This is a genomic window from Staphylococcus cohnii species complex 1663 (genome assembly GCF_041008415.1).
Lineage (GTDB): Bacteria > Bacillota > Bacilli > Staphylococcales > Staphylococcaceae > Staphylococcus > Staphylococcus ureilyticus.
The window spans coordinates 1-57,671 of sequence record NZ_JBFDVL010000007.1 but is presented as its reverse complement, the minus strand read 5'-3'; the positions used below and the strand labels follow the sequence as shown (position 1 = coordinate 57,671).

60 protein-coding genes (1 of these 60 running past the window's edge) are annotated in these 57,671 nt (G+C 32.1%); 23 read left to right on the top strand and 37 right to left on the bottom strand.

Translation table 11 applies throughout. From position 1 onward, the window contains the following. The 6 genes from pmtC to AB1J10_RS09825 form a co-directional block, all read right to left on the bottom strand. Positions 1–81, bottom strand: the start of a protein-coding gene (gene pmtC, locus AB1J10_RS09850) for a phenol-soluble modulin export ABC transporter ATP-binding protein PmtC (protein WP_046207991.1). Its footprint begins 792 nt before the window's first position; the window shows 81 of its 873 coding nt (coding positions 1–81); it begins with the start codon at positions 79–81; its stop codon lies off the left edge, out of view. An 18-nt stretch (positions 82–99) separates the two neighbouring features. Further along, complete coding sequence (pmtB, locus tag AB1J10_RS09845) at positions 100–762, bottom strand: phenol-soluble modulin export ABC transporter permease subunit PmtB (protein WP_046207992.1); 663 nt, start codon at positions 760–762, stop codon at positions 100–102. 36 nt (positions 763–798) lie between these two features. Next, entirely contained in the window at positions 799–1,665 is an 867-nt protein-coding gene (gene pmtA, locus AB1J10_RS09840) for a phenol-soluble modulin export ABC transporter ATP-binding protein PmtA (protein ID WP_107391307.1), read from the bottom strand. Further along, positions 1,662–2,042 carry a PSM export ABC transporter transcriptional regulator PmtR gene (pmtR, locus tag AB1J10_RS09835; RefSeq protein WP_046207994.1) on the bottom strand — a complete coding sequence of 127 codons (381 nt, stop codon included), beginning with the start codon at positions 2,040–2,042 and terminating at the stop codon, positions 1,662–1,664. Before pmtR ends, pmtA begins: the two co-directional genes overlap by 4 nt. Positions 2,043–2,262: 220 nt before the next feature. After that, complete coding sequence (locus AB1J10_RS09830; RefSeq protein WP_046207995.1) at positions 2,263–2,457, bottom strand: SE1626 family protein; 195 nt, start codon at positions 2,455–2,457, stop codon at positions 2,263–2,265. A gap of 229 nt (positions 2,458–2,686) precedes the next feature. Then, complete coding sequence (locus AB1J10_RS09825; RefSeq protein ID WP_225309943.1) at positions 2,687–2,782, bottom strand: Trp-rich small protein; 96 nt, start codon at positions 2,780–2,782, stop codon at positions 2,687–2,689. Between the two features lie 200 nt (positions 2,783–2,982). Between AB1J10_RS09825 and AB1J10_RS09820 the strand changes: the two genes are divergently transcribed. Beyond that, entirely contained in the window at positions 2,983–4,275 is a 1,293-nt protein-coding gene (locus AB1J10_RS09820) for an aminotransferase class I/II-fold pyridoxal phosphate-dependent enzyme (RefSeq protein ID WP_046207996.1), read from the top strand. Between the two features lie 369 nt (positions 4,276–4,644). Here AB1J10_RS09820 and AB1J10_RS09815 read toward each other — a convergent pair whose 3' ends face one another. The 3 genes from AB1J10_RS09815 to AB1J10_RS09805 all read right to left on the bottom strand — a co-directional run bounded on the left by AB1J10_RS09815 (position 4,645) and on the right by AB1J10_RS09805 (position 6,591). Continuing rightward, entirely contained in the window at positions 4,645–5,112 is a 468-nt protein-coding gene (locus tag AB1J10_RS09815) for a bacillithiol transferase BstA (protein WP_064209736.1), read from the bottom strand. 601 nt (positions 5,113–5,713) lie between these two features. After that, on the bottom strand, positions 5,714–5,950 hold the full coding sequence (locus tag AB1J10_RS09810; RefSeq protein WP_115342067.1) for a hypothetical protein: 237 nt from the start codon (positions 5,948–5,950) through the stop codon (positions 5,714–5,716). Between the two features lie 437 nt (positions 5,951–6,387). Continuing rightward, entirely contained in the window at positions 6,388–6,591 is a 204-nt protein-coding gene (locus tag AB1J10_RS09805; protein ID WP_260813275.1) for a phage head closure protein, read from the bottom strand. A 612-nt stretch (positions 6,592–7,203) separates the two neighbouring features. Between AB1J10_RS09805 and AB1J10_RS09800 the strand changes: the two genes are divergently transcribed. Together AB1J10_RS09800 and AB1J10_RS09795 are read left to right on the top strand one after the other, a co-directional pair. Then, positions 7,204–7,701, top strand: a complete 498-nt coding sequence (locus tag AB1J10_RS09800) for a hypothetical protein (protein WP_369003108.1) — start codon at positions 7,204–7,206, stop codon at positions 7,699–7,701. Positions 7,702–7,847: 146 nt separating this feature from the next. Beyond that, positions 7,848–8,054, top strand: coding sequence for a hypothetical protein (locus tag AB1J10_RS09795; protein ID WP_108909254.1), 207 nt, complete (start codon positions 7,848–7,850; stop codon positions 8,052–8,054). 2,603 nt (positions 8,055–10,657) lie between these two features. Here the strand turns inward: AB1J10_RS09795 and AB1J10_RS09790 are convergent. The 15 genes from AB1J10_RS09790 to AB1J10_RS09720 form a co-directional block, all read right to left on the bottom strand. After that, positions 10,658–10,993: a sigma-70 family RNA polymerase sigma factor gene (locus tag AB1J10_RS09790; protein WP_115342065.1), complete on the bottom strand. Its 336-nt coding sequence runs from the start codon at positions 10,991–10,993 to the stop codon at positions 10,658–10,660. Further along, positions 10,990–11,304 carry a hypothetical protein gene (locus AB1J10_RS09785; protein ID WP_283275376.1) on the bottom strand — a complete coding sequence of 105 codons (315 nt, stop codon included), beginning with the start codon at positions 11,302–11,304 and terminating at the stop codon, positions 10,990–10,992. The genes AB1J10_RS09790 and AB1J10_RS09785 overlap by 4 nt, the downstream gene beginning before the upstream one ends. Next, the gene (locus AB1J10_RS09780) at positions 11,301–11,837 is read right to left on the bottom strand and encodes a pathogenicity island protein (protein ID WP_186330645.1); all 537 of its coding nucleotides are present in this window, start codon (positions 11,835–11,837) and stop codon (positions 11,301–11,303) included. Before AB1J10_RS09780 ends, AB1J10_RS09785 begins: the two co-directional genes overlap by 4 nt. Before the next feature lie 26 nt (positions 11,838–11,863). Then, positions 11,864–12,373 (bottom strand): phage terminase small subunit P27 family, encoded by a 510-nt coding sequence (locus tag AB1J10_RS09775; protein ID WP_064205800.1) that lies wholly within the window; start codon positions 12,371–12,373, stop codon positions 11,864–11,866. 1,791 nt (positions 12,374–14,164) lie between these two features. Next, entirely contained in the window at positions 14,165–14,620 is a 456-nt protein-coding gene (locus AB1J10_RS09770; RefSeq protein ID WP_115342062.1) for a hypothetical protein, read from the bottom strand. 12 nt (positions 14,621–14,632) lie between these two features. After that, positions 14,633–15,271 (bottom strand): hypothetical protein, encoded by a 639-nt coding sequence (locus AB1J10_RS09765; RefSeq protein ID WP_115342061.1) that lies wholly within the window; start codon positions 15,269–15,271, stop codon positions 14,633–14,635. Continuing rightward, positions 15,231–15,440, bottom strand: coding sequence for a hypothetical protein (locus tag AB1J10_RS09760; protein WP_115342060.1), 210 nt, complete (start codon positions 15,438–15,440; stop codon positions 15,231–15,233). Before AB1J10_RS09760 ends, AB1J10_RS09765 begins: the two co-directional genes overlap by 41 nt. Before the next feature lie 12 nt (positions 15,441–15,452). Beyond that, a complete protein-coding gene (locus AB1J10_RS09755; RefSeq protein WP_260813274.1) occupies positions 15,453–15,911 on the bottom strand; it encodes a hypothetical protein in 459 nt (152 codons plus the stop codon). Positions 15,912–16,034: 123 nt separating this feature from the next. After that, positions 16,035–16,319, bottom strand: coding sequence for a pathogenicity island protein (locus AB1J10_RS09750; RefSeq protein WP_115342058.1), 285 nt, complete (start codon positions 16,317–16,319; stop codon positions 16,035–16,037). Then, entirely contained in the window at positions 16,306–17,109 is an 804-nt protein-coding gene (locus tag AB1J10_RS09745) for a bifunctional DNA primase/polymerase (RefSeq protein WP_210129009.1), read from the bottom strand. Before AB1J10_RS09745 ends, AB1J10_RS09750 begins: the two co-directional genes overlap by 14 nt. A gap of 180 nt (positions 17,110–17,289) precedes the next feature. Then, on the bottom strand, positions 17,290–18,903 hold the full coding sequence (locus tag AB1J10_RS09740) for a phage resistance protein (protein WP_283275386.1): 1,614 nt from the start codon (positions 18,901–18,903) through the stop codon (positions 17,290–17,292). 61 nt (positions 18,904–18,964) lie between these two features. Further along, complete coding sequence (locus AB1J10_RS09735; RefSeq protein ID WP_108909245.1) at positions 18,965–19,273, bottom strand: hypothetical protein; 309 nt, start codon at positions 19,271–19,273, stop codon at positions 18,965–18,967. A gap of 2 nt (positions 19,274–19,275) precedes the next feature. After that, on the bottom strand, positions 19,276–19,509 hold the full coding sequence (locus AB1J10_RS09730) for a hypothetical protein (RefSeq protein WP_108909244.1): 234 nt from the start codon (positions 19,507–19,509) through the stop codon (positions 19,276–19,278). A gap of 171 nt (positions 19,510–19,680) precedes the next feature. Next, on the bottom strand, positions 19,681–19,983 hold the full coding sequence (locus AB1J10_RS09725) for a helix-turn-helix domain-containing protein (protein ID WP_115342055.1): 303 nt from the start codon (positions 19,981–19,983) through the stop codon (positions 19,681–19,683). A gap of 3 nt (positions 19,984–19,986) precedes the next feature. Further along, the gene (locus AB1J10_RS09720; protein ID WP_115342054.1) at positions 19,987–20,202 is read right to left on the bottom strand and encodes a helix-turn-helix domain-containing protein; all 216 of its coding nucleotides are present in this window, start codon (positions 20,200–20,202) and stop codon (positions 19,987–19,989) included. A 152-nt stretch (positions 20,203–20,354) separates the two neighbouring features. Between AB1J10_RS09720 and AB1J10_RS09715 the strand changes: the two genes are divergently transcribed. Both AB1J10_RS09715 and AB1J10_RS09710 read left to right on the top strand, forming a co-directional pair. Continuing rightward, a complete protein-coding gene (locus AB1J10_RS09715) occupies positions 20,355–21,017 on the top strand; it encodes a helix-turn-helix domain-containing protein (RefSeq protein ID WP_115342053.1) in 663 nt (220 codons plus the stop codon). A 14-nt stretch (positions 21,018–21,031) separates the two neighbouring features. Continuing rightward, a complete protein-coding gene (locus AB1J10_RS09710) occupies positions 21,032–22,201 on the top strand; it encodes a tyrosine-type recombinase/integrase (RefSeq protein WP_115342052.1) in 1,170 nt (389 codons plus the stop codon). A gap of 68 nt (positions 22,202–22,269) precedes the next feature. Here AB1J10_RS09710 and groL read toward each other — a convergent pair whose 3' ends face one another. Together groL and groES are read right to left on the bottom strand one after the other, a co-directional pair. Beyond that, the gene (gene groL / locus AB1J10_RS09705) at positions 22,270–23,892 is read right to left on the bottom strand and encodes a chaperonin GroEL (RefSeq protein WP_070039273.1); all 1,623 of its coding nucleotides are present in this window, start codon (positions 23,890–23,892) and stop codon (positions 22,270–22,272) included. Between the two features lie 51 nt (positions 23,893–23,943). Next, positions 23,944–24,228: a co-chaperone GroES gene (gene groES, locus AB1J10_RS09700; RefSeq protein ID WP_019469562.1), complete on the bottom strand. Its 285-nt coding sequence runs from the start codon at positions 24,226–24,228 to the stop codon at positions 23,944–23,946. 175 nt (positions 24,229–24,403) lie between these two features. Here groES and mroQ point away from each other — a divergent pair, with 175 nt between their 5' ends. Further along, on the top strand, positions 24,404–25,147 hold the full coding sequence (gene mroQ, locus AB1J10_RS09695; RefSeq protein ID WP_064209758.1) for an intramembrane glutamic endopeptidase MroQ: 744 nt from the start codon (positions 24,404–24,406) through the stop codon (positions 25,145–25,147). 94 nt (positions 25,148–25,241) lie between these two features. Here the strand turns inward: mroQ and AB1J10_RS09690 are convergent, their stop codons facing one another. Further along, the gene (locus AB1J10_RS09690) at positions 25,242–27,215 is read right to left on the bottom strand and encodes an SdrH family protein (RefSeq protein WP_369003107.1); all 1,974 of its coding nucleotides are present in this window, start codon (positions 27,213–27,215) and stop codon (positions 25,242–25,244) included. 193 nt (positions 27,216–27,408) lie between these two features. On the opposite strand from AB1J10_RS09690, the gene AB1J10_RS09685 reads away from it, so the two are divergent. From AB1J10_RS09685 to agrA, 6 genes are all read left to right on the top strand, one after another. Further along, positions 27,409–28,038 (top strand): nitroreductase family protein, encoded by a 630-nt coding sequence (locus AB1J10_RS09685; RefSeq protein ID WP_046208001.1) that lies wholly within the window; start codon positions 27,409–27,411, stop codon positions 28,036–28,038. Positions 28,039–28,265: 227 nt separating this feature from the next. Next, a complete protein-coding gene (locus tag AB1J10_RS09680) occupies positions 28,266–29,051 on the top strand; it encodes a carbon-nitrogen family hydrolase (RefSeq protein WP_064209760.1) in 786 nt (261 codons plus the stop codon). A gap of 737 nt (positions 29,052–29,788) precedes the next feature. Further along, the gene (locus AB1J10_RS09675) at positions 29,789–30,358 is read left to right on the top strand and encodes an accessory gene regulator AgrB (protein ID WP_046208003.1); all 570 of its coding nucleotides are present in this window, start codon (positions 29,789–29,791) and stop codon (positions 30,356–30,358) included. 2 nt (positions 30,359–30,360) lie between these two features. Continuing rightward, complete coding sequence (gene agrD / locus AB1J10_RS09670; RefSeq protein WP_046208004.1) at positions 30,361–30,498, top strand: cyclic lactone autoinducer peptide AgrD; 138 nt, start codon at positions 30,361–30,363, stop codon at positions 30,496–30,498. A gap of 30 nt (positions 30,499–30,528) precedes the next feature. Next, on the top strand, positions 30,529–31,824 hold the full coding sequence (gene agrC / locus AB1J10_RS09665; protein ID WP_046208005.1) for a quorum-sensing sensor histidine kinase AgrC: 1,296 nt from the start codon (positions 30,529–30,531) through the stop codon (positions 31,822–31,824). Positions 31,825–31,836: 12 nt separating this feature from the next. Continuing rightward, positions 31,837–32,553 carry a quorum-sensing response regulator AgrA gene (agrA, locus tag AB1J10_RS09660; RefSeq protein ID WP_046208006.1) on the top strand — a complete coding sequence of 239 codons (717 nt, stop codon included), beginning with the start codon at positions 31,837–31,839 and terminating at the stop codon, positions 32,551–32,553. Positions 32,554–32,721: 168 nt separating this feature from the next. On the opposite strand, the gene AB1J10_RS09655 is transcribed toward agrA, so the two are convergent. The 5 genes from AB1J10_RS09655 to AB1J10_RS09635 form a co-directional block, all read right to left on the bottom strand. Next, positions 32,722–33,687 (bottom strand): carbohydrate kinase family protein, encoded by a 966-nt coding sequence (locus AB1J10_RS09655; RefSeq protein WP_107365418.1) that lies wholly within the window; start codon positions 33,685–33,687, stop codon positions 32,722–32,724. Then, positions 33,688–35,169, bottom strand: coding sequence for a sucrose-6-phosphate hydrolase (locus AB1J10_RS09650; RefSeq protein ID WP_064209765.1), 1,482 nt, complete (start codon positions 35,167–35,169; stop codon positions 33,688–33,690). An 813-nt stretch (positions 35,170–35,982) separates the two neighbouring features. Further along, positions 35,983–36,207 (bottom strand): sulfurtransferase TusA family protein, encoded by a 225-nt coding sequence (locus tag AB1J10_RS09645; protein WP_019469551.1) that lies wholly within the window; start codon positions 36,205–36,207, stop codon positions 35,983–35,985. A 26-nt stretch (positions 36,208–36,233) separates the two neighbouring features. After that, complete coding sequence (locus AB1J10_RS09640) at positions 36,234–37,319, bottom strand: YeeE/YedE family protein (RefSeq protein WP_107365417.1); 1,086 nt, start codon at positions 37,317–37,319, stop codon at positions 36,234–36,236. 185 nt (positions 37,320–37,504) lie between these two features. After that, a complete protein-coding gene (locus AB1J10_RS09635; protein WP_046206525.1) occupies positions 37,505–38,146 on the bottom strand; it encodes a redox-sensing transcriptional repressor Rex in 642 nt (213 codons plus the stop codon). A 147-nt stretch (positions 38,147–38,293) separates the two neighbouring features. On the opposite strand from AB1J10_RS09635, the gene AB1J10_RS09630 reads away from it, so the two are divergent. After that, the gene (locus AB1J10_RS09630; protein ID WP_107365416.1) at positions 38,294–40,222 is read left to right on the top strand and encodes an ABC transporter ATP-binding protein; all 1,929 of its coding nucleotides are present in this window, start codon (positions 38,294–38,296) and stop codon (positions 40,220–40,222) included. Positions 40,223–40,567: 345 nt separating this feature from the next. Further along, the gene (locus AB1J10_RS09625; protein WP_107365415.1) at positions 40,568–42,169 is read left to right on the top strand and encodes a MutS-related protein; all 1,602 of its coding nucleotides are present in this window, start codon (positions 40,568–40,570) and stop codon (positions 42,167–42,169) included. A 102-nt stretch (positions 42,170–42,271) separates the two neighbouring features. Here the strand turns inward: AB1J10_RS09625 and AB1J10_RS09620 are convergent, their stop codons facing one another. From AB1J10_RS09620 to tsaE, 5 genes are all read right to left on the bottom strand, one after another. Then, on the bottom strand, positions 42,272–42,694 hold the full coding sequence (locus AB1J10_RS09620; RefSeq protein WP_064209770.1) for a VOC family protein: 423 nt from the start codon (positions 42,692–42,694) through the stop codon (positions 42,272–42,274). Positions 42,695–43,022: 328 nt separating this feature from the next. Next, a complete protein-coding gene (tsaD, locus tag AB1J10_RS09615; RefSeq protein ID WP_107365414.1) occupies positions 43,023–44,051 on the bottom strand; it encodes a tRNA (adenosine(37)-N6)-threonylcarbamoyltransferase complex transferase subunit TsaD in 1,029 nt (342 codons plus the stop codon). After that, on the bottom strand, positions 44,044–44,508 hold the full coding sequence (gene rimI, locus AB1J10_RS09610) for a ribosomal protein S18-alanine N-acetyltransferase (protein ID WP_070658268.1): 465 nt from the start codon (positions 44,506–44,508) through the stop codon (positions 44,044–44,046). Before rimI ends, tsaD begins: the two co-directional genes overlap by 8 nt. After that, positions 44,481–45,143: a tRNA (adenosine(37)-N6)-threonylcarbamoyltransferase complex dimerization subunit type 1 TsaB gene (gene tsaB, locus AB1J10_RS09605; protein ID WP_046206530.1), complete on the bottom strand. Its 663-nt coding sequence runs from the start codon at positions 45,141–45,143 to the stop codon at positions 44,481–44,483. The genes rimI and tsaB overlap by 28 nt, the downstream gene beginning before the upstream one ends. Next, entirely contained in the window at positions 45,124–45,585 is a 462-nt protein-coding gene (tsaE, locus tag AB1J10_RS09600) for a tRNA (adenosine(37)-N6)-threonylcarbamoyltransferase complex ATPase subunit type 1 TsaE (RefSeq protein ID WP_070039252.1), read from the bottom strand. Before tsaE ends, tsaB begins: the two co-directional genes overlap by 20 nt. 612 nt (positions 45,586–46,197) lie before the next feature. On the opposite strand from tsaE, the gene ilvD reads away from it, so the two are divergent. The 9 genes from ilvD (at position 46,198) to ilvA (ending at position 57,166) form a co-directional block, all read left to right on the top strand. After that, positions 46,198–47,886, top strand: a complete 1,689-nt coding sequence (gene ilvD / locus AB1J10_RS09595) for a dihydroxy-acid dehydratase (protein ID WP_064210000.1) — start codon at positions 46,198–46,200, stop codon at positions 47,884–47,886. A gap of 12 nt (positions 47,887–47,898) precedes the next feature. Beyond that, complete coding sequence (gene ilvB, locus AB1J10_RS09590; RefSeq protein WP_107365687.1) at positions 47,899–49,689, top strand: biosynthetic-type acetolactate synthase large subunit; 1,791 nt, start codon at positions 47,899–47,901, stop codon at positions 49,687–49,689. Further along, positions 49,686–50,159: an acetolactate synthase small subunit gene (gene ilvN, locus AB1J10_RS09585; protein ID WP_046206534.1), complete on the top strand. Its 474-nt coding sequence runs from the start codon at positions 49,686–49,688 to the stop codon at positions 50,157–50,159. The genes ilvB and ilvN overlap by 4 nt, the downstream gene beginning before the upstream one ends. Before the next feature lie 44 nt (positions 50,160–50,203). Then, positions 50,204–51,208, top strand: coding sequence for a ketol-acid reductoisomerase (gene ilvC, locus AB1J10_RS09580; RefSeq protein ID WP_046206535.1), 1,005 nt, complete (start codon positions 50,204–50,206; stop codon positions 51,206–51,208). A 124-nt stretch (positions 51,209–51,332) separates the two neighbouring features. After that, on the top strand, positions 51,333–52,868 hold the full coding sequence (locus AB1J10_RS09575; protein ID WP_107360304.1) for a 2-isopropylmalate synthase: 1,536 nt from the start codon (positions 51,333–51,335) through the stop codon (positions 52,866–52,868). After that, positions 52,865–53,905 carry a 3-isopropylmalate dehydrogenase gene (leuB, locus tag AB1J10_RS09570; RefSeq protein WP_064210003.1) on the top strand — a complete coding sequence of 347 codons (1,041 nt, stop codon included), beginning with the start codon at positions 52,865–52,867 and terminating at the stop codon, positions 53,903–53,905. The genes AB1J10_RS09575 and leuB overlap by 4 nt, the downstream gene beginning before the upstream one ends. 17 nt (positions 53,906–53,922) lie before the next feature. After that, entirely contained in the window at positions 53,923–55,293 is a 1,371-nt protein-coding gene (gene leuC / locus AB1J10_RS09565; RefSeq protein WP_107365685.1) for a 3-isopropylmalate dehydratase large subunit, read from the top strand. Between the two features lies 1 nt (position 55,294). After that, positions 55,295–55,870: a 3-isopropylmalate dehydratase small subunit gene (leuD, locus tag AB1J10_RS09560; protein ID WP_064210005.1), complete on the top strand. Its 576-nt coding sequence runs from the start codon at positions 55,295–55,297 to the stop codon at positions 55,868–55,870. 27 nt (positions 55,871–55,897) lie between these two features. Then, positions 55,898–57,166, top strand: a complete 1,269-nt coding sequence (gene ilvA, locus AB1J10_RS09555) for a threonine ammonia-lyase IlvA (RefSeq protein WP_107365683.1) — start codon at positions 55,898–55,900, stop codon at positions 57,164–57,166. Positions 57,167–57,671: the final 505 nt, after the last annotated feature.

Genomic DNA, 57,671 nt, shown 5'->3' with positions numbered 1-57,671 from the left:
TTGACTATGGCCAAAATCAAAATCAATATGGTCTAATACATTATTACTACCATATGTTTTAGTAATTTGTTTTAACTGCATAATGCGCCTCCTTTAAAGTTAATTTAGCTTTCTATATTGAATGATATAATTTATTCCTAAAAATATAACACTTAGTGACAAAAAGCCATAGTTAAAGAAATTTTTAAAATATTTTAAATGTTCAAAGTCATAATCAAATAGTAATGAACAACCGATAATGATAATTGCAATGACAAACGGTAAGAAAATTAACATCCCTAGCACGTAAGGAATAAATGAAATATATTCTGCCTTTTGTTCTGTATAACGCTTAAAGCCTAATGGTATGGCAAAGAAGTTGATGGCAATATAAGAAAATGGCAATGTGAAATTAATGTTAATTGTATTATTTGTATAGTTATCATTGGAAATACCATATAAAGATAAAATGCCTGCACCAATAAAAGTAAATACCAAAACAGTTATATAGTTCGCATTTAATAAAGATAATTTAGAAACCGGTAAACTAGCAAAAAAATCATAGGATTGTTTGTGTCCTAGCTTTTTATTAAAACGAAAAACATGTCCTGAATCTAAAACTGAAATAACTACCAGTACCATAACAAGTGCAGAATAAATCACTTTATTCATCAAGGTGTCATGATTCAAAATTAATTGTAAAGGCGAAATAACAAGTAAAACTGCATATAAAACAATCGTCCATTTACGTAACTTAAGGTTTCGAATAAGTAAATTTTTCATCTTATACCTCCCGCGTTGTTAATTATTAGAAAGGCCCTAATCATTCTTTTGGGTACCTTTTTCGAGGTAAACCATTAAGTCTTCAATTGTTGGACTAGTGATTGCAACGGCGTTTCCAAATATTTCATAAAACACATTGGCTTGAGTTGTTAGTGCAGTATAACCCGTTTTATTACTTTCAAAGTATTGAGTTAATTGCCTTAACTCTTCATCAATTTGATCGGAATCACCTTTGACAATTTTAAACTGATTTAAAAGTTCATCTAAAAAATCATTCAAAACAACTTCTCCATCTTTAATATAGACTAAATAATCAGCAATTTTTTCCAAATCAGAAATAATATGCGTTGATAAAAAAACAGTCTTTTTCTCATCAATAAGTTCTTTTTGAATGATATCTAAAACTTCATTTCTAACAATAGGATCTAGGCCTGAAGTAGGTTCATCTAAAATAAATAATTCCGCTTGATGGCTAAATGCGATTGCAATAGATAACTTCATCTTCATTCCTGTTGAAAATGTTTTAATCTTTTTATTAAAAGGTAAACCAAACAACTCAACATAATGTTTAAAAATATCATGACTCCAATAACTATAAAATGGCGCAATATAACTTTCTGTTTTCTTTATTGTCCATTTATCATTAAGATATAACTCAGAATAAATAAAACCAATTTTATCTTTTATTGCTACAGCATTATTTTTCATTTTTTGGTTAAAAACGAATATTTCACCATCATTAGGTTCAATTAAATCCATGATTAACCTGATAATTGTCGTTTTACCAACACCATTTGCTCCGATAAAACCAGTTACAAATCCTTGAGGGACTTTAAATGAAATATCATTTAATTGAAATTCTTTAAAATGATAATTAATGTTTTTCAATTCTATTGCATTCATTCGTCGTCCTCCTCATAAATCAACGCTAATATTTCTTGTAACTCTGACAAAGTCATCCCAATGGTCTTGGCTTCTTTACTCATTGATTTAGCTAAGGATTCTATAACTATAAATTGTTTTTCTTTTAAAATTGAACTGTCCTGCTCCTTCACAAATGTACCTTTTCCTCTTATAGTAAAAACAAAACCATCTTTTTCTAAATCTTCGTAGGCACGCTTTGTGGTGATTACACTGACACTTAAATCCTGTGCTAATTCTCTCATTGAAGGCAAATGTTCTCCAGGAGCAACGTATCCTTTTAAAATGTTCTCTTTTACTTGTTGTTTGATTTGCTCATAAATCGGCCTTTCACTACTATTTTTTAAAAGTATTTTCATTAACGTCCTCCCTCATAACTGTATATACACAATATATACAATATATACACACTTGTAAAGTCAAATTTTCATTTTAAATAAAAATTTACAGTGATTGAAAATTTTGTTTTAAATATTAAAACCAATAACTATATCGTTTAAAATAAAAAAGGCTAACCCACATAAAAAATGGGTAGCCTTACTCTTAGTAAGAAAGAAATTATTGTCTCTATCTTACTATTTATTTCCTTTTATGATTTTGGTTATTTCTTTTGCGTCTATCATTACTTCTATTTATAAATGCACATATCATAAACATAATTGCTGCAATTAATAATTTTATGCCTGAATTTTCATGACCAGTAGCCTGCAAATAATAACCAACGACAAACAATACAATAGCAATAACCACAAATATTTTTGTTAAATGCTTCACTATACTCACCTCAAATAATTATATTGTATCAAAATTTACTCGCAATTTCTAAAACTCATTCGTATTATTTCTATTTAAATTTATTATTTTATTAATTTCCATTACACGCAATAGAATATATTGTTTGCAGTTTATACTTGGTGGTGCTAAAATATAATTGTATCCACGAATTATACTACACAACCCCAAGTCTGCGCTATCAGACTTGGGGTTTTTTGTGTAAGGCCACCTATTTGTCTTTCCACTTATCTTCTAACCAAACACGGAATACAACAAGTAAGCCACCTGTTATTAAAGTTACTAAAATTTCTTGCCACCACGTAATCATACTACACCCCCCACAAAAAAGTACCATGTAGGATTTTGATGGCCTATCTATATTCTAACATAAATCAGAACACATGTTCGTATAAAATGACCATAAATTTATATTTTTCTTATAAAATGTTTAGAACGCTTTAATTTTGACTGATTTCAAGATAATATAGTTATATCATTTAAAAAGTAAAGAGAGGTTAACAAACTATGAATCCTTTAGCTTTAGATTTAAACGAACAATTATCTAAATCCAATCCAGAAATCGCAGATATGCTTTCTGATTTAGGCAAATTAATGTATTATCCCAAAGGCATTTTATCACAATCTGCAGAAGCGAAAGCTACTAAGTATAATGCCACAATTGGTATGGCAACATATAAAGATAGTAAAATGTATGCTGAAACGTTAAATGATATGTTCAATCATTTAGAACCAAATGACATCTTTCCGTACGCACCTCCTCAAGGTTTAGAAGCACTTCGCGATTTATGGCAACAAAAAATGTTGAAAGACAATCCTGATTTAACTGCGAATCACATGACAAGACCTATTGTTACGAATGCATTGACACACGGTCTATCTATTGTGGGAGATATGTTTGTTGATAGCGGAGACACAATTTTACTACCATCACATAATTGGGGTAACTATAAATTAGTATATAGTACAAGACATAGTGCTGAAATTGAAACATATGATATCTTCGATGAGCATGGACATTTCACCACTGAACAACTTGTTCATACTTTAGAACAATATAACAAAGATAAAGTTATTTTAATCCTGAATTATCCTAATAACCCAACTGGCTATACGCCTACTAAAGATGAAGTAGCCGTTATTGTCGATGCCATCAAATCACTTGCAGAGCGTGGCACTAATGTTATTGCATTAATAGACGACGCTTACTATGGTTTATTCTATGAAGATGTTTACACGCAATCTCTATTTACTGCATTAACAAATTTACATTTGCCTAATTTATTACCTATCCGCTTAGATGGAGCTACTAAAGAATTCTTTGCATGGGGGTTACGTGTTGGATTTATTAGTTTTGGTGTGAACGATCCTATTACAAAACAAGTCTTAGAAGCCAAAGTAAAAGGGTTAATTAGAAGTAATATTTCTAGTGGACCAATGCCTTCTCAAAGTGCAGTTAAATATGTACTTGAAAACCATGATCAATTTGACAAAGAGATTCAAAAGAATATAGATACATTAAATGCAAGATACCAAACTACAAAATCTGTTGTTTATGACGAAAAATATTCAACATATTGGCAACCCTATGATTTTAACTCTGGATACTTTATGGCGCTTAAAGTTAAAAATGTTAATCCAGAACAGTTACGTAAGCATTTAATTGAAAATTATTCTATTGGTGTAATTGCATTAAATGATTCTGACATTAGAATTGCTTTTAGTTGTGTAGAAAAAGATGATATCCCTCATGTCTTTGATTCAATAGCTAAAGCCATTTCTGATTTACAAAATGTATAAAAAAGTCACTGGGACATAAAGTTCTTGGACAAGTAAAAAAGGGCAATTTCTATTGAAATCATATAGAAATTGCCCTTTTCAATATTGTGTTAATTATAGTTAGCTCATTGAGCTACTACTTGGTTTGATATAGAGCCTTGTTTTTTAAAGTATTTTAATGTGGAATTACATGTGAATGAGTTGTATTCTAGCGAGACGCTTGGGGGAACAGGATAAGCTGAAGATCACAGGATGAAGCTGCCCCCCTAAGAAAGCGAGTCAACAATACGAAATACTGAAGAATAAAGAAGCACGCAGATGGATTAAATTATATCATTAAATCATCTGTGTGCTATTTTTCTAGGATTTATATATCAGTATCTATTTAATTTATTGTTGTTGTTTTAAAACACGAGACATTTCTTCAATTTTACCAGCATGTAAAGGAATATGAATTGCATTTAATACCAACAATTCGTCTAACGTATTACAACCTGCAATGGTTTCAGTTAATTCTGCTTGTAGTTCTTCATCTGAAATTTTTTGAGCACGCTCTGGTAAGGTTTGTAAATCGTTCAAGATTTCATCTATTTTTGGTACTGTTTCATCTCCCCAATTTTCTGGTGAGGATCCATAACCAAATAAACGCGTGTATTTCTCTACATCTACTGTATTTTTATCATATAAAGATAATGCAGATTCAAATATAGTTAAAACATGACCATATTGCCAATGTATTGTATTTGGGAATAAATCAATTTTATCGTCCAATACTTGATCATTACTCCAATTATCATAACCTGAAATTAAATAATTAACACCCATATCAATAACATCATATACTGATTTCTTTGTCATAATTTAATCCCCTCCACTCTTCAAATATCGTGCAACTTAAATATAATGTTACTATAAAAACGTACATCCACTCTCTACCCTTTTATTTAATACTTATTCACATAAATAAAATTATTATAAACAATGTATATTTTAATTATTAATATCTAGTCCATCGATTCAAAATTTAGATATAATTTATAATCAAAAAGCATTCACTGACACCTTTGTATTATCACTAGTAAATCTTCAGTTTAATAACACGTTTGTTTTGCTTTAACTTATACTATGATATATAAAAAAGACGTTTCTCAAAAAATTTGTTTAAATGAGAAACGTCCATGAGTATCTTCTATAAAGTTTGTTTTTAATTTTTATATTATTTCGTCATATCAATCAACTAAATATTGATGTGATAAATATTTTACATCATACCTGGCATACTGTATATGCATAAATTGCTGTAAATACTAATCATAAACACTGTTAAATCAAGGTTTTATATTTTCTTAAATGCCATTATTTTTAGTTTTTTCATTCTGTTATGACCAAATTATGACCGTGTAATACTATTCATTCTCTTATGTGTGAGATGTTATTTTTCCCCACTGATTATAAATAACTATGTAAGATTCTTTACGTCCTCATCACGTATTTCATTAATCGGTTTCACTTTAACAACGTGATTTAAATTAATAATTTTTTTCTCTGGTTTTGTTACAAATAGAGTTGTATTATTTGATTCACTTTCTTCAAAATCATGTACTGTTTCTATTATTTCGTCTTTTCCTACGAATAAATAACAATTAATACCTTTAGGTGCTTCTTTCAAAAGTGTTCTTAATGAACTTAAATCCATTTACTAGTCCTCCTTTTTCTTTAATATCTTTATTATATACTATAAATATTTTTATTGGAATATTATAATTTATTGTTGAATATTCGACAAAAGGTAACATTATGTTATAATTAGTATTTGGTTGGTTAGATATTTAATTCGTTTTAAATTTTCGAAACAACACATTCTTTATTATAAGTTTCTTACCGTTGAGTTGGTCACTCAGCGGTTTTCTTTATATCAATAACCATCTCGCCAAGTTAGCTATATGGACGGAACGAATCGTTACCCCCCATTGCAATGACCTTACCGTATACCCACTTTATCATTTCTCGATGCAACACAGACGCTCTCACAGAACGGAAAAATACCCCACTAATTAAAGTGAGGTATCTTCCACGTTGTAATTATTGTTACATACTTTTATTATACACCTATACAAACTTACTAAACATAACTTATTCGTAACCAGTCGCAAATAGTGTTAAAGTTTGGTTCAATCCGTTGTCGTTAGCTACAGAATCGATATTATATTCTTTATCTTTCCACTTTATTTTTTGTGTTGTATCTATACCATCACGATATCTAATAATAAAGCGTACTGGTTCTTCACTAGCTGTGATGTTACCTACTACATATTCTGAACCTTTAAGCGTCTTAATATCTGCCTACGGACGCGCTATAACTTCTTTGCCACTCATACCTGGATATGGGCCAGCACTGACTTCTTTATATATCTCAATTCTATTATTAAAATGATATGTCATTTGTTTCACCTCACTTTTACAATCGGACTTTTTTGTCCATTTGCTGTTACTCAATTTTAAGTAATAGCATACTATACCCTAACGGTTCGTTCAGTCATTTTATGGGGTAGCGTTTCACGCCCCCATGATAGACGGGTCGAGATTTCGGCACGTTTCTACTACACCTGCACTCTCTAATATCCTCATTTTTGAGTACATCACATCGCCCTTAAAAATTGCTCGAAGTTATCAAATAACCTTAATTATAGTTCTGACATTCGCCCTGTTTTGCATCGAGAAATGTATTTACGTATAATTGTTCGTTTAACGTTCGCAATTTGTATTTAATGAAAATATATTACATCACTTAATAAAGGGCTATAAGCTATTCTATCTATTATTATTATCGTCATAACTTTTTCTTATTATCTTTAATATTTATGAATAGTACAATAGTGTATAAATACTATTGTAAAAGGGAGATATTATATGAAGAAATTTTTATTTTTAGTTTTGATGTTTTTTCTAGTGTTAACTGCATGTGGAAGTAAAGAAGAAAACAAGTCAAAGGATGAAACAGAATCTAAGTCACTTAATAAATATGATAAAATAGATAATAAAAAGAAAAAAAGTGATGAGAAAAAATCTAAAAACAATGATAAAGAGAAAACAGACAATAAAAAAGTTAGAAGTAAAGAATCTCAATCAGATGAACAGTCTGTTCAACAGGTTAAACAAGAACCAATCCAACCACAAGAACAACAACCAGTACAGCAAGAGCCTACAGACCAAGAAATAGCTGAAGGAAATGCAAAAGTCGCTAAAGAACATGGATATACCGGCATTCCTAATGGTGATGCTCATTTAACAGAGGATAATTTGGCTGAAAGAGAAACTTTTCTAGAAAAAATTCACGAAGAAACAATAAATATTGATGAAGATGATATAGCAGAATTTACTGAAGAAGTACAAGAAGAAGCTATGGCCAGAAACGAAGCTGAATTAGAAATCGAAGGACTTAAATAATTCTAAGGTTATTGAACTATGATCTATATTTTTTATAATTTATGAGGTGTAAATTTGAACAATGAAGATAAAGCAACATTTGCTATCAGTGCTATTATTATATTAATAGCAATATTTATTTGAATAACTTCAAAGGAGGCTTAATTATGGACTATAGAAAAGAAATGAAAAAGATGGGTTGGAATGAAGATGAAATAGTAAAAAGAATTAATAGTTTAGCAGAAGATAACTTGGGACTAGATGAAGAAGATGTAGATCTAGACGCTGAAGCACTAAAACAAAATCATAAAGGGTTTATTGAAACAGATGAAGAACAAGAAATGGTAGATATGTTTTTTAATTATGAAGATTAAAATTGAAAATAAGCTTTAAAAAAAGTTGTATCGAAATAATAAAAGCCCCCTAATTAGAGGGCTACACTATAATGTCTCAATAAGGAGTCCGAGGTCTCGGATAAATATAATATAACACAAAAAAGACAGACCCGAAAGTCCGTCTAATCCATTGTATGGTTAATAATAATAGTAAATATAATATATAATAAAAAAAAGCGCCTCGTAAAGAGACGCTGAATATATTATAAGGTCAATCACAGTGGATTGCGTGGCTTAAAAGCCTATTTATAATTTAACATATTTTTCCATTTAATCAAATTAAAAAGAGCAGACACGGGACATGTGCCTACTCAGTGTGAACTATAAATACAATCATTGAAAGCGCATTTATATAATAATATAAAAAAGACACCCCGTAAAGGGGTGTTGTGAAAACTCATTTTTAAAATGAGACGATAAATACAGTTGGTATCATATCAACCGTGTTTATTATATTAGCATAAATTTTTAATTATGCAAGTTAATAAAAAAAGACAAGCACAAAGGCCTGTCTTTTCATACTCGCATATCTTTATAAAAGTAAGGAACGTGAATATATAACTTACCACTTTCCAATAATTCGGTCAAACAAAATAAAAAGCACCCTATTTAGGGCGCTTAATAATGCGTTTAAATGTACTTTCAAGGCGTGCTTGTGACCAAAGCACATTCATAATATAACATATTGCGTCTATTTTAACTAATTTCCAAAATTAAAAATAGGCGGACTTAATAGTCCACCTATTCATTCGATGATTAATTATTTTAAGTTACATAGAAAGGAGTCTAAGCTCTCTGCAATTAACTTACCATTTTCTATAAATTTAATCAAGTTAAAATAAAAAGCATCCTAAAAAGGATGCCTAGGTACATAACAAGAATACAAATTTTAATTTATGCGATGATTTTTTAGGCTGTTGATAATGTAACATAAAAAAGATAAGTTATCTATAATAGATTACCTTCTTTGAAACATTAATACAATATTAGAAATTCCACTACTAGTGAAATTATCATAAAAAAACCACCTCATAAAGAGATGGTCTAAATAAATTATACACCTTATCAAACACGAAAGTGAGTTTCGGCTTGAGTCTATTTATAATCTAACATATGGTTTGATTTTTAGCCAATCCTTCACTATTTTTTTTATCATTATCAATAATTAATAAAAAGACACCCTTTAAAAGAGTGTCTAGTGCGTAAAAAAATAATAGAATTGGTGAGACGCTAAATGAATATCAGTCTCTTTTAAAAGTATAACATATAAATATATTTTTGTTTATTAATTTTATATTTTTTAAGATAATCTTACTTACTTCATTTCTTCATATACACATAATAATCATTCACACACCAAAACATCCCCTCTTATTATTAAAAGTGAGGAATTTAGAATAATAAAGGAGATGTAGAGGATTAATTGAGTATAATATTAGGAAGATAGTTATAACATTCCTCTTTATTTTACTTTTAAACCTAGAAAAAATAATATTTTTACATGAAAATAACCACCCAATGACTAGTTGGATGGCTATAATTCGTTATAGAGTAAGGAAAAATAGGAAATACTCTAACTATATGATTGATAAACTTGTCAATCACCTGGATAAATATAATAAAATCCCACTTCCCACAGTGGATAAATTGTTGGATTTACTGTTGTTTAATAGAAGAAGTAGGACGGGTTCCTACTCCTATCTACACACTAACACTAATCTATATTATTACAAGTTAATACCCTTATAGATGTTTTGTTATATATATATATAAATAACCACCCCGAAGAGTGGCATCAAAAAGGATGAAGTGTCGGAGTACTTCATAACTTTATAATATTATAAAACTTTCTGTTTTGCAACGCTTTTATTTCACATAAAAAAAGCAGGGCAGGCACAAAAGTCCCACCCTTGTAGCGACAATAAATAACAGTATCTAACTATAACCGTAACATAAAAGAAGACAGACCCGAAAGTCCGTCTGATCCATTGTATGGTTAATAATGATCGTACATATAATATATAATAAAAAAAGCGCCTCGTAAAGAGACGCTGAATACATTATAAGGTCAATCACAGTGGATTGCGTGGCTTAAAAGCCTATATATAATTTAACATATATTTTACAGTTTAATCAAATAAAAAAAGAGCAAGCACGGGACAGTGTGCCTACTCTTTTTATAGTAATGGTATCGGTATTGGTTAGCAATAGTAATATATTGCTCAAGATATTTATACCATAAAAAAGACACTCCGTAAAGAGTGCCTACGCTTACAAATATAATAATAGAGCATGCGAGTCAATATATGGTTATTGACTCTATTTATAATGTAACATAAAATTTAAAAAAGACAATCTATTATGGGTAGATTGTCTTCCTTGAGAGATATTAATACAATATTAGAATTTCCACTATTAATAAAATTATCATAAAAAAACCACCTCGTAAAGAGATGGTCTAAATAAATTATACACCTTATCAAAAATGTTTGAATCCTTTCATAATCTAACATATAGCTTAATTTTCAGTCAATAATTCTACAGTATTTTTTAGAATATTAAATAACTATCATCATTTTTTATTACATCACCTTATCCAATAACCTATCAAATACTTGTCTCACTCTCCCATCAGATACTTCAAATATACGTCCAACTTCTTTATAAGTCTTACCTTCTGCTAATAGCCAGAATATGCAAATTTCCTTATCTGTAGCTACTTGCTCAATTAATGTTTCTATTTCATTATAAAATATGCTTTCTTCAACATTATTCTCGTCTATAGGTACTGCTTCCTGTTGGTCATTCACACTAAAGAAGTCATCAACATTTGTATCTTCATCATACTCTTTACTGTTATCTATTGTCTTATGATAGTTTAATATAAACTGTTTAACAGTTTTCTTATCGTACCTCATACATACTCTACTGCCTTTGCAACACGTTTTAATATAACCTCTTTCGCATGTCTTAATGTTAATTCACTTATGCCTATCACATCAGCTATAACGTTCTCTGTATAGTTGTTACCGTCCCACCATGTCAATTTAATAATCTGTTGTATTTTAATATCACAGTCGTTATATACCTCTGTAATACCCTTTACAATCGATTCTAGGTTCATATATTGAAATTCATCCATATCACTAGGTTTATTCTTATAAGTATCAACCATGCTGTGATAATTGCGCATGTATCGTTCTAAAATAGGATAATCTACATCGGTCATATTACTAACTCCTCACGTTCTTGATTTAATGATGCTTTCGTTTCGACTAAAAAGTTTTGATATATTACTTCACTCTCTTTTTGACGCTGTTTATTGCGCTCTATACGTTGGTTATGATGCACTTTATATAAATCTTCTTGCAGCTTGGCAATCGTCTTGTGTGGCTTCTCACTGCCATTTGTTTGGAAATATCTTATGACTTCTTTTTGTTCTCTAGGTGTATATCTACGAATGATTTTTTTCATTAAATTTAGTTTCTTAGTACTGTTATTTTTAAAACGATCTAATTCATCTTTTTGTTGTATAATCCAAAACACTAACTTTTCTAATGGATAGGAAACTGTAATCACGCCTTCAACTTCATCACAACACATGTGAGATGTGTTCAAGTGGTACATTGCATCTATTTGCTCTTGTATCACTCGTATTTTGCTATTAATCATCATGGGTGAGTATTGTGTTAAAAGCTCGTATTCGGTAATCTTAGGTTCTTCATAATACCAAAGAATATTTTTACTTCTCTTTAAAATCATTGTAGACCTCCCTAGAACTTTTTTGTTTAATCGTTATTATCCATCCCAAATTCTTCATATACAGATTGGGGTTTTTTACCATCTTCAAAAAATGCACTAAATGGGTCATATTGTTGCTTAGGCTTAGGTTCCATGATTTTAAGCCGAGATTCGACTGTAAGACCTAATTTAGGACAAATAGCATTCATAGTGTTCACACTGTCCCTTTGTATGGTGTAATTAGGTGAGAGTTTACTTCCACGTTCAGTCACAACCACCATACCTTCTTCTTGAATTTTGAGTGTGGCATTTTTGTAGTTACTATATGTTTGGCAATAAGTTGCAAGAAGACCTTTGTCTAAATCTTTTATAGGTAATTCATTAATAAGTGGAAGCACTCTATACCATTCTTGAATAGCATCATCGTCTAAAAAATCGGGTGGCTCTTTTGATAAAGGTGTAAGTCCATTCATCACTTCTTCAGTGGCTTTCTTTTGTTCTTGTACATCTTTTGTACGATAAGCTTTTTGTTGTGATAATAGTTTTCTCTGTGACATTTATATCATCCCCTATAAATATTATGTATTGAAATTTATTCCTCTAATTGCTTACATGCAATTGATTCAGAACGTTGTGCTTGTTCAAGTTGTGATTCTAGGTGAGATTTTTCTTCGTCGCATTGTTTAAGTTGTTTTTTTTAAATAACGTAATTCTTTTACAGTCATTTCATCTGGTGTTTTAGCCTCACCTGTTGATGTTGTATGTTCTTTAGTGCGTTCTACTTCAGGTAGAGTCGCTATCATATCTAAAGCAGTTAAGCCTAAATGTCTAAACGTTTCTACATTTCCTATTAATTGTTCCGATACTTTTATAGCTTTACTTGCAAAATCCTTATTTAATCCGATGTTTTCGTGCCACTCTCTGAACTCACCGTGAATAAGATCGTTTTCTTTTACATGTTTTAATCTTCGACCTATTTCGAATATCGATTGACCAGCAATTTTCTGACAACTTTTTACACACTCCTATTAAGCTCTGACAAACGTCTTACAGTGCATTGAAAGGCTTGATAGTCGGATAGTAGGTCATAAACGGCTTAAATTGGGCTATTTTATCCACAAACATTGTGAATTCTTACACAATTTTAACTTTTCATTTCAAGATGCGGTTACGTTTAAGACGGGCTCGTTTAATTCGTTTTCAAAAAGGCTGGGCGCAAATTCAACGCCCCCCTTTAAAATTAGAAATTATTTTTTTCAAATTTCATTTTCTTTTTTATAATCTCCAGTATTATTTTCACTGCCCGATTAAATTATCTATCCCATTAAAATTTTTCATACCATCTAATTCACACTTACTTTATTCAAGTATATTTATCGCTTAAAACTTCGCTTTTAATCAGCTTTTTCATTCACTTTTAATCAATCTATTTAAGTAGCTTTCACGCACTATATAACATCTTGTAACACTTAATATATAATCATCTATACATGCGCTGTATCGCTCTCTAAATGGCTACAAACACCATTGTATATAAGCAAACCATTCACGATTAGTAACTCGTTTGTGCTTCTCATATTGTTGTTACTTATCATCTAATAATAATTAATATTTATTTTTATTATTTGAAATTAGAATCTTAATTTAATTTTCGATTTACTTTTTAAATTTATTCTCACAAACATTTTTGTAATTCAAATCTCAATTTACTTTTATCTTTAACATTTACTTTTTGATTTGATGAATGAACTTCACAATTGAATTGAAACAACAATAGAAATCATTTATCTTCTGAACACAATCAACAATGAAACTAAACAGAAGATCATTAACAAACAATTAATGTTAGTTAAATAAGAACAAATGATTTAAGTTAATTGATTGAATCATTTTAAATTATAATTTGTTTCTTCTCTTTTATTATCAATGAACAATCACAACAAACAAATGAAGCTCTTTACACAATGAGTTTGATCACTTAATGTAATGACCTTATAAACTCTGTGTTCAATAGTCTGACCTTTAACATAGGTTGCTTATTCACTGTATCCTTTATTGTGCAGTCCCTCTGCAACTATACCTTTAATATATTGGCATCTCCTTATATATCAGCCACATTCATTCTACCCATACTTTCATCACACCCACTACTTATAAGAAAAGACCACCACCAATTAATAGTGATGGCCTAAACCAACGTACAGAAGAACTAGGAACAAATGAAAATAACAAGGGTTAAATGCCCAATGGCTAATTTAGACTTTAATACTGAGCGCTCAACATTAAAGATTTAGTATATCTTTAATATCTATATTATACCATGAACGCCGTCATAATGCTACTTTACATTACCTAGTATTAATAGAAATTGCTTTTATTTTACCAATCTTTTCAATGAGCTTATTCATCGATGTAACTTCATCTGTATAGATTTGTACACTCTTAACTTTGTTATGCTGCACTAACTTTATAAATTCTTGCATAATTGGTTTGTCATCCACTTCTATAGATAGTCCATACAGTCCTTTATTGACTACCACTGTTAAATTGCCACGATGTATCGATGCTAGGATATTACTATCCTTATTGTTGTCTAACATCACACATAGCTTGTCATTGTCTTTTAATGCTTGAAATAGATTGTTATCTAACTCATATGGTTTAAATGTCTGATAGTTAGGATCTACTGTTTTGGTCGTTCCCATTTCTACAGGTTTATCAGTTGTAAGTGCTTGTACTGTAATTCGATTCTTTTGCTTATTATATTTAACGTTATTATCTGATTGTTTGATTGTTGTTAGCATATACTCACATCCTTACCATTGTTTCTTGCCATAATGATATTGTTGGAACTCATCACGAGAAACGGCATCTAATGCTTGTTCGACTTTCCATGCATAACCACGTGGCGTTGTTTGTTCATTGTATTTATCACCATCACCTAAATTAATTTCGTGGGCTAACATTTGGCCTTTATACTGGTTGTGAATGTTACCAGGATTATTTTTCTCTTGCTTAACATAACGTTCACGAGATATACGACGACCAGCCTCATTTTTATTCTCAATCATTTTACAATACACTTTCACAACATCTTGCAGTTTATTCTGCATCTCTTTCGCTAGTTTTTGATGTTCATCCTTAAATCCTGTCATTTCTTTGTTGTATGCCTTGTAGAACTGGTCAAATTCTTCTTCAGTTACTTTATAATCTGATGAGTTAAGTTGTTCGTCGACTTCGATTAATTCGTGTTCTAAATCTGATTGTAGACTTTTTAATTTTGTTGCTTCTGCAAATTCATCATTATTTTGATAATGTGTAATTTTACTATTGAGCTGTTTAATACGCTTTGTTAGCTGTTGGTACTTCTGCTTAACCTCTTTTGCCTTAACACCCTTACCATAAATTTGATTATCAAAGATATTGATTGTATTGTCTTGTACTGTTTTTGCCATAATTAAATGCCTTCTTTCGATTTTGATTTATAATTCGTTTTATTTCGTTAAAGTCTTTCTCTTTTCTAGCAAATTTCCTTATCAAAGAACTAATATACCTATTCGATACATTGTTCACATGGGTAGGTAAACGAGCTAGAATCTGATGTGCTATGCGTTTATGATTCATGGAAACACTCCCTTAACTTATTTTCTGTGTATTACCTTTAATATGGTGGGTCGGCATAACATAGTGACTATTTCTATCAATTTCTAACATACGTTTACCATCTCTGTATTTCTGCCAATATTTAGCATCTGCAGTGAGTTTATTAATTTCATCTAGTAAATAATTAATCGCTAAATGATCACCGCGTAAATATATTGTCATATGCCCTACACTGTTATAATTGAGTTTCAAATTATATCCTCTTAACCACAAGAAGATTGATTCAGTATTTAACCTTGATTGCAGCGTTGCCTGTCCTAAACTCGACAAACACCAATCACATGTTATGAAATCAATTTCTAAATACTGATACTTGCCCTGCGTTTTATAGATGTGACAAATGGGTTTGTTAACAATTTCTAAATTCTTAAAGTCATTAAAGTGGAGTTTCTTATTATTTAATTTGAATGGATCAGTTGGTATTGAATGCATTAACACAGTTTATGAGTCCTCCTATTTTGAAATATGTTTAATAAGTTAATTCTATAATCACACGATGATTACCGTTATTAGTTATTACTGTTCCATATCTGTTACCACTGTTATATAGGTATCTCATTTTCTTCGCCCTCTATTCTTTTGGATATATCCTAGATAATTCTTAGTGCGTGCCATTACCAACTCAAATCCACCGTGGGCAATCATTTTATAACTGGTGCGCCTATTACTATTGGGTACATAGCTTTCACGCCATGACACCCAATTATTATCAATATACTCAACATATACTTGCGACACCTTACTTATTGAACAGAAATATATTTCTTCCGATATTCCAACTATTAAACCTGTCTTTTTTGCTTGTGTATCATAATCAATATCATATTTAACGGCTTGCACTTCTTACAGTCGCCTCCCATGCCTTTTCAGTGAAAATATCACCGTTTTTATTATCCCCAATCAATATGCGCAAAGGTTCAATATCAATGTTACATTGTTTTGCATAACTTACTGCTTTGTATAAGTCATCGTTTCTATATTCGCTTTCACCATCTACAATACGTTGATACGCTTGTTTACCTAGTCCACCTTTACCACTGCCTAAATGGTCGAAGTTATGATCTGATAACACGTTTTTCATAGAATACGGCTCTAATACTTGTTGCGTATAATTACCATGTTTTGAAAATATACGTTGTTCAAATTTCCCTTCATATTCAGCAACATGCCCCCCATTATGTTTATAAATCCCTTTACGTGTCCGACTATTAGCTAATACAAAATAATTGTTATGATGTGCTTTTATATCAACGGAAGGTAAATAATTTATTTTTTGACCGTATTCAATACCATCATGTTTACGAAATATAATGTGTTTACCTCCGCTAGGCGTAGTTTGTACCAATGTATTTTGTGCATTAGTAACAATTTCATCATAAAAAGGAACGTGTTTTAAACTTTCAAATCCGTTTTTACCTTTAGCATAATCTACATCAATATCGATACACCATAACCCACGTGTAATAACGCCTAATACATGAGTTCGATGATATAAATTAGAATGGTACTCAATGAAATCATTAGTGATATCTATATCTGCAAAAGTAACAATAGGCTTTTTATACTTATTAAGTGGTATAACTTGAATATGTTTTTTTAATAAATATTTCGCTACATGATAACCTGTCATTAAATACCTCCTAATTAAGAGTTGCGGTAACGCTTGTAGCCCTTATTTTCTCTATAGTATTAAAAAATAATTTCGTTCATAAAAAACGCTATATAAATTAGAGTTACAAGAGTTACCGACTGTTATTACAATGTTTCAAGAGTTACTATAAGAGTTACCTAAGAGTTACGGTAACGCTTATTATTGATTAATTAAATTTAACGCCATATTGAATAGTTCTGTATTGCCTACTTCATGAATCCTTGTGTTTACACCATCTATCTTTTTTTGATTATTAAGACTTATACCAATTTTTTTCATATCATCTTTAGCTTGTTTGTAACGTAAACTTCTATAATCTTGCTCAATTAATTTTTGTAACGTCTCATCGCCAGCAAAAACGAAATTTTGCCTAGATAACGCCTTTAATAAATTAACTTGTGTTTCCGTTAACTCATCTTCACTAAAATAATTTTTTAATGTGACATCATTAAACTTAAATTCTCTGCCAATTTCTTTTAGATACTCCAAACTAACAATTAGGAACGATACTGCAGCTGCTACTGATTTTTTATCATTCGGTTGCACAAAATTCCAATAAGGTTCAAACAGTTTATATCTTTCATCATCTGTTTCATTGAGTGGTCTATCTTTGAGTGAAATTTTAATTGTACGTGTGGTATTAGCTGTAATATCACCTGTATCTACATTTTCGTTTGTATCGAGTACCAATAAAGACTTATTTTTGAAGGTAAATGCGTTTCTACCAATACCACGTCCTGAAATCACTTCACCCGTCGCAATTTTTCTTAATATACGCATCATACCTTTTGTTATTTCCCCTGTTTCGTTAGCGTGTGCGATATCTGCACCGTAGAAATTCATCCACTCGTTAGATGCCTCGAATCCACCAGAAATTAAACTGTCAAAATTAACTTTGTTGACTTGTAACAGTGCGTCAAACGTAGTCATGAACAAACCTTTACCTGAACGTCCAAAATCCTTCATAAGGAACCATTTTTCGGCTTGTATAAGATTCATTTTGCGATACATGGCATAAGCATGTACTAACATTAAATTATTCTTACTCTTATCACTTTCAGTAACGAAATCAAAGAATTTTTTAGGTGTATCTGTATCAATTTCTGATGCATTAATATCATATTTTTTAGCGTATAACTCATTTGATTGCAGTGCTTTATTTCTAAATTCTAAATTCCTGCAATCATATATCCAGTCATTACCTGCAATCGTATATGGAAGGATATTGTAACCATGCTCAACATTTAAGTGTTCTCGATACATTTCAAGCATGACTTCTAAAAAATCATTTATCTGATGCTTATTATCGACTGGATAGTTTAAAGCGAAATTTGTTTCGTCTATCACTTCATATGTGTTATTTTTGATTATAATAAAACAATCTAACTCATCTGAATAAATCACTTTATCTGAAATGAGATCTGCAATAAATCTTGCATAGTTATTAAATGCACCTGCTGTAAAACTGGCTTTCTTTTCTTCCTCACCATTATCATTTTCTGTAATTTTAGTATTTACAATTCCGTAAATAACTCCAATTTCTTTAGGAATTATGATATAATCTAAAGTAAGATTATTAATGTAATCACCTATATCATTTTTTTCACGATGGTATAAATTACCTTTATTATTAAAAATTTGTTTATCGCTTGAGATAGAAGCGAAATTAATTCGCTTACTAATCTCTTTGATTTTTGATAAACTTGTTGTATTTATATAATCTAAGTTAGAATGAAATTCAAAATGTTGTTTATAAAGTGTTGTTTCGTCCATACAATCAACCTTTCATTTATGTTAGTATTTAGGTTAGATATTTTTTATTAAATATCCGTTCTTACGCATTATCTTCGCTTTGGTCGGCAGTAGATAGTGCGTTTTTTTCTTGATTAATATCTGCTCGGATGTCATCATGCATTGTCTCAATATCATTTCTAATCGCTAATAAAGTGCTTGTAACGATATAATTCGCTTTCATATTATTATTAATAGCTTGGTAATAATAAGGGTCGTTATTTCTGATTGCACAGTCTCTTTCAATTTTTAATTCGTCATTTTCTGAACAAACAAAATCTAATACACTTTGAACCTTATTTATCAAATCTGCAAACTCAACGCTTTCTTCTACTTTTTCTGAATATGTCATAATTAGTTACTCCCTTTTCTAATATTTGTCATTTGCATTTTTAAATCTGTTAAATCGATAGTTAACTTGTTATTTAAATTAAAAAGCAATTCTCCCAAATCTTCGCTAATTTCTTTTTCAAGTGGTTTTGAATTACAGTAATCAACTAACCACTGCATTAATTCGTTTGAGTAATCACTTTGACCTAAAATGTGATGTATTTTTTCTGTTTGTTCGATATATTCATCTTTTGTCATCTTATTTAACCTCCATTTTATTATTTTCGATTTCATTAAAGTGTCTATCAAAAAACATATAACATACAAAGCTCGCAAATATAACTAATACCAGTGCAATGTAGAAATCTTGAATTAATGTGCTGAATGTAATTGTGGTAAATGGCACAGTTATAAAAGTCATTAGCATTCTCATTGTTTTACCTTCTTCAAACTTTTCAGATCATTGTTAGTGATATCCATCTGCGAAGTAATGTTATCCATAAAACCATCTACGTCAGACTTTTTGAAACGGTAAGTGCTCCCTACCCGATAATAGCGCATACCATTTTTGATTAGTAAATCATCTATAGTTGGTTTTGATAGATTAAGATAATCTGCTAATTCCTTGTAAGTCATGAAATATTTTTCTTTTGCTAATTCTTCGATACGCTCATCAATAGCATGTTGCATCATCTCACGTGCTTCATCTTCATTAATATCGATATTGAACATTTGTTATACCTCCTTTATTTCAAATTCAAATAGTTCTTCAATTTCTATGTCTAACCTTTCAGAAATTCTTTTTGCCATCTTCGGGCTTGGTGTCGCTTTGTTATTCACAATTGCGCTTAGATAAGAAAGTGAAATACCACTGCTTTTAGAAAAGCTTCGCAAGCTGTGCCCTCTTTTAGCGATTAAATATCTTAATTCAGGTATATTTGTTTTTGTCATACATTTCACCTCTTCTTTTGTTACCTAAAAAAGTAACATTTACTTGGTATACTATAAATATAAACTAAAATAAGTTACATTACAAGTACGAATTTAAAAATGTTATCTTTTTTTGTTACATTTATGATAAACTCTTTTTGAGGTGATTAAATATGAAACAAGAAGGAACGTTAGGAAATGCAATCAGAAACGCTAGAAAAAGCTATCCACTTACACTTGAAGAATTAGGTGAAAAAGTAGGAGTAACACATGCATTCTTATCACGCGTAGAAAATAATAAAGTTATTCCAAATGATGAGTTACTTTTCAAAATAGCTAATGTGCTAGATTTCAATGATAGTCAGGATTTTTTAAATGAATTCAGAATATTAGCAGGAAGTTATGACAGTATAGAAGAAAACACATCTTTTTTTAATGAATTAAAATCTAGTGGGAGATTAGAAATTAATAATCTTAATAACGAAAAGAAAATTGTTGATAAACCATACTATAAATTAAATTATTTATTTGAGAGTGAAAACAAAATTTTCTATGATATAAAAACTTCTATGTTCGGTGAAAAAGTTGCGACTGTTGAATTACCACATGATGTATTACACCAAATATACAAAATGATAAACTTAGAAATTATCAAAACTGTCAAAAACAATCCTGAACTTTTAAAAAGTATTGAAAATCCTGAAATTATTGATGAGTATCAAAATGAAAGAAATATAAAAAGAAAAGAATTCGCTGAACATATGAAATATTTAAATGTAACAGATGACATTAAAGACTTTATGCGTGAAATATATGATGATGAATATTTAACTTAAAAGACGGTGATTAAATGGCAAACTATGAAAAACGTGGAAACAACTGGCGCTATCGCATATCGCTAGGTAAAAATCCTAACACTGGTAAATATGAATATATATCTAAATCGGGTTTTGCTCGTAAATCTGATGCTAAGAATCACGCTGAAATGGTTGAAAGACAAATAAGAAATGGTGAGTATATCGCACCTTCCACTCATACATTTAATTTTGTAGCTGATGAATGGATAAATCATTATAGTAAGGATGCGAAAGTAAGTAGTGTGAGAGCAAGAGAGAAGGCAATATATCACGCTAAGCAGCAATTCGGTAATAGAAGTATACAAACCATTACAAAACGTGACTATCAAGCGTTTGTGGACGATGTGACAACACAATTCAGTAAAAATTATGTTGATAGTATTGTAAGCTCAACTAACCTTGTATTTAAGTATGCACAAGATATGAAGATAATATCTAAATTGCCTACTGAAGGTGTGAAACGTGCAAAGTATAAGCCTACTGTTGAGGATTTGGAAGAAAATACGATACATCAGAAATTCCTTGAAAAAGAAGAATTATTTGAGTTTCTAAGCGTCGCTAAAGACCACCATACCCCATTGAATAGTTTCGAAGTATTTACTACACTTGCGTATACTGGTATGCGTGCAGGCGAATTATTGGCGCTTAAATGGTCTGATATAGACTTCGAAGAATGTACGATAAGTATAACCAAAACGTATTATAATCCAAATAATAATAAGAAAAACTATCAAATACTTACACCAAAAACCGAATCGTCTATAGGCAAAATTTCAATAGATCCTAATGTAATTCAATTACTTAAAGATTATAAAGTAAATGTACAAGACAAATGGAAAAATGAGTTGTACGTGGATAACAATTTTATTTTCACAGACAACAACGGTTATCCTCTTGTGATTAAGAAATTATCACAGTGGATACAAGCTATTATGTCACAGACTAATATTGATAAAAATATAACTACCCACTCGTTCAGATACACACATTGCGCCCTTTTAATAGAAGCTGGTGTGCATATAAAAGAAATTCAGGAACGATTACGCCATAAGGATATAAATACTACAATGAACATCTACGCAAAGATTACTGAATCATATAAAAAAGACGCCTCCCAAAAGTTCAGTAAACTTATGGAAAACGTCTCAAATAATTTATTTTAAAATTTCTATGACCAAATTATGACCATTGGATAACTGTTATAGCGTCACATCGACGCTCAATGGCTATTTTACATCATACCTGGCATGCCACCCATACCTGGTTGTGGTTCATTGTTATTTTCTTCAGGAATATTGGCAACAACTGCTTCTGTTGTTAAGAACATAGCTGCAACACTTGCTGCGTGTTGAAGTGATGAGCGTGTTACTTTAGTTGGATCTACAATACCAGCTTCAAGCATATTCACCCATTCATTAGTAGCAGCATTAAAGCCAACGCCTACTTCTGAATTTTTAAGTCTTTCAACTATAATTGAGCCTTCTAAGCCAGCATTTTCTGCTATCTGACGTACAGGTGCTTCTAGAGCTTTTAAGACGATATTAACCCCTGTAGCTACGTCGCCTTCAGCTTCAATTTTTGATACTTCATCAAAAATGTTCATAAATGCTGTACCACCGCCTGCTACAATTCCTTCTTCAACGGCAGCTCTTGTAGAGTTTAAAGCATCTTCAATACGTAATTTACGCTCTTTTAACTCTGTTTCACTTGCTGCACCAACTTTAATTACTGCAACACCGCCTGCTAATTTCGCTAAGCGTTCCTGTAATTTTTCTCTATCAAAATCAGAATCAGTTTCATCAATTTGTGCTTTGATTTGACTTACTCTAGCATCGATATTGTTTTGATCACCATCACCATCGACAACTGTAGTATTGTCTTTAGTAATTTCAGCTTTATTAGCAGTACCAAGCATATCAATTGTTGCCTCTTTAAGTTCTAAGCCTAAATCGTCAGTAATCACTTGTGCACCTGTTAAAATTGCTAAATCTTCTAACATTGCTTTGCGACGATCGCCAAATCCAGGCGCTTTTACTGCAACTGCTGTAAACGTGCCACGCATACGGTTTAATACTATATTTGTTAATGCATCGCCTTCAACATCGTCAGCTACTATTAAAATTGGACGGTTAGCTTGAACCACTTGTTCCAATAACGGTAAAATATCTTGGAAAGATGAAATCTTTTTATCTGTAATTAAAATATATGGTCTTTCTAACTCTGCAACCATTTTATCTGAATCTGTGACCATATATGGAGATTGATAACCTCTGTCGAATTGCATACCTTCTACAACTTCTAATTCGGTATTAAAGCCACTTGATTCTTCAATTGTAATCACACCATCATTTCCAACTTTTTCCATTGCTTCAGAAATATATTTACCAATTTCTTCATCAGCTGCTGAAATAGAACCAACTTGTGCTATTTCATTTTTATTATCTACATTTTGTGAAATTTCATGTAAAGCTTCAATCGCTACTTCTACAGCTTTGTCAATACCTTGACGTAGTCCAACTGGGTTAGCACCACTTGTAACATTTTTCAAACCTTCTTGAATCATTGCTTGTGCTAATACAGTAGCTGTAGTTGTACCGTCTCCAGCAATTTCATTTGTCTTGTTCGCTACTTCTTGTACTAATTTAGCACCCATATTTTCATAAGGATCTTCTAATTCAATTTCTTTTGCAATTGTTACACCGTCATTAGTAATTAATGGTGAAGTGTATTCTTTATCTAATACAACATTACGTCCTTTAGGACCAATTGTAACTTTGACAGCATTTGCTAATTTATCTACACCTCTTAGCATAGATTGACGTGCATCTTCAGAGAACTTTAAATCTTTAGCCATATTTCTTAACCTCCATGTTGTTAGTATATTTTATCGTAGTTATAATTTTTATTATTCAATAATTGCTAAAATATCATCTTCGTTTAGAATTAAATATGTTTCGTCTCCACGTTTAACTTCTGTGCCAGCGTATTGTTGAAAAACAACGTTATCGCCTTCATTCACTTCAGGAGCAACTCGAGAACCATCTTTTAAAATACGTCCTGCACCTACTGCAATTATCGTACCTTCATTTGACTTCTCTTTAGCGCTATCTGTTAATACAATACCACTTTTTGTTGTTTGCTCTTGTTCTATTTTTTGAATAATTACTCGGTTACCTAATGGTTTTAACATTGATTGTTCCTCCTTAGAATTGGAAATCTTTAGCACTTTATTACCTTGAGTGCTAATCTATTTTCTATAATAATCAAAGTTGGTCAATATTTCAAGTTAAAACCATCGTTGTATATTTTGTGTATGAACATAATTTACGCTAAAATAAGATATAAACTATTTTTGGAGGTTCATTATGTCTCGTTTGTGGGTATCCATATTGACATTAGTTATTTATGGTCTAGCACAATATGGTGTTTTATTTTTACATATGGCTGGTTTTTTCAGCAATTTAAGTGGTAAATCGTTAATGTTTACCAATATTTATACACAAGTGATTTTATTTATAATTGCATCCATCATTATCATTATAATCAATAATTTCATTGCTAATCCAACACAATTAGAACAACAAACAAAAGAGAAGAAACGCTACGCAATACTATGGGCATTCGTTGGATATGTTAGTGTTATGGTTTATCAAATCATTGCTAATTTAATTAATATGTTTGTATTAGGTGGACCGCAATCAAGTCCAAATACAGAAAGGTTAATGAAAGTCGCTCAAGATATACCTGTCTTCATTATTTTAATTTCAATTGTAGGCCCAATTCTTGAAGAATATGTGTTTAGAAAAGTTATCTTTGGTGAGTTATATCAACTTATGAAAGGTAATAAGACCCTAAAATTCATTGTAGCTTCGGTAGTGAGTTCTATTATATTTAGTGCTGCACACGGTGACCCAGCTTTCTTCATCATTTACTTTGGTATGGGAATGATTTTTTCAGGATTATATGCATTTACTAAGCGCATATGGGTTCCTATTGCTGTACATATGATGCAAAATGGTTTTGTAGTTATTATTCAAGTTTTAATTGGACCAGAAAAAATAAAAGAGTTACAAGAAACTACTTCATTTATTTTTAATCTTATTGTTTAACTAACATTTTATTATAAAATAAGAAAATAGTTACATTCTCAAAATAAAGGGTTAATCCATATTATGAAATGGATTAACCCTTTTTATATTTTAGTTATTCATTATTTTTGTTTTTACGATGAACAAAGTAACCAACTACGACACCTACAAAGATAATAAAAATAGCTGTTATTAAAGCAAATAATATACGTTCAAATTTTATATCAATAGTATTTTTTGAATCTTTATCTGCAGTTTCAGTCATTTCTTCATCGCCACTAGAATGATACTCATATTTACCTGTAGCACTTTCCGTTTTGGGATTTTTCAAATCTGGCATAGAGCCAATTTCACCTGTAATCAAAGCTAAAACTTGATTATCTAAATTTTTATAATAATCCTGCGATTTTAATGGGTTAAAATACTGAAATTTAAAATAATTCGTTCCTTTCTGTAACTCATTTAAAAAAGCATTATCATCAAATCGTTGTGGTCTTAATATGGATAAAATTTCTCTATTAGAAATTTTTTCTTCACCATTGTTTAATTGCTTTACTTGGTTTACAACAAAAGGATTATATTTAAATGAACCGGTAGACATTTGGTTAAATCTATTTAAAATTTGACGGTCACTTTTTGTATGCGTCGACGCTTGATTTGTATCTTCTTTAACTGCTAAATCTCCATAATTAAAATCACTTTGATATTTATTTGATTGTGCATTTTCACTTGATCCTTTTAAGTTCGGACGCGCAGAATATGATGGTTTGATTGGTTTTGTTGGTTGATACGCATCTCCATTACCACTCTCATGATTTCCATTACTTGGTGTATTGGGATAATGAGAGTTTGACGGTGGTGTCAAATTAGGTCGGTCAGGCTTTGTCGGTGTTCCTGTACCTCCATTTGAACCGGTTGTATTTCCATCACTGGGTTTGTCTGGTTGAGGTGATGAACCTCCACCTTCATTAGGTCGGTCAGGCTTTGTCGGTGTTCCTGTACCTCCATTTGAACCGGTTGTATTTCCATCGTTGGGTTTGTCTGGTTTTGGCGATGAACCTCCACCTTCATTTGGTCGGTCAGGCTTTGTCGATGTTCCTGTACCTCCATTTGAACCGGATGTATTTCCATCACTGGGTTTGTCTGGTTTTGGCGATGAACCTCCACCTTCATTTGGTCGGTCAGGCTTTGTCGGTGTTCCTGTACCTCCATTTGAACCGGATGTATTTCCATCACTGGGTTTGTCTGGTTTTGGCGATGAACCTCCACCTTCATTTGTATCAGACGTGTCTCCTTCACTTGGTTCATCTGGTTTTGAAGATGTATCTTCATCTTTATCAGGTTGGTCAGGTTTTGATGTTTCTCCTGTATCACCGTCTTCATTTGTATCAGACGTGTCCCCTTCGCTTGGTTCATCTGGTTTTGAAGATGTATCTTCATCTTTATCAGGTTGGTCAGGTTTTGATGTTTCTCCTGTATCACCATCTTCATTTGTATCAGACGTGTCCCCTTCGCTTGGTTCATCTGGTTTTGAAGGTGATTCTTCATCTTTATTGGGTTTGTCTGGTTTTGATGTTTCTCCTGTATCACCGTCTCCATTTGTATCAGAAGTGTCTCCTTCGCTTGGTTCATCTGGTTTTGAAGATGTATCTTCATCTTTATCAGGTTGGTCAGGTTTTGGCGTCTCTTCTGTACCACCCTCTTCATTTGTATCAGATATGTCTCCTTCACTTGGATTGTCGGGTTGAATGTGTGTATCACTTCCATCATTGTTAGAAGCATTATCATTCAATGAATCATAGTTTTCATCTGATTTTAAATTATCATCTGTCAATTCATTTTTTATTATATTATTATTTTCAACGTTAGAGACAGAATTTTCTTTATCGACTACATTATAAAGGTTGGAAATTGAAGGTGCAAAATATGAACGTCCCATTTCATCAGTTTCAGCAAATTTATTCTTTGTGCCAGTCGATGTGTTATTATTTTGATCTTCAACAGCTTGAATTGGTTTAGATATTAAAGCGGCACTTATTGCAAAAGCGAAGCTAGAGATTAATACTTTATTCATTTTATACCCTTTCATTTTCTCACCTCCATATTAGTAATCCTTGTATTCATTATAATTATATTAGAAAGCTCACTTTTTTTCATTAAATAGATGGTTATTGAAAGGAAAAAGTAATAAATCTGAAATTTTTTGTAAAAACCCTATTTACAAACTCAGGTATAATTATTATACTAGATATATATTTTGAATTAATAAAGGAGCTACTATAATGGGAATTTTCTCTAAAAAATCAAAAGATTTAGATGCATTTCAAAATGCAATCGAAACAAGACGTACAATTTATAGTTTAGATAAAGAAATTTCAATTTCTGATAAAGAAGTTGAAAATATAATTGAACATGCAGTTAAACATGTACCATCTTCATTTAACTCTCAATCTACACGTATTGTTTTATTATTAAATGATAACCATGATAAATTTTGGGAAATTACAAAAGAAGCACTGAAAAATACAATGGGACCTGATCGCGATTTCCAACCGACTGCTGATAAAATTGATAATTTTAAACATTCATATGGAACAATTTTATATTTTGAAGACGAAGAAGTCATCGAAGGCTTACAAAATCAAATGCCTAATTACGCAGAAAACTTTGCAATTTGGTCTAATCAGACAAACGCAATGCATCAATTCGCTATTTGGACAGCACTAAGCACTGAAGGTATTGGGGCTTCATTACAGCATTATAACCCACTTGTAGATGTAGCTGTTTCTGAAGCTTTTGATATTCCAAAAACTTGGAAACTGATGGCACAAATGCCTTTCGGTAATATTCGTGAAGCAGCTAATGAAAAAGAATTTAATGATATAAGCAAACGATTCCTTATAAAAAAATAAAAGATTAAATATATGGAATGACATGTTATTATACATCCACCTTCAAAAACGTGGACAAAATGCATTCCTTTTCTATCAATGTTAGTATGATTGCCAAAATATGAGGCTTAGACTTCTGTGTCTTCGCCTCTTTTTTCATATCTAGATATAATACAATTTATCATATTTTGAATTTTCTAAATATATTTAGTATATTTAGTCTAATACTAATTTAAGGGGTGAAATTGATGAATATAGAAATCTTTCAACTTAAAATTGAACCAGCAAATGTTTCTTTTAATGAAGCAACCATTAAAAATTGGTTCTCTAATTATGTGACGACTGACACAGATGTTGTTGTATTGCCAGAAATGTGGAACAACGGATATGCCTTACCCCAATTGAACAAACTAGCAGATCAACAATTATCACGAAGTTTTGAGTTCATTTCAAAATTAGCTATTCAGTATCAAGTAGATATTGTAGCAGGCTCTGTATCTAATATCATGAAAGAAAGTGTATATAACACTGCCTTTGCAGTATCTAAGCAAGGCTATTTAATCAATAGTTACGATAAGGTACATCTTGTACCAATGTTAGATGAACCACTCTTTATGAGCCCAGGCAATGCTGTTCCTGAACCATTTTCACTTTCTAACGGTGTAAAAATTGCTCAAATTATTTGTTATGACTTGCGTTTCCCTGAGATACTACGTTATCCAGCACGTAAAGGAGCAGAAATCGCATTTTATGTAGCACAGTGGCCAAGTGTTAGATTAGACCATTGGATAGCTTTATTAAAAGCACGTGCGATAGAAAATGATATGTTTGTTGTCGGTTGTAATACCTGTGGTGACGATGGTAAAACTGAGTATGCTGGTAACTCAATAATTATTAATCCAAATGGTGAAATTATAGATCAACTCAATGATAAAGAAGGAAGATTAAATTGTTCGTTAAATTTAGATGAGGTTTCTAAACAACGTGAAGCAATACCCGTATTTAAAAATTTGAGACCTCATCTTTATAAATAAAACATAAAAAAACCGTGAGCTTGGGAGGGACTCACGGTTTTTTGTAACTTATTATTAAGGGAATGTTTTATACAGTTATTTCTCTATCTATTTTTGGGGATGTTATTAATTATGAAAAAAATTAGTGAATTTACCGATTAAAATGATAAATTGAATGATGTTTCCGATAGCTTACATGTTTAAATTTTAAATTGTCTCTGTTATAGACAATTTAAAATAGATTTGATTTGAGACTGGGAAAGGTCTACAAATACAAATTTAAGGGATTTGCTTAACGTATTAAGCGAGTTGTGTACTAATTTAGTACTATTTCACGAAACCACTAGCTATTACTGAAAAGGTTCTTGTCACAACATCAGCCTCCTCTTATCCGTATTCAAAGAAATGAAACCGACAACTAAACTTGTAACTCCAATAACTATACGAAGATACAGTCACAATTTAGTACAGTCAATTAGGCTCCTGCTCAAAAGCCTAACTAACAACATCATTTAAACGGCTAAGTCTAAATAATTTTATCACTTCTTTGTGATACAAGTTTATTAAACCATGAATTTTTGAAATTGCGTTTAATAATTCCTAACTCGTTATATTTCATACTTATTTGTTAAGAATTATATGTTAAAATTAAAAAGATAAGAAATACAAACAGTTAGGAATACAAAACATACACTTAAGCAATGAGACGCCTAAAATATAATTAAAATTGTATAATACGGGTGAGGAGAGAATAGCCAATGGTAAAATTAATTGACAATAAAATAGATAGACTTGCTAAACAACTTCAAATACGAAACAATCTAGATAATATAGAGTATTTGAAAATGCGTTTAGGCATGCAAGTTGTAGTAAGTAACTTTTTTAAAGCAATTGTAATTTATGGCATTTCAATCCTTTGCAACCTATTTTTATACACACTAACTGTACACTTATCATTTTTTTTAATCAGACATTTTGCACATGGTGCACATGCTAGAAGTTCTCTATTATGTTATTTAGAAAGTCTTTTTTACTTTGTTTTACTTCCTTGGATAGTCGGGTATATGAAAGTACCGTCTGAAATAATGTATACCTTGTCTTTAATAGGTTTAGTTTTAATCATAATTTTCTCACCATCTGCAACTAAAAAGCAACCTATTCCACAACGACTTAGAAAAGGAAAAAAAATTAAAGCTATCGCCGTAACATTATTATTATTAATTATTTCTGTATTTTTAGATGAACCATACCAACAACTAATGTTGCTTGGTATTACCATCATTGCAATTTTACAAATTCCAATATTTTTCCCTAAGGAGGATTATTAATTATGAATATTTTCGAATCAATTTTAACTATTTTTGCTAAGTTCTTTACTTTCATTGGTACAATCTCAAGTGTAAAACCTTGTACTGGATTTGTTGATGAACCTGAAATTCCTAAAGAATTAACAGATTTATACAAATAAAATAATAGTTACTTAGAAAGTGTGTATAACATGGCGGTTTTATTTTTATTGATTTTATCATTATTACAAGCAATTATTTTATTCTATACTTTGAGCCTTATAAGTGGTATTCATTTTATAAAGAAGGATTATATTTCTATTATTGGAATTATAATCCTTTCTGCTATTTTATTTTTTATAATTGATTCACAAGCAGTACTATTTTTATTCGTTGCTACATTAATATTTATGTATTATAAAAACAAATTTCTTGGTATTGTTACTACAATGATTTGTTTTTTTATTTTATATATGGCCAACTTTACAAGTTTGTGGTTAAGTAGTTTGATTGTAGATGTAATAGTTATCAAATATAATTTTTCAATATTTTATGCAATTACTTTCACTATGTTTTCATTAATTTACGCATACATAGCTAGGTTTTTTATAAAACGACTCTCTTTTTCAGATTTATCTTTGAATAAATTATATTTAATATTAGTTAGTTTATTTCTACTTATTATCTTAGGGTTGATATATTTTTACTTACCAAATCAAAATGTTTCATTTGGTGATGCTAAATTTATTTCAATCATGTATGCTGTGGTTATCATTACTACGGCAATTTTAATCATTACTATTTCCTTCAGCATTATACGTCAAATCCAATATAAACGTAATATTAAAGAAATAGAAAATTATTATAAATATACGTTACAAATTGAAAAGATTAATAATGAGATGCGTAAGTTTCGGCATGATTATGTTAATATCCTTTCAACATTATCTGATTATATTCGAGAAAATGATATGGAAGGTTTACGCAAATATTTCAATGAAGAAATCATACCTATGCAAGATAATATGCAAATGAAAACACTTAAAATTAATGGTATTGAAAATTTAAAAGTCCGTGAAATTAAAGGTTTAATCACAACTAAAATATTACAAGCTCAAGAAAAAAATATAAGATTAAGTATTGAAGTTCCAGAGCCAATTGAAAAAATTGATATGCCTATTATCAATTTGAGTAGAATTATTGGTATTTTATTAGACAATGCTATAGAAGCTTCAGAAAAAATAGAGGATGATCCTCTAATTCGCATTGCTTTTATCAAAAATGAAGACGATTCAGTTATGTTTATCATCATGAACAAATGTAAGCCTGATATGCCTAGAGTACATACCTTGTTCCAAGAAAATTACTCAACAAAAGGAAAAAATCGTGGTTTAGGATTATCTAACTTAAAAGAAATAACCGATGCAACTTCCAATGTTTTATTAGATACAACTATAGACAATAACTACTTTATTCAAAAAGTAGAAATACTAAATTCTAATTCATAAGGATGTGTAAATATGAAAATATTCATTTGTGAAGATGATGTAAGACAACGTGAAAATATAGTTTCTATTATCAATAATTACATCATGATAGAAGAAAAACCAATGGAAATTGAAGTAGCTACGTCAGATCCTTATGAGGTATTGGAACGTGCAAAGGAACTTAAAGATATTGGTTGTTATTTTCTTGATATACAATTAGAGGCCGATATTAACGGTATTAAATTAGCAAGTGAGATTAGAAAATATGATCCTGTGAGCAATATCATATTTGTCACAAGTCATAGTGAGCTCACTTATTTAACCTTTGTATATAAAGTTGCTGCTATGGATTTCATCTTCAAAGATGATCCTGACGAATTAAAATCCAGAGTGATCGATTGCCTCGAAACTTCAGAAACTCGATTGAAATTACTTTCAAAAGAAAGCACGGTTGAAACAATCGAACTTAAACGCGGCAGCAATTCTATTTATGTACAATACGATGATGTCATGTTCTTTGAATCATCTTCGAATTCGCATCGTTTGATTGCTCATTTGGACAATAGGCAAATTGAATTTTATGGTAATTTAAAAGAAATTGATAATTTAGACGAGCGTTTTTTCAGATGTCATAATAGTTTTGTTGTCAATAGACACAATATTGAATCCATTGATTCTAAGTCACGTATTGTTTATTTCAAAAATAATGAACACTGCTATGCTTCTGTACGTAATGTTAAAAAAATTTAATACATAAACTAAAAGGCTGAGACTACAAAAATGTCTCAGCCTTTTAACATCACTCTTCAATTTATTGTGTGAAACTCATATATGCGTTTAGCTTAAATCAACCTTCAACACCCATTCAACCTTAATCACCTTAACTTGAGAGAATTATTGCAGTCCTTCCCTTTCTTTTTAATAATCAAGTAACACTTGAACTTCATCTAAAGTAGGTATACTCTCAATAGCGCCATATTTTGTAGTAACTTTTGCAGCAACGATGTTACTAAATTGAAGCATAGTTCCACCTTCTCGTTTTAATGCTTCTATCGGATTGATAATATCAGATGCTGCTAATCTATTAATTAATGCACCTACAAAAGCATCACCGGCACCAGTCGTATCTATTGCTTTCACTTTATAACCACCATGACTAAGCACGGTACCATCTTTGAAATGAATTTCAGCACCTTCTTTACCCTTAGTGTATATAACAGCTTCTACACTACCTTGGAATAACCAAGCGATTGCTTCTTTTTCATCTTTTTTTCCAGTGACGAATGACAATTCTTCGTCTGAAATTTTAAGTATATGTGCTGATGGCAAGAATTCACGAATTGCATTTTTACAATCCGCTTCACTTGGCCATAATGGCAACCGTACGTTAGGATCAAATATAATCGTACCATTTGCTGATTTCACTTTATTTATTAACGATTTATGCGCTTGTTTCATTGGACTATCTACGAGATCAACAGAACAAAAATGTAACATATCATTTTCTGTTACAGTTATTGCATCTATATTGCTAGGTTGATATAACATATCTGCTGATGGTTTACGATAAAATGAAAAATCTCGTTCTCCTTCTTTGGTTAAACTTACAAATGCTAAAGCTGTGTTCGCTTCATCTGTTCGTCGGATATAGTTTGTAGACACACCAATATTACTTATTGTTTCTACAATTAAATCACCAAAAGCATCGTTTCCTAACTGAGTGATCATAGCTGCTTGACCACCTAATTTTGTGGTTGTACAAGCAACGTTACAAGGTGCGCCGCCTACTTGTCTTGTAAACCCTTCTACGTCTTTTAATTTTGAATCTTTTTGATTAGGAATAAAATCGATAAGTGCTTCGCCGATTGCAAGTAAACGTTTCATTTATTGTCCACCCTTTATATCATATTTTGTGAAATTGAGAAAGGCTTGCCCAGATTCAGTAGAAGCTTTAAATCCTATCGCATCATCATCTGTAAAAATTCTTGAAGTCATTACACGCTCACCATCATTACAAAATAATTCAATGCTAGATGTATCAACGAACATTTGTAATTGTGATAAAGGTGTATCCAAATAAGTGCTACGTGTTTTACCTTCTACTGGTTCTGGTAATGCGCCACTTTCACTACGATCTAATGTAATTTTTTTGTTTTTTGTATTATAAGCGATACGTAAAGATTGTGATTTTGAGGCTCTTATTTCAAAATATATTTCAGTAGCTTCGTTTTCCAAGATATCAATAATCAATTCAAATTGTTTACCTTCATATGGTTTTAAGAATCGCGTAAATTTATTAGCGTAACCTAGTGCTGTTTCTTTATTCGTTCTTAATTGTTGAAGTGCTTTAATAGGACGTTGTTTTAAATTGCCTTGTTCAATTGTCAAAATACGCGGAATTGTTAAACAATGCGCCCAACCATCTGAATCTGTAGGATAGGTCACTTCTGGTAAGCCCATCCAACCAATGAGTATTCTGTCGCCAAATTCATCTGTAAAAGTTTGAGGCGCATAAAAATCAAAACCATAATCTAATTCATGAAAATCACCATGATCCATAACAAGGTGATCTATGTCGTATTGCCCCATAATATAACCAGATTGGTAAATATTCCTGAATTTTTCACCCTCCGGTTCAATACCTTGTGGACAAAATAACAGTAAATCGAAGCCATCTAAATTAAAATAATCTGGGCATTCCCACATAAAACCAAACGCCTCAAGCTTTGTTTTTATTTCTCCTTGAAATGTCCAGTTCACAATGTCTGTTGATTGGTATTGAAGTATTCTTCCATATCCTTCTTCATTTTGTGCAGCAATGACTGCATAGTAAATTCCATCTTTAACAAACACTTTAGGATCTCTAAAATGTTGTGTATATCCTGACGGCGGTGCTGCTATTACTGCTTTTGGAAATTTTTGAACCTCGCCATTATCGAGTACTTTAGCTATATGTTGTGTCGACTTTCTATTCCAATTTTCATCTCTATGATTTCCTGTATACATATAATACAAGTTATTGTGATATGTAAATGCGCTGCCGCTATAAACACCATGACTATCATCTTTTGTATCCGGTTTTAGTGAAATCCCTTGATCTTCAAAATTTATTAAATCTTTACTTTTATATGTATACCAATATTTCAAACCATGGACTGCTCCTAAAGGAAACCACTGGTGTGAGATGTAGTATTCTCCTTTATAATAAATTAGACCGTTAGGATCATTTAAGAGTCCTGTTTTCGGCTGAATATGAAATAATTGTCTATATTTAGATTGATTCACAAGCTCAGTTAATTCATCCATTACTTCTTGATCAATATCTTCGTAACGCTGATAACGTTCATCTCTTGTCCATTCACTCACTTTATTTCCTCCTATTATTAACTACTACTTTCCGGATATTGTCCATCTCAATTCAACTCAGCATAACATTTATGCATCATTTGTTTTTATTTCATTCCTATTTAATTAGATTTGTCTTTTTATCGATTCAAAGCGCTATGGCTTCTCTTCTTCAATATCATTACACCTTGTATGATGTTTAATCAATATATGATTCCTATGTCTAAGACCACATCAGATCAACAATGCTTAACATAAGTTCTGTTTCATCAACATTCATCCCTATAAATAGTTTCTAACTTAATATTAATATTAGTATAGCTTTATTAAATGCCTTAATTTAACTTTTCGCACATTATTTTGACATCATAAATATTCATATAGACTGTAATTGAAATGATATTCTATCATCTGACAGACAATTCGCTTTGATATGTAAATCATTTTTACTATCTCTTCCAATCAATCTACTTGGCACTGTAAACATCCTCTATTTTATCATATTGTAATCCCTTTAAATACTATTAAAAATCAAAGTCAACTTGCTTTATAAACACTTTTAACAATTGACAACTTTATGAATAACACTTTCAAAAAATCATCAATATACTTTGTTAGTTTTAAGAAAATTTATAAATAGTTCAACTCGGACTAACCTCGTTTAACCTTACAACGCGTGTAACTAAATGAGAAATTTTTATAGAACTAAATAAAGTCCGAAACATAAAATATGTCTCGGACTTTTTTTCTGTAGTCAGCCTTTAACGAAGTGAAATCACTTCATATAGCATTGTGTTTTATCTTATTCAGATATCCAAATTTAGTTTTATATCACTAAGCTTTCTGAACAGTGATTGTCCAAGAAGCATCATCAAGTTGTTCATAATTAGTAACTGGGTAACCTTCTTCAGCTGCCCAATTTGGAATTGCTTCAGTTGCTTGGGTACAATCAAAATCAATTTTTAATTCGTCCCCGTTCTCTAAAGTAGTCATTTTCTTCTGTGCTTCAATCAAAGGAAAAGGACAAACCATACCTACTGTACCTAATTCATATACCATAATGAAATCCTCCTAAAAAATAAAATTTACGTCGTCTGTGTTTGTGTAGAAACTTTTTGCGTTGTAGATTTTTGAGCTTTTTTCATTGGTTTGATAAATATGAAGTAACTCATAAACCAAGCACCTAATATCATTGATGCAAGCGCGATCCAACCTTTCCAAGACATTGTAGCTGTTTCAACTAAACCATTTCCGATAGAGCAACCGCCTGCTACTGATGCACCAAATCCCATACATACGCCACCAATAACACTATTGCGGATTGTTTTTTTATCTGGTAATCTCCACTTAAATTCTCTAGCACCTTTTGCTGCAATATAAGAACCAGCAAAGATACCTAAAACAAGAAAGACACCCCAATCTAATAGTTGAACATCACCAGTTACAAAGAATTGAACAATGTTTGCAGATGGTGTTGTAATGCCTAAACCGTACATTCTACCAGTAGATTCACTCACTGGCCAAGCCAATAATGCAATGAGTCCAACTGCAATAGCTGCAACAAATGGATGGTATTTTTTTTCAAATAAATAATATCGAATTCCTGTAAATTTTTGTTTTAACTTTGGTACGGCAATTTTGGGTTTTGGTTTGCGTAGTGTTTTTACAACAAATATGAGCGTTATCATTGTTAATAAAGTGACCCAAATCCATGTCGGAATACCTGTAGTTTGAGCCATACTTGTATTTACATTAGTAGGTTTATTGATACCGTCCATTAAAGGTAATAATAAACCAAATTTAGTAGCAGCTGATGTAAATGCATATGCAATAAGTGCTATCCAACTACCAATTAATCCTTCTCCTGCTCTATACCATGTGCCAGTTGCACAACCACCTGCTAATATAATGCCAATACCAAAAATAAATGAGCCAATAACCGTACCTATGATTGGATATGTGGACTCTGGTATTTGCACTAACCCTGTTGAAGTTAAAACGAGTAGTCCGATACTTTGAACGGATATTGCTATTAATAAGGCATAAAACATTTTATTACTTTTTTGGATATACATATCCCTAAATCCACCAGCAAGACAAAACCGTGTACGTTGCATGACAAACCCCAAAAGTCCGCCTACGATTAAGCCACTGATTACTAACCACGTCATAACATTACCTCTTTTCCGATGAAATCAATATGAATTATCATATTAGATTTACAGTGAAATTTCAACCTTTCTGTTTTAAGTCTTATGAAAAGATGTGCTATGAAAACTTGCTAGTAAAAAAACTTTGCATAGACAACTAAACATCAAAAATGTTTGCATCTATACAAAGTTAATATTAAAAATTATTATTTATTACTGTAATTTTTCATAAAGAAAAGTAAAGATTGTAGTTCAATCCCTAAATCAATATGATGAACTTGAACATCTGATGGCGTATAAACACGTGTTGGTGTAAAATTTAAAATCCCTTTAATGCCAGCTCCAACTAATGTATCTGCAACTTGTTGTGCTGCATTTTCAGGCGTTGTTAATATCACGACATCAATTTGCTCTTGCTTTAAGACATCGGTGATTTTCGAAAATGGGCTTACAACCACATTGCCTATTTGTGTTCCTATCACATCATCTCGTATATCGAACGCCTCTGTAATAGTCATTTCATCATGAATAGAAAAATTATATGTTAGTAATGCTTTACCTAGGTTCCCTACACCTACGATGGCTATTTTAATTTCATCATTTTCACTTATTTCATTTTTAAAAAAATGTAACAAGCTATCAATATTATAACCATACCCTTTTTTGCCTAATTCACCAAAATAAGAAAAATCACGACGAATTGTTGCAGAATCAATGTTCAAACCTTCACTAATTGTTTTAGAATTAACTCTGTCTATCCCTTTAGATTTCAAAGTATTGACGAATCTATAATATAACGGTAACCGTTTTAACGTGGCACGAGGAATCTTTTCGCTTTGGTTAGCCAAGATCTTGTCCTCCTATACTATAATGTCTAATTAATCTTATAATTACTACAACATTATACATTAATACATTATAAAAATAAACACTGGTAGTTTTAACAACACGCAGAATACGGTAGAATGATAATGAATAGAGAGGTGCAAAATCGGATGATATTATTACAATTAAATGACATTACTAAATCATTCGACGGAGAAGATATTTTTAACAATGTAGATTTTGAAGTGAAAACTGGTGAACGCATTGGTATCGTAGGACGTAACGGTGCTGGTAAATCTACATTAATGAAAATTATTGCTGGCGTCGAAGGTTATGATAGTGGACATGTTTCAAAAAGTAAAAATTTAAAACTTGGTTATTTAACACAACAAATGACACTCAACACAAACCAAACTGTGATTGAAGAAATGTCTAAACCTTTTGAAAATATGAAAAAGCTAGAAGCTGAAATGAAAAAAGAAACAGATTGGTTAGCACAACATGCAAATGCATATGATACAGACGAATATAAAAGTCATATCGATCGTTATGAATATTTATCCAATGAATTCGAACAACAGGATGGATATCAATATGAAAGTAAAATAAAAACCGTGCTCCATGGACTGAATTTTACTGAAGCGGATTTCAATCGCCCTATTAATGATTTTAGTGGTGGTCAAAAAACTAGGCTTTCATTAGCCCAAATGTTATTAAGTGAACCTGATTTATTATTACTTGATGAACCTACTAACCATTTGGATATGGAAACAACACAATGGTTAGAAAGTTATTTAAACTATTTTAAAGGTGCTATTGTTATCATTAGCCATGACAGATATTTTTTAGATAAAATAGTCAATCAAATCTATGATGTAGCCCTTGGCGATGTGCAACATTATATAGGTAATTATAAACAATTTATTGAAAAAAGAGATAAGTATTATGAAAAACGCATGCAAGAATATGAACGTCAACAAGATGAGATTAAACGCTTAGAAACTTTTGTTGAGAAAAATATAGCAAGGGCTTCAACTACTGGTATGGCAAAAAGCCGTAGAAAAATGCTTGAAAAAATGGAAAGAATCAATAAACCAATGGTTGATGCCAAAAGTGCTAATATCCAATTTGACTTTGATAGAAATACAGGAAATGATGTTTTCCATATCAAAGATTTAGATATTGGATATGAGCAGCCAGTTACCAAAGGTATCAATATTGAAGTGACTAAAGGAGACCATATCGCCATTATTGGGCCTAACGGTATCGGAAAATCAACTTTAATCAAAACAATTGCAGGTATTCAACCGAAATTGAACGGAGAAATCACTACTGGTGCAAATTTAAAAATCGGTTACTATGACCAAAAACAAGCTGAATTCAAATCTAGTAAAACAATACTAGATTATCTGTGGGACCAATACCCTTCAATGAATGAAAAAGATATTCGCGCAGTACTCGGCCGATTTTTATTTGTACAAGAAGATGTTAAAAAAATCATTAATGACCTTTCTGGCGGTGAAAAAGCTAGATTGCAATTAGCTTTATTAATGCTTGAGCGTAACAATGTACTTATCTTAGATGAACCTACAAATCATCTCGATATAGATTCAAAAGAAATGTTAGAGCAAGCATTGGATCATTTTGAAGGTACGATTTTATTTGTTTCTCACGATCGTTATTTTATCAATCAACTTGCAAACAAAGTTTATGATTTGGACATTCATGGTGGCACTATGTATTTAGGCAATTATCAATATTTTATTGAGAAGAAAGAAGAAAATGAAGCAATTCAAGCTAAAAAGGAAAATGAAACTTCACATCAAACAAAACCAATAGAATCACAAAATGATCATTATACCGATCAAAAACTTCAAAAACGTGAACAACGCCAAATTGAAAGACAAATTGATGAATGCGAAACTAAAATAGATAACTTTGAAACTAAAATCAATGAAATCAATGAAATGCTAACTCTACCAGATATATACAGTGATCCAGAGGAAGCAAAGCGTTTAGCTAACGAGAAAGAAAATAACGAACAAGCATTAGAACAAGTTATGTCAGAATGGGCAGAATTACAAGAAAAGTTAATTTAAAGCATATTTGAACTAAAAGTACGAAAATGAAAAATTCATTTTTCGTACTTTTTTATTAACTTTTTACACATTAACTATTCACAACTTTAACCCTATCATCAAAGCTATCCACAGAGTTATCCTAGTTATACACAGGTAAAATGTTACTTTTTCGCCAATGAATATTCAGAAAACAATGTATGTCCACACATTTGCCCACGACTTATCAACAAGTTATACACTAATTGTTGATAAGTACGCACGTTCTCTATTGACATCTATAAATATTTAACTTAAATAGCGATTTGTATATCAATTTATTTCATGACATAATAAAGCATATTAATCTAGTATGAGGTGAAACTTATGTTTCCTATTCTTTGGTTCCTAATCGCTTTAATAATTGGAACAACTCTTTTATTTATTATCACAACAATCATTGCCAATAAAAAGTTAATACATGATATCAAACCTTTATGGTCCTTAAGAAAGCCTTTAGAATCTTTTGTACGACCAAATCACAGGTATAGTTATCAATTCGATACATATAAACACCAGTTTGATGAAACAAATCTGATAGATGATAAAACTTACGCAGACTTGAATTTAAAAGCCCTTTTCGACAGCATGAACTTTAATTTCACTGCTATTGGTGAGATGCGTTTATATGCAACTTTAAGGAAAATGTTTACCATTCATAATCAGATGTTAATTCAAAAATTTAAAAATGACGAACTTTTTCGACTAAAGATATCGACCCACCTTGCTAAAATCGGTAAAGCAATTTATCCAACGTTCCCTGATCAACTAACCACAGTGAAACGCAATCATCTGTATATGTTGACTACATATTTACCGTTAGTCTTTTTACTGTTTGCATTTTTAAAACCTGAAATCGGTATTCTTTTAACTATACTTGTTGCTATATTTAATATGATTTTAAGTGGCGTACTCAAAAGGACATTTGATCAAGACTTAAATTCATTATTTTATACATCAAATGTTATTAAAAAGGCTTATGCAATTCACAAAATAGATGGTGCCCCTACCATTGATGTTGACTTTAGTCATTTTAAAGTTGCTCGTAGGCTAAGTGGTCTATTGGGAAGAGTAAATACAGCAGAAGATTCTATGGTATTTGCATTCTTATTAAAAGCAATATTTATGTTGGACTACCATATCTTCCATCTAATACAACATAGCTTTAAAAAATATGAAGCTGAAGTTATGGCGTGTTATGAATATATAGGAAGTATAGACAATCACTATGCAATAGCATTGTGGAGAGAAACATTAACACAATATGCATTGCCTCAAGCAAGTAATGAGGATTCAGTAGAATTTGAAGCACTTACTCATCCACTGCTTGTCGATGCTATTTCTAATGATTTAGTAATTAATAGTCATATATTATTAACTGGTTCGAACGCGTCAGGTAAGTCAACATTTATGAAAGCAATCGCCTTAAATCTTTTACTCGCTCAAACGATAAATACAGTTACTGCAAAGTACTTTAAATATAAACCTGGCTTAATTTTCACCTCCATGGTGAACCAAGATGATATCTTGTCTGGCGATAGTTATTTTATGACAGAAATCAAATCTATTAAACGATTGTTTGATTTAAAAACAGAGGATAAAATTTATTGCTTCATTGATGAAATATTTAAAGGGACTAATACAACAGAACGAATTGCCGCTTCTGAATCCGTGTTAAATTATTTAGGCAATAGCCAAAATTACGAAATCATAGCTGCGACCCATGATATTGAATTAGCTACATTATTAGAATATCAGTACAAAAACTTTCACTTTAACGAAACCATTTATGAAAATGAGATTGCTTTTGATTTTAAAATTAAACCTGGCAAAGCAGATACAAGAAATGCAATTGAATTATTAAGAATCTTAAAATTTCCTAATCAAGTATATACACGTGCTAAAACATCCTCCAATCAATTCCTTTAAGTCTTAGACCGAATCATTTAACTATAAATGCGCTAATAAATACAGAAAAGGAACAATGAAGTTTGTATTTGCTTCATTGTTCCTTTATTTGTTTTAACTATTTTATTCAGCATTAATCATCCAAGTAATACCGAAAGGATCATTAAACATGCCATATAATTCTGACCACTCCGTTTTACCTAACGGCATTGCCTCTTCACAACCAGCTGCTATTGCATTGTTAAAGAAATCAATGGCTAGTTGTTTATCCGCTTCATTACTGTGATCAAATGTAAATGTTACAATTGCACCACTATTATCGATTTTTTTATTTTTCCATGTGTCACTACAATAAAATGTTTCACCTAAAACTTTAAATGAAGCATTCATTGTAAAGTTTTTGTCTACTTGGAATTCTTCTGGCATATCTTTAAACATTTCATGGTCACCACCAATACGTTGAATATCTGTGGCACCTAAATTTTTTTCATAAAAGTCTAATGCTGCTAAACTATTTTCAAAATTAAAATACTGAACTGATTTCATTTATAAGCCGCCTCCTGATAATGTAATTCTAAATTTACATTATTCTATATAGTATGACTACACATTAAAATATATACCCCTTTTTTAATATTTAAACATTTGAACTTAATAATATTTATAATGTACATATTTTTTTATTTAACGAAATACATAGCATTAAACTTTTAAAAAAGAAGTAGAAACATCAAACATTGATTTAATATTCCTACTTCCTAATTTCATATATAATTAATCTAAGCTGTATCCATTTTTATAGAGATAATATCATATTAAGTTAATATTACACTAAATGAAGTGATTACATTTTTAAATGTTCATCCTATCAAGTTTATTTGTTTATTGAAAATTGCTCTATATCCATATCATTAAATCCATTTAATGACATGTCACCAACACATCCAGCTTGATATAAATAATGTGCTGCAGCACCAATCATAGCAGCATTATCTGTACAAAGTTTTGGGCTCGGTATTCGCAAATTAATCTCATGTTGCTTACAGGATTTATCAAGCGCTGCTCTTAAACCTTTATTACTGGCGACACCACCCGCAATAATTAACTGTTTCACATCATATGCCTCACAAGCTGACACTGCTTTGCCAACTAAAACTTCGACAACACTATTTTGAAAACTCGTTGCTACATCTTCAGGTTTTATTTCAGCTCCTTTTTGTCGTAAATTATGCAATTTATTTATGACTGCACTTTTTAATCCACTAAAACTAAAATCGTAACTATTAGCCTCTAACCAAACTCTCGGGAAATTATAGCTATCTTGACCTTTTGCAGCTAATCGATCAACTTGTGGCCCACCTGGATAGCCTAAACCAATCGTTCTCGCCACTTTATCATAGGCTTCGCCAACAGCATCATCTCTAGTTTCTCCTATGACTTCAAAATTCAAATGATCTTTCATGTATACTAGTTCAGTATGCCCACCTGACACGATTAATGCTATTAAAGGAAATTGTAATGGTTGTTCTAAATGATTCGCATAAATATGTCCTGCAATATGATGTACAGGTATCAATGGTTTATCGTAAGCAAAAGCTAACGCCTTAGCTGCATTAATGCCTACTAACAATGCACCTATGAGTCCAGGACCCTGAGTTACCGCTACTGCATCTATATCTTCCATGGATACATTTGCTTCATATAATGCTTGATCAATTGTCGTTGTAATACCTTCCACGTGGTGCCGGCTAGCGACCTCAGGTACCACACCTCCAAATCGCTTATGACTTTCAATTTGACTCAATACAATATTACTTAAAATTTCTGTGCCTTGCTTAATAATGCTTACACTTGTTTCGTCACAACTTGACTCAACTGCTAAAATCAATGTTTGATTACTCATTTAAATTCACCCACATCACTATTGCATCCTCACCTTCACCATAATAGTTCTTACGTTTGCCTCCAAATTGGAATCCTAAATTTGTATACACATGTTGTGCCACCACATTATCTATCCGAACCTCTAAACTCATAATTTCACATTTGGTTTGTACATAATTCATCGCATATTTTAATAATAATTGTCCTAATCCATAGCCTCTATATAATTCATCTATCGCAACTGTTGTAATCTGCGCTTGGTCTATCACTATCCAAATGCCAATATAACCAATAATCACACCATTAAACTCAATTATAAAATAATGTGCAAACTCATTCTGTTCTATTTCATGATAAAAAGCATCGATTGTCCAACTACTGTCGTTAAAACTATTTCTTTCAATATCAAATACTTGAGGTACATCCTTCAAAGTCATCAAGCGTATATTTAGTTCTTTTTCTGTTGGTTTAACCAATTTCTTTCGGCCTCTGACAATTTAATATAATTGGGTTTAAATTGATGTATATCTTCAGTAGTTTCAACTAAATGCTTCATATATTTTGCTTTTGGTATATTAGGTATGCAATCACTATCTAATAAATCTTTTACTTTTTCAGTGTCTATGCCAACAAATACATATGGTTTTCCCATTCTATGTAATAAGTTGAGAAGTTCTTGTATTGGTAAATATTGATCTTCTTCTACTTGGAGCAATTGGTTTCCATTATATCGATAAACTCCAGTGTATACTGCTTCTCTACGTGCATCAAATATCGGCACCAAAAGTCGTTCATCGTCTTGAACAGTTGCAGCTAACGCTTTTAGCGAAGAAACACCATATAGTTCAGCATTCAATGCATAGGCCAAAGTTTTAGCAACCGTTACGCCAATTCTAAGTCCAGTATAAGAGCCAGGTCCTTGCGCGACAATAATCGCATTTATTTCTTCTTTTGCAATTCCACTCTCATGAAACAACTGTTGAATCGCCGGCATTAACTGAGTAGAATGATTTTGCTTCACGTTAGTATTGATTTCACCTAGTACTACATTATTTTGCATAACTGCAACAGACAACGGTTGATTAGATGTATCAATCAACAGATAAATCATGTTCAACGGCCTCCTTTAACGTTTTGTAATGTTGACCTACTGCTTTCATTTCTATATTTCTTGTCGTTTCATTTATGGTTTTAATATCTATAGTTAGGTGATTATTTGGTAAAAATGATTCGATAAATTCACTCCACTCAATCAATGTGACAGCTTGATCTTCAAAATATTCATCAAATCCCAAATCTTCTTCACTATCTTCTAATCTATAGCAATCCATATGATGTAACTTAAATGCGTTTCCTTGATAAGATTTAATGATGTTAAACGTTGGAGAATTTATATTGCGTTTTACGCCCATAGCTTTACCAATAAATTGCGTTAATGTTGTCTTACCAGCACCTAAATCACCATTTAATAAAATAATATCCCCTGCAGATAAATGTTTCGCTAACAATTTTGCAAAATGTTCCATACTTTCTAAATCATTTATTTTAATCATATGTCTCTCCTTTTTAACGACACTTCCAAATCAATTGGATTAGTGTCGCATATGCTTGTGCATCGCTCAAGTATTTCTATTTACTTCCAAATCAATAATGATGGATAAAAAATGTTTTAAATTCACTAACATTAAAAGTGACTACTTTCTTATTGATTTTTATCAGCACTAAATGATCATCTATTACTTTAATACTTTATTATCATTAAATTAACTACTATAGTTTAACAAATTTTTTCTTATTTTACTTCAAACTAAAACAAGTTCCAACATTTTGAAATTATTTGAATTGATAGAAAATTTAAAAAAATCATTGACAGCACAAGTTCAATATAGTAAATTTAATTTATCGAATTTTTAGACAATTCAATTTAACACATTAACAGATAAACCATTCTAACGGAAAGGAGCATAATAAGATGACCAAATATACAATGCAATACCAACCAACAACTTCAAATATTTTAGTCATTTTATTATGCTATTAGGACTGGAACTTTAGTAAAGAATCTACTAAATGTTTAAGTCCTATTTCTAGTTGAATGGGACTTGAAAGCGTCCCAATTATTTATTGGGACGCTTTTTTATTTTCAAATTTATGGGGGAATTAATATGAGAAGCGATATGATCAAAAAAGGAGATCATCAAGCTCCAGCAAGAAGCCTTTTGCATGCAACAGGCGCTTTAGAAAAACCAACAGATATGAATAAGCCTTTCGTAGCTATATGTAATTCATATATCGACATTGTACCAGGACACGTTCACCTAAGAGAATTAGCTGACATTGCTAAAGAAGCAATTCGAGAAGCAGGTGCCATCCCCTTTGAATTTGACACAATCGGTGTAGATGATGGTATTGCAATGGGACATATTGGAATGAGATATTCACTGCCATCTAGAGAAATTATTGCCGATGCTGCAGAAACAGTTATCAATGCACACTGGTTTGATGGTGTCTTTTACATACCGAACTGTGACAAGATTACACCTGGCATGTTACTAGCAGCTGTAAGAACCAATGTTCCAGCTATTTTTTGTTCAGGTGGACCTATGAAAGCAGGTTTATCATCACAAGGTAAAGCATTAACACTTTCTTCAATGTTTGAAGCAGTTGGAGCATTTAAAGATGGTTCAATTTCAAAAGATGAGTTTTTAGATATGGAACAAAATGCTTGCCCTACTTGTGGTTCATGTTCTGGTATGTTTACAGCAAATTCAATGAATTGTTTAATGGAGGTTTTAGGCTTAGCTCTCCCATATAACGGTACAGCCCTAGCAGTAAGTGACCAACGTAGAGAAATGATTAGAGAAGCAGCATTTAAACTTGTTGATAATATCAAAAATGACATTAAACCAAGAGATATTGTTACTAAAGAAGCAATTGATGACGCATTTGCTTTAGACATGGCTATGGGGGGATCTACCAATACAGTACTACACACATTAGCGATTGCAAATGAAGCTGGCATTGATTATGACTTATCAAGAATAAATGAAATTGCGAAAAAAACGCCTTATTTGTCAAAAATAGCACCAAGTTCTTCCTATTCTATGCATGATGTACATGAAGCTGGTGGCGTTCCAGCTATCATTAACGAATTATTTAAAAAAGAAGGTACACTTCATCCAGACAGAATTACAGCCACAGGTAAAACACTTCGTGAAAATAACGAACACAAAGAGATATTAAATAGTGATGTAATCAGACACCTTGATAATCCATACGATAAACAAGGTGGCCTTTCAATCCTTTATGGTAATTTAGCTCCTAAAGGTGCGGTCATCAAAGTCGGTGGTGTTGATCCTTCAATTAAAGTCTTTAAAGGAAAAGCAATTTGTTTTGATTCACATGATGAAGCAGTTGAAGCAATTGACAATCACGTAGTACGTGAAGGTCATGTGGTTGTAATTAGGTATGAAGGCCCTAAAGGTGGACCAGGAATGCCGGAAATGTTGGCCCCTACATCATCTATTGTAGGAAGAGGGTTAGGTAAAGACGTTGCATTAATTACTGATGGTAGATTTTCCGGAGCAACACGAGGTATTGCTGTTGGTCATATTTCACCAGAAGCTGCGGCGGGTGGACCTATCGCTTTAATTGAAAACAACGACGATATCACAATTGATTTAACAAACAGAACATTAAATGTAGAAGTTACAGACGAAGTATTAGAATCTAGAAAGCAAAACTTGAAACCATTTAAAGCAAAAGTGAAAACAGGTTATCTTGCACGCTATACAGCATTAGTAACGAGTGCTAATACTGGTGGTATTATGCAAGTACCTGAAGATCTCATTTAAGGAGTGAGTATGATGTCTAAACAAACTGAAATACTTGAATATGAAAAATCAGAAAATTTAGATTATTTTGAAACAGCAGAAACAATTGAGCCCGAAGTTGAATTAGAAAAAGAAACAATTGATGAAATGAAATCTGGTTCAGAATTATTAGTAGATTCACTTGTAAATGAAGATGTAGATTTTATATTTGGTTACCCTGGTGGTGCTGTACTTCCACTATATGACACATTTTATGATGGGAAAATTAAACACATACTAGCGAGACATGAACAAGGTGCTTCACACGCTGCTGAGGGTTATGCGCGTGTTTCTGGAAAAACTGGTGTCGTTGTCGTTACAAGTGGTCCTGGAGCAACAAATGCAATCACTGGTATTGCTGATGCTTATAGTGATTCACTACCGCTTGTCGTTATCACAGGTCAAGTTGCAACAGCGGGTATAGGGAAAGATGCTTTCCAAGAAGCAGACTTGCTTTCAATGACTACACCGATAACTAAACATAATTATCAGATTAAAAATGTAAATGAAATACCTAAAATAATCCATGAGGCATTTCACGTAGCAAACTCAGGAAGAAAAGGACCAGTCGTTATTGACTTCCCAAAAGATATGGGAATCTTATCTACTAACGCAGAAGTTTCAAACGAATTGAACCTACCTGGTTATTCAGTTCCTAATCAACCAGACAAAACAGAAATTCAAAAATTACGTGATTATTTAAAATCTTCTAAAAAACCTGTGGTTTTATCAGGAGCTGGTGTAAATCACGCTAAGGCTAATGAAGTTTTCACTGAATTTGTTACACGACATCAATTGCCTGTAGTTAGTACTTTATTAGGGTTAGGTGCCATACCATATGAAAATCCCCTATTTTTAGGTATGGGGGGAATGCACGGATCATACGCAAGCAATATGGCATTAACAGATTGTGATTTGCTTATAAACTTTGGCAGTCGTTTTGATGACAGACTTGCAAGTAAACCAGATGAATTTGCACCTAATGCAAAAATTGTTCATATCGACATTGATCCATCAGAAATAAATAAAATAATCAAAGTTGATTTAGGTATTGTTGCAGATTGTAAAGCAACTTTAGAAGCATTACTTGAATTCGACAGCTATTCAATCAACCATGATGACTGGTTAGAAACATGCTTTAACAACAAAGCAGAGCAACCTTTTGCATACAAAGAAGATCCAGATGGTACATTTTCAAAACCACAACGTACTATTGAATATATAGGAGAAATTACTAATGGTGACGCAGTTGTTACAACTGATGTCGGTCAACATCAAATGTGGGTTGCCCAATATTATCCATTTAAAAATCATGGTCAATTAGTTACGAGTGGTGGCTTAGGAACAATGGGCTTTGGCATACCTGCAGCAATAGGTGCAAAATTAGCTGAACCTGATAAAACAGTCGTAGCTTTTGTTGGCGACGGTGGTTTCCAAATGACCAATCAAGAGTTAGCAATACTAGAAGAATACGATTTAGACATAAAAGTTGTAATTATAAATAACGGCACGTTAGGTATGGTTAAACAATGGCAAGATAAATTCTTTAACAAACGTTTCTCTCATTCCGTATTTAATGGACAACCTGATTTCTTAAAATTGGGAGAAGCATACAATGTGAAAGGTTTCCTTATCGAAGATCCAACACATTTAGAAGAACAACTAGACGCTGCTTTTGAACACAAAGGGCCTGCTCTCATTGATGTTCGTATCTCACCTATCGAACCTGTTAATCCAATGGTGCCTAGCGGTAAAGCTAATTATGAGATGGAGGGATTATTATGAGACGCACATTTAGAACAAAAGTTTTAGATAAAGCTGGTACTTTAAATAGATTAACGAGTATCTTTGTTCGCAGGCAATTTAACATTGTCACGTTATCAGTTACTCCAACGAGAGAAGATGGCGTTTCTAATATCACATTTGTAGCAGAAGTCCCAGATTCAGATGTTTTAAGAAACTTAATTAGCCAATTGGAAAAACAAATAAATATTATTGATGTAGAAGACATCACTGATACAAACACTTACAACAGAGAATTAGTGCTTGTGAAATTAGAAACACCAAGTAACCATCAAGATTTACAAAAAGTAATTAAACCATATGATGCGCTAGTCTCTATTTTAAAAAATGAGGATCCTTACACCTATCTTCAAGCCTCAGGTCCACAATATACAATGGATAATTTATTAGATGATCTATCATCATATAACATTGAACAAGTTTCAAGAACTGGTTCAGCCGGTTTAGTTTAAAACACAATTCATCAAACTATATTTAAAACATGGAGGATTTTATTATGACAACAGTTTATTATGACCAATCAGTAACGAAAGATGCATTACAAGGTAAAAAAGTAGCCATCATCGGCTATGGTTCACAAGGACATGCACATGCGCAAAACCTAAAAGATAACGGCTATGACGTGATTATTGGCATCAGACCAGGTCGTTCATTTGACAAAGCAAAAGATGATGGTTTCGAAGTATATCCTGTAAATGAGGCAGCAAAACAAGCTGATGTCATCATGGTATTATTACCAGATGAAATTCAAGGACAAGTATATAATGAAGAAATTGAACCTAATTTAGAGCCAAATAATGCACTTGTTTTCGCACATGGCTTTAATATTCACTTTAATGTTATTCAACCACCTGAAACAGTAGATGTATTTTTAGTAGCACCAAAAGGGCCTGGACATTTAGTTAGACGTACTTTCACAGAAGGTAGCGCCGTACCCGCCCTATTTGCAGTTGAACAAGATGCAAGTGGTGAAGCAACTGATTTAGCACTAAGTTACGCAAAAGGTATTGGTGCAACTCGTGCTGGGGTTTTAGAAACATCATTTAAAGAAGAAACTGAGACAGATTTATTCGGTGAACAAGCAGTACTTTGTGGTGGTACAACAAAACTAATTCAATCTGGTTTTGAAACATTAGTTGAAGCTGGTTATCAACCAGAAATTGCTTACTTTGAAGTTTTACATGAAATGAAATTAATTGTTGATTTAATGTATGAAGGTGGCATGGAAAACATGCGCTATTCAATCTCAAATACAGCTGAATTTGGAGACTATGTATCAGGACCACGCGTAATCACTCCAGATGTTAAAGATAATATGAAAGCAGTACTTAACGATATTCAACAAGGAAACTTCAGCGATCGTTTCATCAAAGATAACGAAAATAATTTTGAAGAATTCCATAAACTACGTGAAGAACAACATGGACATCAAATTGAAGCGGTTGGTAGAGACCTACGTGAGATGATGCCATTTATTAAATCCAAGAGTATTGAAAAATAATTAGTTTTATGGTGATGCCTGAAGAATCAAGAGAAGTCCCCTACTTTAATTTTTAGGAAAATTTTAGATTCTTCGGCTCATTCATCATATTGAACTAAAATCTATTTATTAGGAGATGTTTAAAATGACTAGCCATATTCAAATTTTTGATACGACACTAAGAGACGGAGAACAAACGCCAGGCGTAAACTTTTCCTTCGATGAACGTTTAAAAATTGCTAAACAACTTGAAAAATGGGGTGTTGATATCATCGAAGCTGGTTTCCCTGCTTCAAGTTCAGGTAGCTTTAAATCTGTAGAAGCGATTTCTAAAGCATTAACAACCACTGCTGTTTGTGGCTTAGCACGTTGTGTCAAAAAAGATATTGATGCAGTGTATCAATCAACAAAAGAGGCAGTAAAACCTAGAATACATGTGTTCTTAGCAACTAGCCCTATTCACCGTGACTCAAAACTCATGATGTCCAAAGAAGAAGTGTTAGCATCAATCAAAGAGCATGTTGCTTATGCTACAGAATATTTTGACGTCGTTCAATTTTCACCAGAAGATGCTACAAGAACGGAACTACCTTTCTTAATCGAATGTGTTCAAACTGCAGTTGATGCGGGAGCAAGTGTCATCAATATACCTGATACAGTTGGATTCAGCTACCCTACAGAATATGGCAAAATTTTTAAAACACTCCAAGAAAGCATTAAAACGAATCATGAAGTTATTTATAGTGCACACTGTCACGATGACTTAGGCTTAGCTGTTGCAAATAGTATGTCTGCAATTGAAAATGGTGCAAAACGCATTGAAGGTACTTTAAATGGTATTGGTGAACGTGCAGGTAACACAGCCCTTGAGGAAGTTGCACTTGGCCTATACGTTCGACAAGATCATTATGGTAATCAAACACAAATAAATCTCGAAGAAACTAAAAATACATCTGATTTAATAGCACGATATGCAGGAATTCGAGTCCCAAGAAATAAAGCTATTGTCGGACAAAACGCTTTTAGTCACGAATCAGGTATTCATCAAGATGGTGTTCTTAAAAATCCTGAAACTTATGAGATTATGACACCACAATTAGTAGGCGTCAAAACAACTGAATTACCGCTCGGTAAATTATCTGGTAAACACGCTTTTTCAGAAAAATTAGTTGCATTGGGGTATGATGTGGATGCTGAAGAACAAAAAGAACTATTTAAGCAATTTAAAACAATTGCTGATAAGAAAAAGTCTGTTACTGACAGGGATATACACGCTTTAATTCAAGGAACTGAACATGAACAAAATGCCATCTATAAAGTTGAAGCTCTGCAACTACAATTCGTCTCAAATGGACTACAAAGTGCTGTCGTAGTAATTCAAGATAAAGATGGAAATACGTATCAAGATTCAAGTATTGGTACTGGATCAATTGTTTCTGTATATAATGCAGTAGATCGAATTTTCAATCGCAAAACTGAACTTATAGACTATCGTATTGAATCTGTAACTGAAGGTACTGATGCACAAGCAGAAGTACATGTCCAAATTAAAATTGGAGATCAAATCGTTACTGGTGTAGGTATTGATCATGACATCTTATTAGCATCATGTAAATCATATGTTGAAGCACATGCTAAATACGTTTCTAATTCAGAAGTGAAAGAAGGTATTCACTCATGAGTTATAAGATTGTAGCACTTCCCGGGGATGGGATTGGACCGGAAATTTTAAATGGTTCACTAGAAATTCTTTCACAACTGAGTAATATCTATAATTTCGACTATGAAATAGAAACGCATGATTTCGGCGGTATTGCTATAGATAATCATGGTACGCCACTACCTGATACGACACTAAGTGCTTGTAAACAAGCAGACGCAATTCTATTGGGTGCTGTCGGTGGCCCAAGATGGACAGACCCTAATAATAGACCTGAACAAGGTCTGCTTGGTATTCGAAAAGCTTTAGGTCTATTTGCTAATATTCGCCCCACTACAGTAACGAGTGGTACCAGTCACTTATCACCTATTAAAAAAGAGCGTGTAGCTGGTACAGATTTTATTTTAGTGAGAGAGTTAACAGGTGGTATTTACTTTGGTGAACCAAAACATTGGAATGAGGATAAAGCTTTAGATTCCTTAACTTATACACGTACAGAAATAGAACGAATTGCAAGAGTTGCTTTTGATTTAGCTCAAAACCGTCGCAAAAAATTAACTTCTGTAGATAAGGAAAATGTACTTTCTTCCAGTAAATTATGGAGAAATGTAATAAATGATGTATCTAAAGACTATCCAGATGTTGAAGTTAATCATTTACTTGTAGATGCTTGTGCAATGCATATCATTACAAATCCTTCTCAATTTGACGTCATTGTAACAGAAAATTTATTTGGAGATATATTAAGTGATGAGGCATCTGTAATTCCTGGCTCGCTTGGTCTTTCACCATCAGCTAGTTTTAGTGAAAAAGGACCAAGACTTTATGAACCCATTCATGGTTCTGCACCTGATATTGCAAATAAAGATATAGCAAATCCATTCGGTATGCTTTTATCAGTGGTTATGTGTTTAAGAGAAAGTCTTAATGCACCAGAGGCTGCTCATAGATTAGAATCAGTTATTTATCAACTTATCGAAGATGAAAAAACAACTCAAGATCTCAATGGTAAGTATAAAACAACTGATATTTTTAAATTCATTAAACAAAATCTTTAAAAAGGAGGAGATGTCATATGGGTAAAACACTATTTGACAAAGTTTGGAATAAGCATGTCTTAACCGGTAAAGAAGGTGACCCACAATTATTATATATAGACCTACATCTTATACACGAAGTCACATCTCCTCAAGCTTTTGAAGGACTTAGACTACAAAATAGAAAGCTGCGCAGACCAGATTTAACCTATGCGACGTTGGACCATAACGTTCCTACAGTTGATATTTTTAATATTAAAGATGAAATTGCTAATAAACAAATAACAACGCTTCAAAAAAATGCCAAAGAATTTGATGTGCATATTTTTGATATGGGTTCTGACGAACAAGGTATCGTGCATATGGTTGGTCCTGAAACTGGACTGACACAACCTGGAAAAACAATCGTATGCGGAGACTCTCATACAGCTACACATGGTGCTTTTGGTGCTATTGCATTTGGTATTGGAACTAGTGAAGTCGAACATGTTTTTGCAACACAAACACTATGGCAAACAAAGCCAAAAAATTTAAAAATTGATGTTACTGGTAAACTACCTACAGGCGTATATGCAAAAGATATTATTTTACATCTTATTAACCAATATGGTGTTGATTTTGGAACTGGATATGCACTTGAGTTTTCAGGTGAAACTATTCGTAGTCTATCAATGGAAGCAAGAATGACGATTTGTAATATGGCGATCGAAGCTGGTGCAAAGTATGGGATGATGGCGCCTGATGAAACTACATTTGAATATGTAAAAGGAAGACCTTATGCAACAAACTTTGTATATGATGTAGATGAATGGCGTGAACTTTACACTGATGATGATGCAAATTTTGATAAAATCATACAACTTGATGTTTCTGATTTAGAACCACAAGTTACTTGGGGTACTAGCCCTGAAATGGGTGTTAGCTTTAATACACCATTTCCTGAAATTAATGATGTTAATGATGAACGGGCCTATAACTATATGGGACTAAAACCTGGCCAAAAAGCAGAAGATATTGATTTAGGTTATGTATTTTTAGGTTCTTGTACGAATGCTCGACTATCTGATCTAATAGAAGCAAGCCATATTGTAAAAGGAAATCAAGTGCATCCTAATATTACAGCAATCGTCGTTCCTGGTTCTAGAACTGTAAAGATAGAAGCAGAAAAATTAGGTCTTGATAAAGTGTTTAAAAATGCTGGATTTGAATGGAGAGAACCTGGTTGTTCAATGTGTCTTGGTATGAACCCTGACCAAGTACCTGCTGGTGTGCATTGTGCATCAACAAGTAATCGTAACTTTGAAGGACGCCAAGGCAAAGGGGCTCGAACACACTTAGTCTCCCCTGCTATGGCAGCTGCTGCAGCCATTAACGGGAAGTTTGTAGACGTAAGAAAGGTGGTTGTATAATATGGAAATCCAACCTATCACAACCTATACTGGTAAAGTTGTTCCATTATTTCATGATAATATTGATACTGACCAAATCATACCAAAAGTACATTTAAAACGAATTTCTAAATCTGGTTTTGGACCTTTTGCTTTTGATGAATGGCGCTACTTAGAGGATGGATCCGACAATCCAGATTTCAATCCAAATAAGCCAGAATACCAAGATGCCACGATTTTAGTAACTGGGGATAATTTTGGTTGTGGTTCGAGCCGTGAACATGCAGCTTGGGCAATTAAGGATTATGGTTTTGATATTATTATTGCTGGTAGTTATAGTGATATCTTTTATATGAACTGTACTAAAAATGCGATGTTACCTATCGTATTAAATGAAGAAGAACGTCAATACATTGCCAAAGCAGGTAAAGTCACTGTTGATTTACCTAATCAAACTGTGACTGCGAATGATAAAACATTTCACTTTGTTATTGATGAAACGTGGAAAAATAAACTTGTTAATGGACTTGATGATATTGCTGTAACACTACAATTCGAAAATGAAATTCAAGCATATGAAACGTCAAAAGCTTTTTAACGAAACTTAAATAAAGGTGTGAAATTTATGGCTGTCAAAACAACTGTTTCTTCAAAAGATATAGATGAAGCTTTCTTACAATTGAAAGATGTTGTTAAAGAAACTCCTTTGCAAAAGGATCATTACTTATCGCTTAAATACGATTGTGATGTCTATTTAAAAAGAGAAGACTTACAATGGGTTCGATCTTTTAAATTAAGAGGTGCTTATAACGCAATTATAGCGTTAAATGAAAATGATAGACAAAACGGAATTACATGTGCAAGTGCAGGTAATCATGCACAAGGTGTTGCTTACACTGCCAACAAACTTAATTTAAATGCTGTTATATTTATGCCAGTAACTACACCTCTTCAAAAGATAAATCAGGTGAAATTTTTTGGTGGTAGTAACGCTGAAGTTGTGCTTACCGGCGATACATTTGATGATTGTCTAAAAGAGGCACTTACGTATACTCAAGATAATAAAATGAATTTCATCGATCCATTTAATAACATTTATACAATCGCTGGCCAAGGTACGTTAGCTATAGAAATTTTAAAACAATCTAAAGAGGATAACATTCAATTTGATTATTTATTCGCAGCTATAGGCGGTGGTGGGTTAATTTCAGGGGTAGGTACTTACTTCAAAGAACATTCACCACAAACTTCTATCATTGGCGTAGAACCTGCCGGTGCGAGTAGTATGTATGCCTCTGTTGTACTAGAAAATCAAATAGTAACGTTACCTGAAATTGATAAATTTGTGGATGGTGCATCTGTAGCAAAAGTCGGTGAAATCACATATGATATTGCCAAAAATGTAGTAGATGACTATATTCAAGTACATGAAGGCGCTGTTTGTTCAACAATCTTGGACATGTATTCTAAACAAGCAATTATTGCGGAACCTGCTGGTGCTTTAAGTGTTTCAGCATTAGAACAATATCGTTCAGAAATTAAAGGTAAGACAGTTGTTTGTGTTGTAAGTGGCGGCAACAATGATATCAACCGTATGAAAGAAATCGAAGAACGTTCTTTATTATTTGAAGAAATGAAACATTACTTCATTCTCAACTTCCCACAAAGACCTGGCGCATTAAGAGAATTTGTAAATGACGTACTTGGACCAAAGGATGATATTACTAAATTTGAGTACCTTAAGAAAAGTTCTCAAAATACAGGAACTGTCATCATCGGCATACAATTAAATAACCATCAAGATTTAGATAACTTAAAGTCGAATGTCAATGAATTCGATCCTTCCAATATCTATATTAACGAAAACAAAATGCTTTATTCACTATTAATTTAAAAGTCTAGCTTATGCTAGACTTTTATTTTATATAAAGTACCACTTACAGTTCTTCGAACTGGAAGTTAAGCTCCTTTTACGTAAATAAAAAAGACCCTTCCGGGTCTTGATTGCCTGTAAAGTCACACTTCTTAATTTTAATTTTTACATTTCACACTTATATATCTTATAAATTTATATGTTATTGGAATAGTGTGACTTATACATGAGCTTTAGCTCATGTATTCCTCTTTACCTACTCTTGCGGAACGTAAATCAGCTACCTTCGGCGCTAAGAAGCATCCCTGACTTCAGACAAGCGCTCGTAAAGTACCACTCTCAATTTATTGAGATAGCGGTACTTATGCATGAGTTTTTGCTCATGCATTCCTTTTACTATTTCACGCTTTCCTCACTCACTTACCGCTTGTAAGCTCATTTCGTCTCTCGTTTACTTCGTCAGCTTCAAACGCTTTCTTTTGTCAGTTTGCAGTTCTTCGAACTGGAAGTTAAGCTCCTTTTACGT

What these genes read in the sequence shown, in the direction of transcription:
- pmtB (WP_046207992.1), bottom strand. Translation starts at nt 762, where the DNA reads ATGAAAAATTTACTTATTCGAAACCTTAAGTTACGTAAATGGACGATT.
- pmtA (WP_107391307.1), bottom strand. Translation starts at nt 1,665, where the DNA reads ATGAATGCAATAGAATTGAAAAACATTAATTATCATTTTAAAGAATTT.
- pmtR (WP_046207994.1), bottom strand. Translation starts at nt 2,042, where the DNA reads ATGAAAATACTTTTAAAAAATAGTAGTGAAAGGCCGATTTATGAGCAA.
- AB1J10_RS09820 (WP_046207996.1), top strand. Translation starts at nt 2,983, where the DNA reads ATGAATCCTTTAGCTTTAGATTTAAACGAACAATTATCTAAATCCAAT.
- AB1J10_RS09815 (WP_064209736.1), bottom strand. Translation starts at nt 5,112, where the DNA reads ATGACAAAGAAATCAGTATATGATGTTATTGATATGGGTGTTAATTAT.
- AB1J10_RS09810 (WP_115342067.1), bottom strand. Translation starts at nt 5,950, where the DNA reads ATGGATTTAAGTTCATTAAGAACACTTTTGAAAGAAGCACCTAAAGGT.
- AB1J10_RS09795 (WP_108909254.1), top strand. Translation starts at nt 7,848, where the DNA reads ATGGACTATAGAAAAGAAATGAAAAAGATGGGTTGGAATGAAGATGAA.
- AB1J10_RS09790 (WP_115342065.1), bottom strand. Translation starts at nt 10,993, where the DNA reads ATGAGGTACGATAAGAAAACTGTTAAACAGTTTATATTAAACTATCAT.
- AB1J10_RS09785 (WP_283275376.1), bottom strand. Translation starts at nt 11,304, where the DNA reads ATGACCGATGTAGATTATCCTATTTTAGAACGATACATGCGCAATTAT.
- AB1J10_RS09780 (WP_186330645.1), bottom strand. Translation starts at nt 11,837, where the DNA reads ATGATTTTAAAGAGAAGTAAAAATATTCTTTGGTATTATGAAGAACCT.
- AB1J10_RS09775 (WP_064205800.1), bottom strand. Translation starts at nt 12,373, where the DNA reads ATGTCACAGAGAAAACTATTATCACAACAAAAAGCTTATCGTACAAAA.
- AB1J10_RS09770 (WP_115342062.1), bottom strand. Translation starts at nt 14,620, where the DNA reads ATGCTAACAACAATCAAACAATCAGATAATAACGTTAAATATAATAAG.
- AB1J10_RS09765 (WP_115342061.1), bottom strand. Translation starts at nt 15,271, where the DNA reads ATGGCAAAAACAGTACAAGACAATACAATCAATATCTTTGATAATCAA.
- AB1J10_RS09760 (WP_115342060.1), bottom strand. Translation starts at nt 15,440, where the DNA reads ATGAATCATAAACGCATAGCACATCAGATTCTAGCTCGTTTACCTACC.
- AB1J10_RS09755 (WP_260813274.1), bottom strand. Translation starts at nt 15,911, where the DNA reads ATGCATTCAATACCAACTGATCCATTCAAATTAAATAATAAGAAACTC.
- AB1J10_RS09745 (WP_210129009.1), bottom strand. Translation starts at nt 17,109, where the DNA reads ATGACAGGTTATCATGTAGCGAAATATTTATTAAAAAAACATATTCAA.
- AB1J10_RS09740 (WP_283275386.1), bottom strand. Translation starts at nt 18,903, where the DNA reads ATGGACGAAACAACACTTTATAAACAACATTTTGAATTTCATTCTAAC.
- AB1J10_RS09735 (WP_108909245.1), bottom strand. Translation starts at nt 19,273, where the DNA reads ATGACATATTCAGAAAAAGTAGAAGAAAGCGTTGAGTTTGCAGATTTG.
- AB1J10_RS09730 (WP_108909244.1), bottom strand. Translation starts at nt 19,509, where the DNA reads ATGACAAAAGATGAATATATCGAACAAACAGAAAAAATACATCACATT.
- AB1J10_RS09725 (WP_115342055.1), bottom strand. Translation starts at nt 19,983, where the DNA reads ATGTTCAATATCGATATTAATGAAGATGAAGCACGTGAGATGATGCAA.
- AB1J10_RS09720 (WP_115342054.1), bottom strand. Translation starts at nt 20,202, where the DNA reads ATGACAAAAACAAATATACCTGAATTAAGATATTTAATCGCTAAAAGA.
- AB1J10_RS09715 (WP_115342053.1), top strand. Translation starts at nt 20,355, where the DNA reads ATGAAACAAGAAGGAACGTTAGGAAATGCAATCAGAAACGCTAGAAAA.
- AB1J10_RS09710 (WP_115342052.1), top strand. Translation starts at nt 21,032, where the DNA reads ATGGCAAACTATGAAAAACGTGGAAACAACTGGCGCTATCGCATATCG.
- groL (WP_070039273.1), bottom strand. Translation starts at nt 23,892, where the DNA reads ATGGCTAAAGATTTAAAGTTCTCTGAAGATGCACGTCAATCTATGCTA.
- groES (WP_019469562.1), bottom strand. Translation starts at nt 24,228, where the DNA reads ATGTTAAAACCATTAGGTAACCGAGTAATTATTCAAAAAATAGAACAA.
- mroQ (WP_064209758.1), top strand. Translation starts at nt 24,404, where the DNA reads ATGTCTCGTTTGTGGGTATCCATATTGACATTAGTTATTTATGGTCTA.
- AB1J10_RS09690 (WP_369003107.1), bottom strand. Translation starts at nt 27,215, where the DNA reads ATGAAAGGGTATAAAATGAATAAAGTATTAATCTCTAGCTTCGCTTTT.
- AB1J10_RS09685 (WP_046208001.1), top strand. Translation starts at nt 27,409, where the DNA reads ATGGGAATTTTCTCTAAAAAATCAAAAGATTTAGATGCATTTCAAAAT.
- AB1J10_RS09680 (WP_064209760.1), top strand. Translation starts at nt 28,266, where the DNA reads ATGAATATAGAAATCTTTCAACTTAAAATTGAACCAGCAAATGTTTCT.
- AB1J10_RS09675 (WP_046208003.1), top strand. Translation starts at nt 29,789, where the DNA reads ATGGTAAAATTAATTGACAATAAAATAGATAGACTTGCTAAACAACTT.
- agrD (WP_046208004.1), top strand. Translation starts at nt 30,361, where the DNA reads ATGAATATTTTCGAATCAATTTTAACTATTTTTGCTAAGTTCTTTACT.
- agrC (WP_046208005.1), top strand. Translation starts at nt 30,529, where the DNA reads ATGGCGGTTTTATTTTTATTGATTTTATCATTATTACAAGCAATTATT.
- agrA (WP_046208006.1), top strand. Translation starts at nt 31,837, where the DNA reads ATGAAAATATTCATTTGTGAAGATGATGTAAGACAACGTGAAAATATA.
- AB1J10_RS09655 (WP_107365418.1), bottom strand. Translation starts at nt 33,687, where the DNA reads ATGAAACGTTTACTTGCAATCGGCGAAGCACTTATCGATTTTATTCCT.
- AB1J10_RS09645 (WP_019469551.1), bottom strand. Translation starts at nt 36,207, where the DNA reads ATGGTATATGAATTAGGTACAGTAGGTATGGTTTGTCCTTTTCCTTTG.
- AB1J10_RS09640 (WP_107365417.1), bottom strand. Translation starts at nt 37,319, where the DNA reads ATGACGTGGTTAGTAATCAGTGGCTTAATCGTAGGCGGACTTTTGGGG.
- AB1J10_RS09630 (WP_107365416.1), top strand. Translation starts at nt 38,294, where the DNA reads ATGATATTATTACAATTAAATGACATTACTAAATCATTCGACGGAGAA.
- AB1J10_RS09625 (WP_107365415.1), top strand. Translation starts at nt 40,568, where the DNA reads ATGTTTCCTATTCTTTGGTTCCTAATCGCTTTAATAATTGGAACAACT.
- AB1J10_RS09620 (WP_064209770.1), bottom strand. Translation starts at nt 42,694, where the DNA reads ATGAAATCAGTTCAGTATTTTAATTTTGAAAATAGTTTAGCAGCATTA.
- tsaD (WP_107365414.1), bottom strand. Translation starts at nt 44,051, where the DNA reads ATGAGTAATCAAACATTGATTTTAGCAGTTGAGTCAAGTTGTGACGAA.
- tsaB (WP_046206530.1), bottom strand. Translation starts at nt 45,143, where the DNA reads ATGATTTATCTGTTGATTGATACATCTAATCAACCGTTGTCTGTTGCA.
- tsaE (WP_070039252.1), bottom strand. Translation starts at nt 45,585, where the DNA reads ATGATTAAAATAAATGATTTAGAAAGTATGGAACATTTTGCAAAATTG.
- ilvD (WP_064210000.1), top strand. Translation starts at nt 46,198, where the DNA reads ATGAGAAGCGATATGATCAAAAAAGGAGATCATCAAGCTCCAGCAAGA.
- ilvB (WP_107365687.1), top strand. Translation starts at nt 47,899, where the DNA reads ATGTCTAAACAAACTGAAATACTTGAATATGAAAAATCAGAAAATTTA.
- ilvN (WP_046206534.1), top strand. Translation starts at nt 49,686, where the DNA reads ATGAGACGCACATTTAGAACAAAAGTTTTAGATAAAGCTGGTACTTTA.
- ilvC (WP_046206535.1), top strand. Translation starts at nt 50,204, where the DNA reads ATGACAACAGTTTATTATGACCAATCAGTAACGAAAGATGCATTACAA.
- AB1J10_RS09575 (WP_107360304.1), top strand. Translation starts at nt 51,333, where the DNA reads ATGACTAGCCATATTCAAATTTTTGATACGACACTAAGAGACGGAGAA.
- leuB (WP_064210003.1), top strand. Translation starts at nt 52,865, where the DNA reads ATGAGTTATAAGATTGTAGCACTTCCCGGGGATGGGATTGGACCGGAA.
- leuC (WP_107365685.1), top strand. Translation starts at nt 53,923, where the DNA reads ATGGGTAAAACACTATTTGACAAAGTTTGGAATAAGCATGTCTTAACC.
- leuD (WP_064210005.1), top strand. Translation starts at nt 55,295, where the DNA reads ATGGAAATCCAACCTATCACAACCTATACTGGTAAAGTTGTTCCATTA.
- ilvA (WP_107365683.1), top strand. Translation starts at nt 55,898, where the DNA reads ATGGCTGTCAAAACAACTGTTTCTTCAAAAGATATAGATGAAGCTTTC.